We start from the raw sequence: 55,782 nt of genomic DNA on the forward strand, positions 1-55,782 counted from the left end.
TCGACCTCGGCCGTAACCACCCGCATGCCGAAATCGAACTGCCGCCAGAACGCACAACAACACAGGACCGCGCAAGGGTCGCGTTCCGACCGACAAAGTGGAAACTCTTCAGGGACGACAAGGCGGGCGCCGAGGTCACCAGCACCGATGTCGAAGCGGAAACGCAGGCACAGCCGTTCGAACTGGCACGCACCGGAACCTGACGGGTTTTCCGCCGCCCGGTCCACCCAATTCCCGTTTCTCCCGAGATGCGCTACAGCGTGCTATGCGGTGAGAAAAGCGGGAGACCAGGCGCATGTCCGTCATTGACGATTTGAAACAGGCACTCGGCGATGCCGTGCTGACGGGCACCGAGATCGGTGAGCGTTATCGCAGCGACGCCAGCCTCACCGGCCGCACCCTACCCAAGGCCGTCGTTCGCCCCGCAAACACGCACGAGGTCTCAACCGTGCTTCGCATCTGCGACGCCCACGGCCAGGCGGTCGTCGTGCAAGGCGGCCTGACCGGCCTTGCCGGCGGCGCCAACCCGGATAATGACGCCATTTCCCTCTCGCTCGAGCGCCTCGTGGGCATCGAGGAAATCGATCCGCTTTCCGCAACCATGACCGTCCTTGCCGGCACGCCGCTCGAAGTCGCCCAACGCGCCGCCGACGATGCAGGCTTCCTGCTACCGATCGATCTCGGCGCGCGCGGCTCCTGCCAGATCGGCGGCAATCTCGCCACCAATGCGGGCGGCATCCGCGTCATCGCGCACGGCGTCACCCGCGACAACGTGCTTGGCCTGGAAGCTGTGCTTGCCGACGGTACGATCCTTTCCTCGCTCAGCAAGATGATCAAGAACAACACCGGCTACGATCTGCGCCAGTATTTCATCGGCTCGGAGGGCACACTCGGCGTCATCACCCGCGCCGTCCTGCGATTGAAGCCGCGCCCTGCAGGCCGCCTGACGGCGCTTTGTGCGCTCGACAGTTATGATCAGGTCGTCGCCTTCCTGGCGCGGGCGCAAAGAGGGCTGCCGGGCCTCTCGGCATTCGAAGCCATGTGGGACGGATACTTCCGCTTCAATTGCGAGGCGGAAGGACAGCGCTTCTTCGAGACGCCCCCCGCCTTTGCGGTGATCGTCGAGCAGGATGTCCAGGGCCATGACGAAGAAAGCGAGGATTTCGAGAATTTCCTCGGCGCCGCCCTTGAAGACGATGTCATTGCCAACGCTCTCATCGCGCAGTCGGAGAAAGAAAGCCGGCTGTTCTGGCAGGTGCGCGAAGGGCACGCGATGGACCGCCTGCTGCCGGGACTGATCAATCTCGATGTCAGCCTGCCCATCGGCGAAATCGGCCGTTTCGCGGCGGAATGCGGCACGGCGCTCGCCGCTCGCTTTCCGCAGGCGCACATCTCCTTCTTCGGTCATGTCGCCGACAGCAACCTGCACATCGCCTTTTCAACGCCTGAAAGCGACGAGCACACCCAGCATACGGTCGATGGCATCGTCTACGACATCGTCCGTCGTTATCGCGGCTCGATCTCCGCCGAACACGGCATCGGCACCTTGAAGCGGGAGTTCCTCGGCCATTCGCGCAGTGCTGCTGAACTCGAGGTAATGCGCCGGATCAAGAACGCGCTCGACCCGAAAGGCATCCTCAACCCCGGCAAGGTGATTTGAAACGGGCGTCACCGCCATGAATCCGGCGTCGTCGGAATGGCCACTTTCGGGATCGGCTACCGTCAGCTCCGCCCTGCCGGCACTCGACCGCCGCCGCGCAACCCAGCTGCCACGGGGGCAAGAAGTACGGATGGTTCAGGCCGTGGCAAATACGGCCGCCAACCTCCGCCCCCAGATGGGAGCGACGGGCGTCAGGTCAAAAATCGTTCAAATCAAGGAAGCGGCGGTTGTCGCCAGGAGGGGTCGCGCCGCTCGAAGAAGGCGGCAACGCCTTCGCGCGCCTCTGCGCTTTCCCAGCAGTCGGCAAGCTGCTCGATCGTGGCAGCAATGGTCGCCTCGGTGATCGGCTGCCCAAGCGATCTGGCAAGCCGCTTCGCCCGTCCCGTCGCGGCGGGCGCCGTCTGAAGGTAGGGCTCGATTTCCGCTTCGATGGTTGCATCCAGCGCATCGGGCGCGGCAATCGACGTCACCAGCCCCGCCTCCCTTGCCTCTTCGGCGCCGAACAGCCGCGCGGACATGAACAAAGGCCGCGCCCTGCCCTCGCCGATGCGGGCAACAACGTAGGGGCTGATGGTCGCTGGAATGAGGCCCAGCCGGGTTTCCGTCAGGCCGAAGCGCGCATCGGCAGACGCGATGACGGCATCGCAAACGCTCATGAGGCCGACGCCGCCGCCAAAGGCATTGCCGTGCACGCGCGCGATCACCGGCTTGGCGATCTCGTTCAATGCCTTGAACATCAGTGCCAGCCGCGTTGCCTCGGCGATACGGGTCGACCGATCCGCCTCGAACTGCTCGCGCATCCAGGCGAGATCACCGCCGGCGCAGAAGCTGCGCCCCTCGGCATCCAACACCACGACGCGCACCGCGGCATCGGCTGACAATCGTACCGCCGCCTCGGTCAGTTCACTGATCATGACGGCGGAAAGGGCATTGTGCTTTTGCGGCTGCGCCAATGTCAGCCGGGCGACACCTTTCGCATCGACGGCGTATCGGATCGTTTCGAACATCAGGCAGAACTCCTCAACGATCTGGCGAAGGCGGCAGCCTCTTCAAGCCTTGCCGCATCCAGCCCCGTCGAAAATCCGCGGCCGAGGACAAAGGCGTTGACTGCCAGCGTGTCGATATTGCCGGCCGCACCCGGCGCGTAGGGGCATCCGCCGAGGCCGCCGGCCGAGGCGTCGAAGACGCGCAAGCCACGCTCGAGCGCGACGCCGATATTGTCGAGTGCACGTCCGGACGTGTCGTGAAAATGGCCCGCCAGTTGTCCGGCCGGCACTTGCGCCAGCACGGTTGCCAGCATCGTGTCCACCGCCCCCGGCGTGCCGCGTCCGATCGTATCGCCGAGGCTGATCTCGTAACAACCGAGCGCCAACAGGGCAGCGGCGACTTGAGCAGCACTCTCCGGGGCAATCGCGCCTTCATAGGGGCACTCGACAACGCAGCTGACATAGCCTCGCAACGGCACTCCGTTGGCGCGGCAGGCTTCGGCAACGGGGCGAAAACGCTCGATGCTTTCAGAAATCGAACAATTGATGTTCTTCTGCGAGAAGGTCTCTGACGCCGAGGCGAAGATCGCCATCTCGTCGGCCTTCGCCGCAAGGGCCGCCTCGAAGCCCTGCATGTTCGGCGTGAGCGCCGCGTAGCGCGTGCCCGACCGACGCCGGATTCCGGCCATGACAGCCGCCGCATCCGCCATCTGCGGCACCCATTTCGGGCTGACGAAGCTCGTCACCTCGATGCGTTGATAGCCGCAGGCCGACAGGAGATCGACAAGGTGGATTTTGTCGGTCGTATCGACAAGCCGCTTTTCGTTCTGGAGGCCATCGCGCGGCGCCATTTCGACAAGCGTCACATGCTCGGGCGCCGCCACGCTCATTCGCCGCTCTCCGCCTTCAACACCACGAGGATCGCCCCGGCACTCACCTGTTCGCCAGACGAGATCAGCACATTCTCGATGATGCCATCGCGTGATGCCGCCAGCGTCAGCTCCATCTTCATCGCCTCCATCACCACCAGCGCCTGGCCTTTCGTCACCGGGTCGCCGGCGCTGATATGGATGAGTTTGACGATACCGGGCATTGGCGCCGCAATCTCGTCCGCGGCCGCCTCGCCCGCATGAGCTTCGGCAAGTGGATCGGGAAGCCGAAGAACGAATGTCTCGCCTCCAACAAAAAGGGTGATTGTCTCCCCTTCGCGCAGAAAGCGGAAGACGCGCTGCTCGCCCGAGATCTCCACCCGGGCACCATCGTCAAGCCGATCGAGTACGAGCACAGGAAAGGTGCTTTCGCCAGCCCGTACCGCGAACTGATCGCGCCCGCGGGCTGCAAGCGTGACGACCGATCGTCCGCCGGCATGCTCGACGGCGACGCTTCTGTGCGCATCTCCCCAGATCTGCCAGTGACCGAGTGACGACCAGGGATCGTCGAATTTCATCGGTCGCAGCACGCCGGTGGCGGCGATGGCGGCCAACGCCAGTGCCTCATCTCCCGCGACGACCGGCGTGGTCAATTGCTCGATCGACCGGTCGATCAGCCCGGTGTCCGGCCGCCCGGCACGAAACTCGGGTTCGGCGGCGAGCCGGGCGAGGAAATCGAGGTTGGTGATGGTGCCGCCGATGCGGCAGGCCTTGAGCGCACTCTCCAGTCGGGCAAGCGCTGAAGAGCGGCTTGGACCATGCACGATCAGCTTGGCGATCAACGGATCGTAATAGGGGGCGATGACGTCGCCCTGCCGGACGCCGGCATCGACCCGGACGCCGTCGACAGGAAAATCGAGCATGGCAAGCCGACCGGCAGCCGGCAGAAAGCCGCGCGACGGGTCTTCGGCATAAATCCGCGCCTCGAACGCCCAGCCATCGATGGCGATTTCGTTCTGCCGCTTGGGTAGGGCCTCGCCGACGGCGGCGCGCAACTGCCATTCCACCAGATCGATACCGGTGATCGCCTCGGTGACGGGATGTTCGACCTGCAGCCGGGTGTTCATCTCCATGAAGTAGAACTGGTCCGGCCAGAGCCCGTTGGTGACATCGGCGATGAATTCCACCGTGCCGGCACCGACATAGCCGATTGCACGCGCCGCTTTGACCGCCGCCTCGCCCATGGCGCGGCGCACTTCTGCCGTCATGCCAGGGGCCGGCGCCTCTTCGATCACCTTTTGATGGCGGCGCTGCAGCGAGCAGTCGCGTTCGAACAGGTGCAGGATGTTGCCGTGGCGATCGCCGAAGACCTGGACTTCGATATGCCTGGGCTTGGTCAGATATTTCTCGATCAGCACCGCGCCGTCGCCGAAGGCGGCTTCGGCTTCGCGGCGCGCTGCTTCCAGGGCCGCGACAAATTCATGCGGTTGCTCGACCTTGCGCATCCCCTTGCCGCCACCGCCGGCGCGCGCCTTGATCAGCACAGGAAAGCCGACCTCGGCCGCCCGGTCCGCCAGGTAGGACGGGTCCTGTTCATCGCCGTGGTAACCGGGCACGACGGGCACACCAGCCTGTTCCATCAGCGCCTTGGCCGCATCCTTCAGCCCCATGGCGCGAATGGCGGCCGGAGACGGACCGACAAAGGTCATGCCCGCCGCTTCGACAGCCTCGGCAAACTTGGCGTTTTCCGACAGGAATCCGTAACCCGGGTGAATGGCATCGGCATCGACGCTTCTCGCCGCAGCGATAATGCGCTCGATCGAGAGATAGCTTTCGGATGCCGCCGCCGGTCCGATGCGGATCGCCTCGTCGGCCAACGTCACATGCAAGGCATCGACGTCGGCGTCGGAGTAAACAGCAACGGTTCGGACGCCCAGACGTCTGGCGGTGCGGATAACACGGCAGGCGATTTCACCGCGGTTGGCAATCAGAAGCTTTGAAAACATCGGCATATGGCCCGCCCTATTGCGCCGCTATCACTTCGACTTCGAGCAACCAGCCGGCGTCGAAGATGCCGGCAATCACCACTGTCATCGCCGGCGCAAGCGGACCCAGATATTCCGCCCGGGCCGCACGGTTGGCCATGGTGTGGTTGCGGTCGGCAAGAAAGGCCGTGACCTTGACGATATCGGCTTTGCTCATGCCAGCGGCCTTCAACTGAGCATCGATGTTCAACCAGACCTGCCGGGCCTGCGCCTCGAAAGTATCGGGCAGTTCGTCGTCCGAATTGAGCGGCACCTGACCGCTGACGAAGACCAGCCGCTCGAAATTCTCAAGCCGCACGGCCTGCGAGTAGCCGCCGCGCGGTTGCGGCGCATTCTTGGCGTTGACGTTTTCGCGCTTCATCGCGATCTCCTACATTCTGAACAGGCCGAAACGCGTCTCTTCGATTGGTGCATTGAGCGCCGCCGAAAGCGATAGTGCCAGCACGTCACGGCTCTTGCGCGGGTCGACGACGCCGTCGTCCCAGAGCCGGGCGGAGGCATAGAGCGGATGGCTCTGGCGCTCGAAGAGATCAAGAACCGGTTGTCGGAACTTGGCCTCCTCCTCTTCGTTCCAGGGCGTTCCCGCCCGCTTCAGCGCCTCGCCGCGCACCGTCGACAAGACGCCGGCCGCCTGTTCGCCGCCCATCACCGAAATCCGGCTGTTCGGCCAGGTCCACAGGAACCGCGGCGAGAAGGCCCGACCGCACATGCCGTAGTTGCCGGCACCGAACGAACCGCCGACAAGCATGGTGATCTTCGGCACCTGCGCCGTCGCCACGGCCGTCACCAGCTTGGCGCCGTGCTTGGCGATGCCTTCGGTCTCGTATTTGCGCCCGACCATGAAGCCGGTGATGTTCTGCAGGAAGACGAGCGGGATCTTGCGCTGGGCGCAGAGCTCGACGAAATGCGCGCCCTTGAGCGCCGATTCGGAAAACAGCACGCCATTGTTGGCGATGATGCCGACGGGGACGCCGTGGACATGGGCGAAACCGCACACGAGCGTGTTGCCGTAGCGCGCCTTGAACTCGTCGAAGCGGGAGCCATCGACAAGCCGGGCGATGACTTCGCGGATATCGTAGGGCGTGCGCAGATCGGCCGGGACAATACCGGCAATTTCCTGCGGATCGTAGAGCGGCGGCTCCGGGCTCTGCCGCTCCACCGACGCCGGTTTGTGGCGGTTAAGTGCTGCAACTGCCCGGCGCGCAAGTGCCAGCGCATGGGCATCATCACGCGCCATATGGTCGGCAACGCCGGACAAGCGGGTGTGCACGTCGGCGCCGCCAAGATCCTCGGCCGAGACCACTTCGCCGGTCGCCGCCCGCACCAGCGGCGGGCCGGCCAGGAAGATCGTGCCCTGGCCCTCGACGATAATCGTTTCGTCCGACATGGCGGGCACGTAGGCGCCGCCTGCCGTGCATGACCCCATGACAACGGCGATCTGCGGAATGCCGGCAGCGGACATATTGGCCTGGTTGTAGAAGATCCGGCCGAAGTGATCCCGATCCGGAAAGACCTCATCCTGGTTCGGCAGGTTGGCACCGCCGGAATCGACCAGATAGATGCATGGCAGCTGGTTCTCGGCAGCGATCTCCTGTGCGCGCAGATGCTTCTTGACCGTCATCGGATAGTAGGTCCCGCCTTTGACGGTCGGGTCGTTGCAGACGATCATGCATTCACGGCCGGACACCCGGCCGATGCCGGTGATCAGGCCTGCTGCCGGCGCATCGCCGTTATACATGCCGTAAGCGGCGGTCGAGCCGATCTCGAGGAAAGGCGTTGCCGGATCGATCAGCGCGGCGACCCGATCGCGCGGCAGAAGCTTGCCGCGGCTGACATGGCGCTCGCGCGCCGTGTCGCCGCCACCGCCGGCTGCGAGCTTGACGGCGTCTTCGACGGTCGCAATCGCCTCCGCCATCGCCGCCTGATTGGCCCTGAACACGTCTGATGAGGGCGAGATGTGGGATTTCAGAACAGTCATGAAGTCCTCATTCGATCGAGGCGGATTGCGGCTTCGGCGGATCGTCTGGGCGTCTATCTGGTCTCGGTGAACAGTTCGCGACCGATCAGCATGCGGCGGATTTCACTGGTTCCGGCGCCGATCTCGTAGAGCTTGGCGTCACGCAGCAGCCGCCCCGCCGGATAGTCGTTGGTATAGCCATTGCCGCCGAGCGCCTGGATTGCCTCCAGCGCCAGCGCCGTTGCCTTCTCGGCAGCATAGAGAATGCAGCCGGCCGCGTCCTTGCGGGTGGTCTCACCGCGATCGCAGGCCGCGGCCACCGCATAGACATAAGCGCGCGCTGCGTTCGCCGTGACGTACATGTCGGCAAGCTTGCCCTGCATCAGCTGGAACTCGCCGATCGCCTGGCCGAACTGCTTGCGCTCGTGGAGATAGGGGACGACGACGTCAAGGCAAGCCGACATGATGCCGAGCGGTCCGGCGGACAAGACCACACGCTCATAATCGAGGCCGGACATCAGCACGCGGACGCCGCCGCCCTCGTTGCCAAGGATGTTTTCCGCCGGCACCTCGCAATCGCGAAAAATCAGCTCGCAGGTGTTGGAGCCGCGCATGCCGAGCTTGTCGAGCTTCTGGCCGGTGGAAAACCCGACGAAACCCTTTTCGACGAGAAAGGCGGTAATGCCGCGCGGGCCTGCACTGGGGTCCGTCTTGGCGTAGACCACCAGCACATCTGCATCCGGCCCGTTGGTGATCCACATCTTGCCGCCGTTGAGGACATAAGCATCGCCGCGCTTCTCTGCCCGCAGCGTCATGGAAACGACGTCGGAGCCGGCACCCGGCTCGGACATGGCGAGCGCGCCGACGTGCTCGCCAGAAATCAGCTTCGGCAGGTAGCGCGCCTTCTGCGCCTCGTTGCCGTTGCGGCTGATCTGGTTGACGCAGAGATTGGAATGGGCGCCGTAGCTCAAGCCCACGGAAGCGGATGCACGGCTGATTTCTTCCATGGCGACGCAATGGGCGACATAGCCCATGCCCGCACCGCCATAAGCCTCGTCTGCGGTAATGCCGAGCAGGCCGAGATCGCCCATTTCCCGCCAGAGCGGCGTCGGAAAAGCATTACTGCGATCGGTCTCGTCCGCCAGCGGCGCGATACGCTCGGCCGCAAAACGGCGCACGCTGTCGCGCAATGCGTCAATGTCCTCGCCGAGCGCGAAGCTCAATCCGCCCTGAAACATCTCTCGTCTCCTCCCCTCGGCCCTGTCGGCGATCTCCTCACCGCCAACCGGGTCGTCTGCGCTCCATCCTCTACGCGCCACGCGGCGATTGCAATGATGCTCAACGCCGCGAAGTCGAGCGACGATAGCACCGCGCCTTGCTAATTTCCTTCCAAAGAGGAAATCCGCAAAGCACGATCTGCAAAGTTTAAGAGCGTTTGGCGATGCATCCGCTGCGCGAAGCGGTTTCGCCCAATCTGGCTCGCTGCAACGTTCGCGTTGCGATGGAATCGCTTGCGAAGTGCTTACTTGTTCGGCCAGATTTCCTGCGCCCTGCCGACGTCGGCAAGGCCGCGCTGCGCGTCACGGTTGCCGGTGGCAGCGACCGCCTCGAAGATGCGCCGGGCTTCGGCGTAGCGCTTGAGATTGAGATAGGCGTAACCGCGCAGCACCATCAGGTCCGACCGCTGCGTCGAGATCTGCCCAAGCTGATCGAGGAAAATCAGCGCCTCGCGATACCGTTTCGCATCGAAAGCGGCAATCGCCCTGTCGGAGAGAATGGCGCTCTGCAATTCTTCGGCGCGGCGACGGCTCTGGGTCGATTGCGTCGCGGCCACGGCAGCCCTGTTGGTCAGCCCGGCCCGGAGATAGGCAAGGCTTTGGCCATAGGCGGCATCTTCGCGCATCTGCGATGCCGGTGCCTGCAAGGCGACCGCGAAGGCTTCGGCCGCTTCCAGCGGACGATTGAGGTCCATCAGACACCAGCCGTGCGTCAGCGCCGCCTGCGGTGAAAGCCGCGCCGGGTTAATGGTCGTCCGGCATCCCGTTGCGTTCCTGCCAGTCGTTTGCGTTTGCCGCGCAACCGCAACTGGCTGCTCGACCACATAGCGCGTCGCCGTTCGCGGCGCTGCCTGCGTCACGACCGCAGGTGCCCTTTGTTGCCCACCGGATATGGGTGCCTGCTCGCGGGCCAGCGGCCGTTGTTGCCGGGCAATGGCTTCGCGCCGTTCCTCCTCGGTCTCGCCCAGGCGCGCAATGCGCTCGGAGCGTCCCGCCCAAAGCCTCTGGATTTCCGCGACGCCGGCGGTATCACCGAGTTGGTTGCGGCTCAGCGCCAGACCATAGGCCGAAGGCTCATCATCCGGCTTCCAGCGTAGGGCCGTTGTGAACCATTGTGCAGCCGTCGCCGGCTGTTCCATGGCACGGGCATACCAGCCGAACTGCTGCGCGGTGGCCGGATCACGCCCCTTTGTCGTCTCCTGCGCGATGCGGCTCAGCACTTCCTTGCTGAGCGCCACGGGCGGCTCGATCGCCAGCAGGTTTGCCGTCGCGGCAAAATAGGTGGCCTTGGCATCCTCCGACGCGTCGCGCCAGGGATACAGCACCTTCTCGGCGTCCTCATGCGCTTTGCGCGCGATCAACGTCAGCGCCAATCCTTGCGAGGCAGACGCGGAATCCTCTTTGTCATGGGCGCGCCGGAACCATTGCTCGGCCGCGCTCATGTTGTCGCGGCGCAACTGGTACCAGCCCAGAAGAAGGGCATCGCTCGCCAAGCCATCGGTTTCTACGAGGCGTTCGAGGCGCAGGATGTATTTCGGGTCGACGGCCAGCTTGCCATCCCCATCGCCTTCGGCGACGAAGCGTCGGGCCAGATCGTCGCCAATGCTCTCGAACTCGCCGCCGCCGCCGGGCGCCGTGCGTTCAAAGGCCAGCAGTTCCTGGGCAATGTCATAGGGCAATCCGGATACCGCCTTCTGCACGGTCGCCAGCCGTTCCGGGGCACTGTCGCAATTCTTCAGGACATAGAGATAGGCATCTCGAGCGCGATCCGGCCGCTTGGTCTGCGCGAACGCATCGGCCACCCGCCAGAGCACGTCCACTTCAGAACACGTCAGCAGGCTCGGCGTACTCGCCGCCACTTCGATGACCGTCTCGTACTGCTTGAGATCGGAGGCATTCACCAACCGCGCTCGGGCTTCGGCAACATTCAGCCGCTCGAGCAGATCTGCCGGCGGCTTCCAGGCGGCCTCGGCTGCCTGGCGCTCGGCGATCGCTTTTCGAACTTCCGCGTAGCGCCCCTCCGAATAGAGCTGCCACATCGTTTCGAGCTGGGTATCCTTGTTGCGCGGAACGGCCAGGGGATCCTCGGGAGGCGTCCAATCGGGATAGAGCGCCCTCAGCCGCGATATCTCGGCCTGCAGCCGGGCCGTATCGCCCTTGCTTGCGAAATAACGCAGCGCCGATTCGTCGACCACCGGCGCCGTTGCCTGCGGCCGCGTTGCCTCGGCGGCAGGCTGCGTGTTCTGCGCGACCTGGCGAAACTCAGGTGCGGCCTGTCTCGATGCCTTGTCAACTATGCCGAACGACGCCTCGCCGGGAAGCCCGCTTCCCTGCTCGCCGTTGATCGGCGTACCGGCGACGCCGCTCAAATTCTTGCGCAGAAGCCCGTCGTCGGCAAATCCGGCAATCCCGGCCGCCGTGAGCATAATGCCGGCGATGACAACGGTTGAGGACTTCATAGACACTCCGGACGCTTCTCCTTCGCATAAGACAACCCGAGAAGGTGCAGTGTCGAAGGATAGTATTGCGTCGGGCTGAACACCTTGACGCTGTCGGGCAACGGTACCCGCTCCAAGACACAGGCCAGAATATGGTTAACAAATTGATAACCGGGGTCCGTCAAGGCCGACCGGACGGCCCCCGTCGCGACGTCACTGATGAGCAAATCGCCATTGCTGCCAAGCATGCCCTGCCGCAATCTTGAAAGCAGTTCGGCATCATCGCTGCCTGCGCGAACGAGATAGAGGGGGATGCGCAGGGCGTTGTAACCGAACTCCGCCGGAAAGCCCTCGGCCGCCTTGAGGCGCGTCCTGGCACTGACCCAATCGGCCGGCATCTTGCGCGGCCCGAGCTGCAATGCGTCGAGCATGCTCTCACCATCGACTCGCAGGGATTCCCATTTCGGCGAAGGTGCCACACGGTTGAGGACGGGGAAAGCCTCGAAGATCCAATAGGAAGGGTTTATGACAGGGCCATCGTTTCGATCGGCGGCAGAAAACCCGGCAACGCCCGGCAGCAACAACGTCCGGCCGCCATAGTCGATCACGACCCTGTCGAGGATTGCCTGGGCGATCTTGGCCGCCGCGGCGAGATAGTCCTCCCGTTTCCATTGTTCGCCGGCCAGTGTCAGCGCATAGGCGATCAGGATATCGCCATCGGTCGCATTGTTGACGTCGATGACATGGGGTTTTTCAGCCGGGCTCCATTTCCAGGCGGCAAGTCCGTCGTCGCGCAGAAGCAGTTCACGTAGCGTGAAGGACCAGATCAGCTCGAAATCGGCAGCGTTGTCCGCGAGCACCGCCAGCAACAGGCCGTAGCCTTGACCCTCGCTATGGCTGATGCCGCCGTTGCCGTCGTCGATGATGCGCCCGCCGGCGTCGACGAACTTGGCCTTGTATGTCTGCCAATCCTCAGCACTCACGGTTCCGTTCTGTCCCTGGGCTATCGCGGGCGCCTGCGGTAGAGCAGCGACAAGAGCAAGGGCGAGGGTGAGAACCGCGCGCAAGCTCATGGCCGGCGCCCGAGCCGGCTGAGCATGGATGACGTGGCAAGCCCGAGCAGCACCGACAATACAACCAGCGCCACGGCATAAAAGAGGATGTTACTCGAAAGCCAGTTGGCAATGATCAGACGGTAGTTGCCGATCGATGCCGGCCTTGTCTGCACAAACGTGAAATTGGTCACCGGCACCACGTTGATGGCGCTACTGGCCGGCTCGTAGGTCGCTATGTGTCCGGCGATCCGTTGCCATTGATGGACGTCGGAAATGGCTGACACGCCGTCGTTCAAAAGCTTGGCGGTCGGTGCCGCGACCAATGTCCATGTGGCGTCATCCGTCGGATTTGCCCCTTGGGCGACAAGCAACGTTGCCGTTTCCGGCGGCGCGAACTCGGCCTGTTCCTGTGGCAGGATACGCAGCGAACTCAGGGAGATGTCGAACTCCTGCTTCACCCAGTTCTGAAGCGCCGTCATCTGGGTGCGCCAGGCGCCACCACTCAAGCGCGTCTGCCATTCGTCGATCGCCTTCTGCGTATCCTCGCCGCGACCGGTGGCCTGTGCACTGCCCCAGGACATCTGGCGGCCGGGATCGATGCCGACCTGGGTGAGTACCGTCTTCGGCAATTCAGGCAACGTACCAACGAAGAGTGCGTTGCGCGTGCCCGCGGCCAACGGTGAAGCGATCATCTCCACGGCAATCGGCCGTCCGCCGGCAACCGCAAGCCGTGCAATGAATGTCGCTGCGGCCGACAGTGTGTCGGCGTCCGCCCGGTCGATGAAGAGCGGGATCGTTCCGGCACTGTTGCGATAGGGTGCCGCCGCGCCGGACAACGCCGCGAGATTGGGCCGAAGACCGATCCGGGCAAAGTTGGGCATATGGAGCTCTGACGTATCGAACAGTGCAAAACGCGAATCCGTCGACGCCGGTGCCCCCGGCGCGCAAACCTTGTCCTGATCCGTCAAGAGCACGGCCTCGAGCTCGATCAGGTTCGGTCCGGGCCGGAAATGGCGCATCGTCACGTTGATCGGCAGATGGCGCAGAATGCCGCCGGTCGCCGAATCGAACGGTACAGTCGACGCGATGTTGCCGTTGACGTAGATGTCGATCCGGCTGCCTGGGCGAACCGTCTCCGTATAGGCCGCGTCCAGCAGGATCGTCGCCTCGCCATAGGCGTCCGCGTAGAAGTCCGACGGCACAGCCACCGAAAACCTCGACCGGAAACGGCGCCCGGTAAATTCGCTTGTCGAAACACCCAGTTCCGAGAAACGCAGGCGCTTGTTGCCCGCGACCACCGGCGTTTCGGGCAAGAGCCAGCGCTCCGTATTGATGACGTCGCGGGGAACATCGCTCGGTCGGTCCATCGGTTCGGCGACAGCCTCGATGGCGGCCCGCACGGCCGACCAGTCAGGACCGCTCAAAACCAGAACCGGTGCATTTGTCTTGTCGTCGCGCATAAAAGCGGCGACCGATCCGCCGGCGGCGCCATCTGGCAGCGCGGCAATAAGCGGTGACACCTCGTCGACGGTACCGACAACCACGGTCAATTCGCCGGGCTTTCCCAACTCCGGCAGGTCCTGGCTGAGAATGACCCTCTGCGCCGGCATGTGACCGCGCAGCGCCAAGCCCTGGGCAAGACGCATCAAATCGGCAGCACGGCTCGGCTGTGCCATTCCCGGAACGACGAGATTGAACTGCGTGCGGCCTTTGCCGTCGACGCCAACGGCACGGATGTCGTCAACGCTCGCAAAGACGGCGCTCTCGGCATCTGCAAAGCTGATGAAAGCCGTGTCCGGCGCAATTTCGGTCCACAGTTCATAGGTGGATTCGATCGTGCAGTCGGTGCGGTGGCGTTGTTGCACCCGGAACCGGATGTCATTGGAACCGGGGCGCAGCAAACCGGCACGCAGCTCGTAGCTACGTTCCTCAGGGGTATCCGAGGCCTTGATCGGCCCTTCGCCAACCAGCTCTCCATTGACGAAAACCGAAAGGGACGAGACCTCCGGTGCAATCACGATCGCATTCTGATAACCGAAATTCAGCGTTGCGGGCGATTGCGCCTGGGCCGGCGTCAAATACATCGACCAGGTGCGTTCATCGACCTCGCCGCTGAGCGACAGCGCGTCGAAGGGCACAATAAACCGCCTGAAATCGTCGCGCTCGTCGCCACCGAGTGTGTCCGCGCCGGCGTCTGGCTCGCTTGCCTTCGGGCCCCCGCCCTCCTCTTGCCTTGGCATTTCGACCGGCGGCTCGGCCGCCGGACGTTCGCCCGACATGTCGAACGGGTTCGATTGAGCAAAGGTTTGCGTGGTCGCGGCAAGAAGCACGACAAGAAGGGCGGCAAGCGTCCGGTTCATCGCGTCGCCTCCGCTTGGTCGGACGAACGCAGGCTGCGGGCGAAATAGATCAGGCCGCGGCTCATCTGGTAGAGAGCCAGCCACAGGAACCAGACCGTGCCGCCGACCAGACCAGGATTTCCGCGCCGCGCCTTCTGGAATTCGCTCCATTGCTGGGAGTTCGCAAAGATCAGATCCGCCACAAGGCTGTGGTGGCGCGCCACCTCCGGCAGGTAACGGCAACCGAGCGTGGTGATGTCGCCGGCGATTTCCTTGTTTTTGACCGCAACCGGCAAGGTCTCGGAGGTGCCGTCGCCGCTATAAGGCTCGAAGCGGATGAGACCGTCCGTGTCGACGGGAAGCGTCGCCGCATCGACGCCATAGACCTGAACGCGGGCGCCGTTGGCCGATACGTCTTCGATGGTCGCCGGGTACCATTGGTCCGCGACGCCGAATTCGCAGCGCCGGCTGACCTTGACGCGCCGTGAGGCCGCCTTTTCCCCACGCTCAGAAACAACGCCGAGCGCGCAGCCTGCCATGATCAGGTTGAGCAGGTTCCACCCGCCCACGACCAGGGTGACGTCGGCCTTGTAGGGTTCGGTATAGACCCGGTAGACCGTCATCAGAAGCGCGACGAAAAGCACGGCAAAGATGACGAAGAACGGTCGGCTGATTTCCGACAGCCGGCTTTCCTGGATCGACTCGTCCTTGGCGGTCACCTTGAACGTCGGCCTGCTCGGGCGCATCAGCACCGAGATGACGGCCGGCAACAGATGCACGGTCTGGGCATATTCGTACAGCTCCGATATCCACGGCCAGCGGAAGGCGCCGTAGAGATAGTTCTGCATCATCAGGTTCACCATCATATAGGCGAGCGTATAGGCGAGGAACTCGCCGCCGGATGCGGTGAAGATTTCCAGATCGAAGAACAGGTAGAAAAGCGGTGCGAACAGAAAGATCGTGCGCGACACCGGAAAGAGCCAGAACAGCGTCGATGACATGTAGCAAAGCCGCTGCGGGATCGACAGTCCGCGCTTGAACAGCGGAAACCGGAACAGAAGGATCTGCATCATGCCCTGGGCCCAGCGGCTGCGCTGGCCGATGAAGCTGGCAAAGGTTGCCGGCTGCAGTCCGGCAATCAATGGCCGGTCGACGTAGATGCTGTTCCAGCCTCGGCCATGCAGCGCAAGTGCCGTTTCACAGTCCTCGGTGATGCTCATGCCGCTGAAGCCTTCGGTATCCTCAAGCGCCTTGCGTCGAAGCACCGCTGCCGAACCACAGAAGAAGGCCGCGTTCCACTTGTCGAGGCCGCGCTGGATGATGCCGTAGAACATCTCGTTCTCGCTCGGCATCTTCTCGAAGGTCCGCAGGTTGCGCTCAAGCGGGTCGGGGTTGAGGAAGAAGTGCGGTGTCTGCACCAGGAAAAGCTTCGGGTCGCTTTCGAAATAGCCGACCGTTTCCAGCAGGAAATCGCGCGCTGGCGCGTGGTCGGCGTCGAAGACCGCGATCAACTCGCCGTCCGAATGCAGCATGCCGTTGTTGAGGTTGCCGGCCTTGGCGTGTTCGTTGCGCTCTCGGGTCAGATAGCGCACGCCAAGATCGTCGCAGAGCGCCTGCAGCTCGACATGCCGGGCAGAGGCACGCTGCGCCTCAACCAGGTTCATCGAGTAGCGCTTTTGCTGCGTGCCGCCATCATCGAGCAACCAGACCGTCAGCTTGTCGGCCGGGTAGTCCATGCCCTTGGCCGCGGCAAGCGTATTGGCCAGCAGCCCCGCATCCTCGTTGTAGGACGGCACGAAGACGTCGACCTTCGGAAACGCGCCAGGCGAGACGGCCTTTGCCTTGCGCGGCGGCAGCGGCATCGCGACGACGAACAAGCTCAGCGACAGCATCATGACGCTGTACATTTCGGCGAGATAGAGCAGGAAGCCTGGGATGAAGTTCTCAAGCTGGTTCAGCGGAGGCAGCGTGCTGGTGGTGCGCCAATACACATAGCGAAGCACGATGGCCGTACCGAAGGCGAGCGCGATCAGGCGCCAGCGACCTTCGGCCTTGATGAGCTTCAGGATCGCCATGAATGTGACGACCAAAACGCTCACGATCAGCTGGGTCTGAAGATTGACCGGCAACGTGATGACTGCAATGACGCAAAGGGAGAAAAACGCCCATGCCGCAACGGGACCGATCTTGCTCATTCATTCTGCCTTCCAGCATTCGGCATCATGCCACTGGTATTGCTTGACCTGATTTCACCTGGGCTTTTCCAAGCCCGATACCAGCCCATACCAAATGATGGTTAGGAGCTGATTAAGGGCAATTGCCTCCCGCCGGCGCATCGCAAGCGGGCGGGGGAACAATGACAGTCGCTCCAGCCTTTGCCACTCCACCTGGCTCAGGTAACGGGACAGAATTCGCCGTCGCCGGCACGGCAACTGGCTGCTGACGCACCGGTTGCTCAACGCGGACCGCACGCCTGACCGGCGCGGGTGCCGTCATCACGCTTACCGGTCGAATGTCGGCGGGCGCCGGCTCCCTGCGGTAGATCGGGTTTCCAACCCTGCCAATGCCCGCCTCCAGCGGCGGCGGCGCGCCGTAAGGATTCCAGGCGGGATCGCCGAACGTACCGGTAATCGTGTATCCGTAGACGGGCGCCAGAAGCTCGTTCTCGCTCGCACCGGCAGCGCAGTAGCGAAAGCGGATCTGAATGGTGCCGTAGCCCCGGAGCGGCGAGCGATGGTTCTCTGCGCCACGGATCTGCTGCCAGGCGAAAATGCAGGCGTCATCGCCACGGCCACGGCCATAAGCATAGCCGAACGGCCCGTAGTTGTTCTGCAGAAAATCCGACGACTGCGCCAACGACACCCCGGGGAGCGCACGCCGCGCCTGCCGCATCATCTCGGAGCTTCTGACCGCCACGTAGCCGCTCGTCCTCTGCTGGTCGAACCTGGCCTCCATCGGACCGAAGAACTGTGCGCGCAGGACGTTCTGCCCAGGCGTCGAAGCCGAGGTGAAAAGGTAAATATCCTGCTCGATCGCGTTGGTCTTTCGACGCTCGACCACGTTGAGGACCGCCGGACCGCCCGGCGGCGGCAGGATCAGCGCATTCTCTGCGGGAACGATGACCGCATTCGTCGGCGTGCCGACATCGTTATGCGTCGCGCAGCCGGAAACCAGGGCGCCCGCAGCGAACACAGCCGCAAACGCGACCGTACCTCGCAGCCAGACAGCGGCTGCAGAACGCTCGCTCCGTGCGCCGAATCGCTTGCTGAAAAATCGTCCTGCCATACCGGAGCATTAGTTGATTCAGGCAAATTCGCAAACCCGTGAAGGATAGGGGATAACATTTCGACGTTCGCCCCGAGGGACAGACCTGATGCCGGACGCTATCGCAAGCGGCGGAGCCGGATCGCCATTGCGCATCCGGTCAATGGTCGTCGGACCGCCAGCGGCGCCTCGATCGAAAACAGGCCACCAGAGGTATCGCTACTCCCTTTGCTCCTTCATGTACGCCATTTTTGCAGATCGACGGACGATGAAGCCGCCACTTAGACTTTCTCGTCTGCACCAGTCGAGTGGAAGAGGGACAAAATGGGGCTGCCTGCTGTCACATCGAAACCGGAGGATCGCGTCGCGATTGCGCACCTGGGTCAAGCCTTGAAGACCGCGCTCGCAGACGAGAAAGGCCCAGTGAGAGCGTTTCTGAATGGAGATCCGCAGTCTCGCCGGGCGATCGAGCGCGACCTTGAACCGGCGGCGGTCGATGACCTCCTGCGCTTCGGCGTTGCCGAACAGACAGAGGACCTTTTACGCCCACGATTCCAGGCGCAACTTATCGGCCCACACCTCGTCTTTTCGGACCTGCGCCAGTCCATGCGCGTGGTGCGCAAGACGGAAGAGCGAAACGCCTACGTCGATCCGATGTGGGAGGGGCCAACCCTCTCCAATCTGCTCGTGAGGGAACCCGCCGAAAGTGGTCTCGACATGGGATGTGGCTGCGGCGTCATCGCCCTGGCGATGTCCACCTATTGCAGGAGGGTCGTGGCGCTGGACATGAACCCGCGGGCGCTCATGCTCGCGCGCTTCAACATGGCGTTGAACGGTGTCGACAATGTCGAAGTCCTGGAGTCCGACCTTTTCTCTGCCGTGGAGGGAGCGACCTTCGATCGGATCGTTTTCAATGCGCCCGTCGGCATGGAACTCCTGCCGCGCAACGCGCTGGAATCCGGGGAGCAGATCTTGATCCGGTTCTTCAGCGCGCTGAGCAAGCACCTCAAGAGCGGCGGCATGCTTCACATGAACGTGTGCGTGAAGGAATGGAGCAGGGCAAGCTTCGCCACAAACCTGCGCGCGTGGCTTGGAGAAAACCACAAGGACTTTCAAAGCCTCTTCATCGAGTTATGGCGCGTCGAAAGAGGCCTCAAGTTCAAGGTTCGCAGATGGATTGCCCCCTTCGTGCTGCCGCGCCAATATGGGCGATTGCTTCACATTCGGCGCGGCCTGCTTATTGCCGAAAGAAACGGCGTGGCGCGACATGCAGAGACAGCCTCTGCTTACGACACCTGGGCGACATCTCTCGGGCCTCAGTTTGGCGCATCATTGGTGAAGTCGTTGATGGGTGCCGATCCCGGCAAGGCACCCGCCGGCCCTTCCACGGCAGTGCTCAATACCTTGGATGACGACCACCGCCCCTTGGGTGGCTCCGTGACGACCGCAATTTTCAACAAGCTGCAAAACGTGCCGGCGGCTGCCCTGCTTTGACCGGTTGCGGTCATCGTCCGACAGGATTTGGCCGGCACGAACACGACAACGCCAGGGCCGGTCTGGCTGGGATACCGCCACGTCCGACCACCCGCGTTCCCATGGCACATCGAGAACGCAAGAGCAGGCGTTGCAATCACGCCTCGGCACCCACCTGCTGTGTATCACGGTTCATACAGGGTGTCGGATAGACCATCTGGTGCATCGACGAAAGCGCCGGAAAGCGTCACGGCCCATTGGAAGAATTCCTGCCCGTCCTGGCACCCGGTGGCGCTTTCGTCGTTGGATGCGAGGCAGTTCTGCTGCGGCCACCACCGAACACCAACGGAAGCCGCTGCTCGATCAAATAGAGAACAAGTTCGGGCACAGGAAATATGTCTGCCCCATACGGCTACGATTTGTTAATACTTCACGCCGCCTTCGTGATTAACCGTTAAATGTTCTCACCAAGGGAGATTTATCTTATCTGCGCATTTACTTCTCAAAAACCGGCGCGCAGAATAGAAAAACTTTCCAGCCAAAGAATTTTTACGGCCGTCTTCGCAGGAGAACGGGCCGCATCGAGATTAGGTTGGAGATAGATTCGATCTGCCTGATCGAATTCTTGAACGAGCCAAAGCCTCTGCCAGCGGGTTCCTTTGAGACCGTCTCGTCACGCAGCGTGCTGTCAGCCCTGGCTGACTGCCGTCGCAAGCAGAGTGAAATTGGAGCTCGTCATGAGAAGCCTACTTCCTGCCCGTTTCCAGGATTACGATTTCAGCCCCATTTTCGTGGGCGCCGGATTCACGCTTGCGATCGCCATCATCGCCTATGGCTCCCTGTTCGGGCGCATTCTTTAGATCGCGGTCCGTTCAGAAGCGCGCTCCAGCTTTGGCCGCGACGTCCGTGAGCTTTCCGAGAGCGCAAGCAGGTGCTTTGCCTATGCGACCTGCGTCCGCAGCCAGGTCTTGAACAGCGATGCATGCGGCGTCTCGGGTTTCAGCGCCGATTGGATGAGACCATATTCGGAGCCGTCGGGAGCGAACCCCATCGGGGCGACCAGCCGTTGGTTGCGAATGTCGTCCAAAGCGATGATCCTTGGGCACATGGCCACACCGAGGCCAGCGGCAGCGGCTTCAGCCATTAGGAAATGATGATCCATGTGGCGCGTGGCGCGCGGCTTCGGTGCGCCCGGGTTTGCCCGCTCCCAGTTATCCCAGGCATCGGGCCTCGTCTTTGACGCCAATGCGACATAATCACTGGCCCAAAACCGCTCGACCATGCCTGCCTGCATTACGGGCCCCATCTCCTCCCTCGCCAGGGTCGTGATCGCGCACCGCGAGTCGATGGCAAAATCCAGCCGCCGGATGGCCAGGGTCACGCGGTCACGGGTGAAGTCGAATGCTCCGCCTCCGACAGCGAGGTGAAGATCGACGTCCGGATACCGGTCCTGAAACTCGGCCAACCGCGGGATCAACCAGCGCATCGCCAGCGATCGTTCGCAGGAGACCAGAACCGGCTGCGCCGACGCTGCACTGCGCAGTTCATCAAGGGTCGTGGAAACGACGGCCAACGCCCTGGTCGTTGCCTGGGCCAGCTTCTCGCCATCTGCGGTCAGGCGCAAACCTCGGCCGTGAGGTTCGAGAAGCTCAAGACCGATGTCACCGGCAAGCTTGGACACACGGCGACTGACGGCGCCGTGGGTGAGGTTCAGCTCTATGGCGGCCGCGCGCACCGAGCCCAGCCTCGCCACGACTTCGAAGGCGCGCAGGTCGTCAAGAGAGGGAATATCCGAGCGTTTCATTGGTGATTATCTATCACCAATACAGGTCAGATCATATCGCTTTTTATCGACTTATCCGGGCGGTATTTTCACCGCATGGAAAACTTTGGTGACATATTCGATCGCATCGGCATCATTGCCGACGACCTTACAAGTGCGGCGGACGGGGCTGGCCCCTTCCTGGAACGGGGCCACCGACCCTGCATCCATCGCCGAACTCTGGAGACCGTCGAAACGGCCATCTTGTCGGTCGATACCGGCAGCCGCGGCATGTCGGTGACCGACGCGGCCGGCGCAACGAGAGCGGCCGCCTCGGCATTCGCCAGAGATCGTACCCTCTACAAGACCATGGACTCGACCTTGCGCGGGCATATCAGGGCGGAGATACTGGCGGCCTTCCACGCGAGCCGACGGCAGCGCCTCGTGATCGCACCGGCCTTTCCCGCCGAAGGGCGCACGACGATCAACGCGATCCAGTGGCTTGATGGAACGCCTGTTGCCGACACTATCTACGCGCAGGATCCGGCTCATCCCACACGCACCTCCAACATCCGCGACCTCGTCGACCCCAGCCTAGGCGTCACTGCCCTCGTCACAGTGGAGATGAGCGACGCGGAGGTTCGCAACGTTGCCTCCAGCAATCGTATCGTCATTGTCGATGCGGACAGCCAGGAAAAGCTGAACGAGAGAGTGGCATGTCTTGCGCGGATGGGGCCGGCGCTGTGGGTCGGCTCACCCGGCATGGCCCAGGCGCTCGCCGCCCTGACGGCGGCCGCCGCATCCACCGCACCCGCAACGCCGATGCCTTCGGTTCGACGCGTTCTTGTCGTCGTCGGCAGCGCCAACAGGGTCAGCCGCGGGCAAACGCCTGCGCTTCACGCAGCTGGCGCCGCCATCGCCACACGAGCCTCCGACATAACCGGTGAAACGCAGATCGCCTGCCTCAGAGCGCCGGCGTCACGCGAGGCGGATGCCAGGAATGTGCTTTCAACGCTTGTCGACGAGGCCTATGCGGTGCTCCAACAACACCGCTTCGGCGCGGTCATTGCGACTGGCGGCGAGACCATGGACGCTCTTCTGCAGCGGCTGTCTGTCAAAAGCTTCGCTCTGATCGGGGAACTCGAACCCGGATTTCCCATGGGATACGCCACGCGCGAAACGGGGCAATCGCTCGTCATCGCCTTGAAGGCCGGAGGCTTTGGCACACCGACGACACTCTTGAACGCGGCACGGCACCTTGTTTCGGCACAGAACGGACACAGCACCCATGATTGACCCAGAGCGCCCGATCGCCATCACCATGGGCGACCCTGCAGGCATCGGCCCGGAAATCGTTGCCAAGGCAATGCTCGACAGGCAGGTTCGTCGACGATGCGTCGTCATCGGCGACCCGCTCGTCGTCCAGCATGCCTTCGCGCAGATCGACGCCGCGGTCCGCGTCCATACGATCCGGAACACCAAAGCATCCCGATTGGCGGACGGATCCGTAAACCTGATCGCATCGTCTTCACTCGACGTTCTGCCACCGGCCGGGACCGTCGATCCGGCCAGCGGCAAGGCCGGCTTTGACGCGATCACGACGGCAATTGATCTTGCCCTTGCGGGCGCAGTGGCTGGCATCGTCACGGCGCCGATCCACAAGGAGGCCCTTGCCGCCGCCGGCGTCTGCCATCCCGGGCATACGGAAATCCTCTCGGAGCGGGCCGGAGCGTCGCGTGTCGCGATGATGCTGGCCAACGAGGATATTCGAACGGTTCTCGTCACCATACATTGCTCTCTGCTGGAAGCGATACGGCGTGTGGATTTCGATGCCGAGCTATCGGCCATCCGGCTCGCACATGCAGGTGGTCGCGCGCTCGACATAGAAGCGCCGCGGATCGCGGTCGCGGGCCTCAACCCGCATGCCGGAGAAGGTGGCCTGTTCGGCGATGAGGAGATCGCCATCATCGCACCGGCGATCGAAGCGGCGCGGCGAGAAGGCATCGATGCCAGCGGCCCATGGCCGGGCGATACCGTTTTCATGCAGGCGCGACACGGCCGTTTCGACGTGGTGGTGGCGCAATACCACGATCAGGGGCTTATCCCCGTGAAGTACCTGGGGCTGGAGAAAGGCGTGAATATTACGCTCGGTCTCCCATTCGTCCGCACCAGCCCCGACCATGGAACCGCGTTTGACATTGCCGGGCGCGGCATCGCAGACCCGGCAAGCCTCAAAACCGCAATCGACTATGCCCTCCGCCTTGCAGACGCGGCGCACGCACAGGAGTAATAACATGTCCGAACCGGACTTCATCTTCATGCTGACGCGCAATGATCGCACTGTGGCGGACGCTGCCGTTCACGTGCGCACGGCGCTTGCCGCAGGCGTGCGAGATATCGGCTTCAAGGATATCGGGCTGCCTCTCGCCGAGCTTTCCGCCCTCAACCGGACGATCCGGGACAATGGCGCGCGCAGTTACCTCGAAGTGGTGTCGTTTGATGGCGACAGCGAAATCGTCTCCGTCCGGGCAGCGGTCAAATTGGGCGTCGATTATCTGTTGGGTGGTACCCGTGTTGCCGACGTGCTTCCGCTGCTTGCAGGAACGGGCATCAAATATTATCCCTTCGCCGGCGGGATCACCGGGCATCCAAGCACCTTGGAAGGCTCGATCTGCGACATCACAGCCAGCGCCATCGATCTGGCAAACCACGATGGCGTCCACGGGCTGGACCTGCTTGCCTATCGCTCTCAAACAGATGTGCCGGCGCTGATCAAAACCGTTTGCGCCGCCGTGAACAAACCGGTGATCGTCGCCGGATCGATCGACAGAGCCGCCCGCATCCAGGCCGTTCTCGACAGCGAGGCTGCCGGCTTTACGGTCGGCACCGCTGCACTCGACGGCGTCTTTCCGGCATCGCGGCCGGGGCTGACCCAGCAACTGTCGGCGATCAGGGCCGCAATGGCAAAAGCGCCCTAACGCGCGCCGCAGCCGGCATCCAGCAACGCCGCCTAGCTCGACAAACCCGGATCACGGAGTGCTGCAAGCGTTGCCTTGATCACATCGGCCGCGGATTGATCGACATCGACGACGACGGTTCGGGGCTCGCCGATCGGCTCTTCCAGCGTCGCCAACTGCGTATCGAGCAGCGACGCCGGCATGAAATGTCCTTCCCGGTGCTGCATCCGGCCGGCGAGGACATCACGGCTGCCTTGAAGATAGACAAAGATCAGATCGCCACCGGCACGCTCGCGCAACAAGGCGCGATAGCTCCGCTTCAACGCGGAACAGGAAACAACGAGTGGCTCGGCACTTTCGGAAAGCTGCCGGCCGATCTCGCCAAGCCAGGGCCATCGGTCCTCATCGGTGAGCGGGACGCCGGCCGACATCTTGGCGATATTGGTTTGCGGATGCAGGCCATCGCCCTCGATGAAGGCATAACCAAAAGCCCGCGCCACCGCCTCGCCGACGGAGGTCTTGCCGCAGCCGGAGACGCCCATGACGACGATCGAGCCGAGGAATTTGCTCACCTGGTCAAGGGGGGATGTGTCGGGGCTCGCCATGGATCGTTCGTCTCTTCGGCTCATGATTGCGACGCCGTTTGCTGATAGCGCCGCACCGGCGCCGAGACAAGCCGACTTGCTGCGAAACGACGTCCGCCTCTGACGGTTGCCCTCGGGCGTCGTGCCCTGCCTGAGCGAAACCAGTTCGCAGCTGCCCTCGGAGATCCTAGGGCAGCTCATCCGCCTTCATCGATTTCACATGAAAGCGGGAAGCTCTAGCTGGCGACACGTGGGCGTGCGATGTCGTTGACGCCCTCGTCGTCCGGCGCCTGGCCGTAACTCATGCGGCGCATCTGTGCGATCACCCGCTCCATCTCGTCATCCGGCAGAACCGGCGGTTCACCGAGCGTCAGCGCCTGCACGTACATGCGCGAAAGGGTCTCGATCTCGATTGCCATCCACAGCGCCGATTCCAGCGTCTTGCCGAGCGAGATCTGCCCGTGCTGACCGAGCAGGCAGGCGGTGCGATCCTTGAGCGCCACGAGAGCATTGTTGGAAAGCGCCTGGGTGCCGAAGGTCGCATATTCGGCACAGCGGATCGTCGTCCCACCGGCAATGCCCGTCATGTAGTGGAAGCTCGGAATGGTCCTGTGGTGGCAGGCCAGCGTGGTCGCATAGATCGAATGGCAATGAAGAACCACGTTGATATCCGTGCGCTCGCGCAGGATGTCGCGGTGAAAGCGCCACTCGGATGACGGTCGCGGACCTTTGTAGTTGCCCTGGAAATCCATTTCGACCAGATCGTCCGGCTGCATCGTGTCATAGGCAAGCGAGGACGGCGTGACGAGGAAGCCGTCGGGGGTGCGTACCGAAAGATTACCGGCCGTCCCCTGGTTGATGCCGCTTGAATTCATCCGGCGGCAAATGTCCACCATCTCGCGGCGGAGGGAGAGAATATCGGGCTGGCTCATCGGAGTTTCCTTTCGAAGTGTCACTGAAAAACAGGTTCGGCTTGCCGGCGCGCGCTGGCGCGCCATTCTGCTGCGTAGTTGGAAATTGCGGTCGTGAGGGGCGGGACATCTGTGGCTTCGGCCAGGGAAAGCGGTGCCGGCCGTGTCCGCGTGCGTTGACCGGCAAGCAGGGCCGCCCCTGAGGCGACGCCATAGGTATCGAGATTGAAGCGGATCTGCCGACCAGGCAGCAAGGCTGCGACAAGGCGGGCATAAAGCGGGTCGCGCAGGAAGCTGCCGTCGAGAACGACGAGCGGTCCCGCCCCCAGTGCCTCGACGCATTCGGCCGTCAGCAGCGCACAATAGATGAGGGCCAGCGCCTTGCGCTCCAGCGGCGTCTCCGGCTTGGGCCCAGTGATGTGTCCTTGACCGGCGCTGCCGGGAAACAGACCGTTATCGTCACCGAAGGATGGCAGCGCCACGGTCTTCAACGCGATCAGTTGCCGAACGATTTGTTCAGGCACAGGTCCGCCCGGCTGCCCGTGACCCGCAACATGCGAGAATTCACGCCCGCCCATGGTCAGCACGCCGCCGAGCGGCTTGCCGAAAACATCGCTGTTGAGTGTCATGCCCCTGTCTTCGTCGAGCCGATCGAGGGGCGTCTGCCCGCAGAAGCCGACAATCCAGGTGCCGGTGGAAATGACGGTGAAATCGCGCAGTCCCGCAGCATGGTAGCGGTAGTGATTGAGGCTGCTGTCGTGCGCGCCGGTAAGGATACGAAGATCCTGCGGCAAGCCATGACGGCGTGCCAATTCCACGCGCACCGGCCCGAGATCCTGCCAGGCATCGGCAAAGGGCGGCATCAGCCGGCCCCAGCCGCGCTGATCGACGATCGGGGCGAAATGCCGCTCCGCCACGTTCCAGAGATGGGACTGCGCGCCAAGCAGGCTCGCCTCGGATGCCGCGACGCCCGAAAGACGCCACGCCCAGTATTGCGGCAGACCGAGATACCACTGCGCCCGGGCAAAAGCTTGCGGTTCACACTCCTGCATCCAGAAGAGTTGTCGGGCCTGATGGGTCGCGGCGTGCATCGTCGCGCTGCCGCGGTCGAAGAATGAACCGGAGAGCGGAGCATAGCCCGCCCGGATGGCCTCGGGCGGCGCCTGTTCGTAGTCGATCATCGGCAGCGCCGCGCCGTCGCCTTGCTCCGGATCGGCCCCGACCAGCACGCCGCCGGAACCATGCCCGGAGGCGACGAAGGTCGAAAGCCGGTGGCGCCGGGCGAGCTGTGCGAGGCCGGAAAAGACCCACTCGCCGATAGCGCCGAGGTCATGATGGGACCAGGGCGGGCCTGGCAGCACCGGGTTGGCGATGCTGAGGGTCTCGAGCACGGCGCCATCGGCCGTGACGGCATTGAGCTTGACGTTGGTCTTGCCGACATCGAGCACCGCGATCGTGCCTTCATCGTCGCGTGATGACGTTGGCATGACGCCGCACCTCCCTCACCTTCCGAACCGCCAAAGACTGGCCTGCCTTCTAGATCAGGCCGTATTGTTTGGCCTTGTTGCGCAGGAACGGTAGGCCGTTGCCCATCACTTCCTCCTCATCCTTGGCGACGGGTCGCCAGACGGCGAGGCCATAGGCGACTTCCGGCGGCATGTTGATGAAGCTTTCCATCGCAAGACCGCCCTTGAAGCCGATCGCTGCAAGTGTCGCGAAGATCTCGTCCCAGGCGCAGTTGCCGTAGCCGGGCGTGCCGCGATCACTCTCGGAGAGGTGGATGTATTTGATGTGCTCGCGCGCATCGAGGATGCCGGTGCCGATTCCCTTTTCCTCGATGTTCATGTGGTAGGTGTCGAGATGCACGAAGACATTGTCGGCACCGACGCGCCTGATCATGTCGACGGCCTGCCAGCCAGTGTTGATGAGATGGTTTTCATAGCGGTTGACTGCCTCGACGCCGAGTTCGATACCACGCGACTTCGCATGTTTTGCCGCCGCCTGCAGCACGCGGGCGATGTTGTCGTATTCGGCCTCGGTCGGCGGTACGCCGGTGCGCTCGCCGATGCCGCCATAGATGACGCCGGACAGCGCTTCGCCGCCGAGATCCGCCGTCTTGTCGATAGCGATCTTCAGGTGCTCGATTGCGGCATCGGGCCGGACGGAAGCCCAGGCGCGCTCGGGAAGACCGAGCGAGCAGACCGCGCGCAGCTTGTTCTTCTCCAGAAGCGCCTTGGTGTGGGCGGTGTCGACCGCCGGCGGATTGAGCATGGGGATCTCGATGAAATCCACCTTGTACTTGACCGCCGCCGCGACGGCCCGCTCGGCGCCGGGCCGATCCCAATTCATGGTCCACATGCTCGTATGGACGCCAAAACCCTGCATGATCACGTTCCTTTTCTGACAAATGAAATCTTGAATTTTGAGGCGGCAAACCGCAGCACCATGACGCCGACGAGAAGCAAGCCCCAGACGGCGGTCGCGAGATGTTGATTGGCGCCGATCAGGTTGAGCCCTGATGACAGCAGCTGCAGCACGACGAGCGCCACGAACACCGGGATCACCCGGCCGAAGCCGCCGAACGGATTGACGCCGCCGAGGAAACAGGCGAGCACCGTGATCAGCAGGTAGGACTCGCCGTGGCCGATGCGCACCGAGTTGAACCGCGCCAGCATGATGATGCCGGCAATGGCGCACATTGCGCCCGAGAGCGTGTAGACGAGTACGATCACCTTGCGCGTGTTGATGCCGGAATAGCGCGTCGCCTCGAGATTGGAGCCGATCATGTAGGTGTTGAAGCCGAGCTTGGTGCGGGTCAAAAGCAGATGCCAGGCGAGCACGCAGATGATGAAGACGATCAGCGGCACCGGTATGCCCGCGATCGAGCCATGGCCGAGCGGCCCGATGAAGGCGGGAAAGCCGGAGACGTCGCCGCCGCGTGTCAGAAACTCGCCGAGGCCACGCAGGAAGATCATCATCGACAGCGAGACGAGGATCGGGTGGGCGCGGGTAAAGGCAATGACCAGCCCCATGACCACGCCGCTTGCAGCACCGACCATCACGGCAAGGACGCAGCCGAGTGCAAAGGCACCGGCGCCGGCATCCGCACCGCCATTCGCCTGCAGCACCCAGGCAAGCGTCAGCCCGGCAATATTGGCGGTGAAGGTTACGGCAAGGTTCAGGCCACCGGTCAGGATCGGCAGCAGCATCGCCAGCGTCAGTAGCCCGAGCTCGGGAAGCTGAAACGCGACCGAACCGAAGGTCGCAGCACTCAGGAACTGCGGCGAGACGAGACCGAACACCAGGATCACGGCGACCAGCGCCAGGCCGGGACCCGCCATCTCCGGGCCGAACCATCCCTTCAGGCGTTCCGAAAAACCTGTCATCGGCGTGCACCTTTCTGGGTGGCGAAGGGCAGAAGCCGTTCGATGCTGGTGTTGGAAAGGGTGATGGCGATCAGGATGATGGCGCCAACGATCATCTTGAAGGCGAAGGGGGAAACGCCCATCAGGTTCAGGCCGTTCTGGGTGATCGCGATCAGGAGCACGCCGAGCACGCAGCCGAGCACCGAGCCCTTGCCACCGCCGAGTCTTGCGCCACCGAGAACGACGGCGGCCAGCACGTCGAGTTCTCGCCCATAAAGTGCGTTCGGCACCACTTCCTGCGCGTAGTGCGCCTGCACCAGCCCGCCGATCCCGGCCATAAGGCCGAGCCAGCCGAAGGCGATGAACTGCATGGCGCCGATGTTGATGCCGAAGCGGCGTGCGCCTTCCGGATTATCGCCGAAGGCATAGAGTTGCCGTCCGGTGGTCGTGCGGGTGATCAGTACCCAGGTGGCGATGACGCACAGCACCATGACCAGCACCGGAAGCGTGATCTCGATCCAGCTGCCGTCTGCCATTTCATGTTCGAACAGAACGACACGATCGGTCAGCCATTCCGGCAGGTCGTAGATCGACACGCCCTTGGTGAAGAACATCAATAGCCCGAAGTAGATGTTGAAGGTCGATATCGTCGCGACGATCGAAATGATGCGGAAGCGATGGATCAGGAGCGCATTGACTGCGCCGAGGCAGATGCCGATCGATCCGGCAATGACGAGGCCGGAGATCCAGCCACCGCCGCCGATCCAGCCGAGCGCGATCGCCGTGCCATACTGCACGACCGAGGCGGCGACGGCGAAGGAGATGTCGATGCCGCCGGCAATCAGCACGACCAGCAGGCCAACGGCGAAGATGATGTTGACCGAACTGGTGTTCAACAGATCGAAGGCGTTGCCGATCGAGAAGAAGTTGGCGGTCGCGAACGACAGAACCGTGCAGATGACGGCAATGACGGCGAGGAGCGCGACCTCGGTCGCGTGGGTGCGGGCGAAACTATGCATAGACCGCTCCCTCGATTTCGGAGAGCGGAACGCTGCGGGGATCATAGCTGCCGACGATGCGACCCTGCGCCATATGCAGGACGCGGTCGGCGTTGAAATAGACTTCCGGCACCTCGTCGGAAATCAGGATGATCGCAAGGCCTGTCTCAGCGAGCTTGGCGACGATATCGAAGATGCCGGCACGCGCGCCGACATCGACGCCGACCGTGGGCGCGTCGAGGATCAACAGCTTCGGGTCGGTCGCCAGCCATTTGGCAATGGCGATGCGCTGCTGGTTGCCGCCTGACAGCGTCGAGATCGCATCGCCCTGCTGGCCGATCTTGACGCCGAGATCGGCAATCCAGCCGGCGACGAGCTTACGCTTGCGCTCGTCCGACAGAAAGCCGCCGGAAACGATCTTGCCGAGCGAACTGATGACGAGATTGTCGGCGATCGACTGCGGCTGGATGAGGCCAAGCGACAGGCGATCCTCCGAGAGATAGGCGACGCCCGCCTTGATCGCATCGCGGTTGGAGGAAAAATGCACCGGCTTGCCCTCAAGCGTGATCGCGCCGGCGGCCGGCTGCAGCATGCCGAAGAGCGTTTGCGCAAGCTCGGTCCGGCCGGCCCCGAGAAGGCCGGTAATCCCGAGCGTCTCGCCGCGTCGGACGGTGAGTGAAATATCGTCGAACTGGCCGGGTCGGCTCAGCCCCTTTACCTCAAGGACAACAGGTTGATCGTCGCGCGATTTTGCGCGGACCTGCTGGTCAAAAGTCTTGCCAGTCATCAGTTCGGTGATGCGCGATTGCGTCATGCCGGCGGCGGGATAAACGCCGACCAGCGCGCCGTCGCGCAAGACGGTGATCCGGCTTGAAATTTCCAGCACTTCCGCCAGGCGGTGACTGACGAAGACGACGGCGACGCCTGCGGCCGAAAGACCGCGCACGATGTCGAGCAGATGGTCGGTTTCCGATTGCGTCAGCGATGCGGTCGGCTCGTCCATGAAGACGAGCTTCGCTTCGCCGACGAGCGCGCGGGCAATCGCCACGATCTGGCGCTGGGCAATGGCGTATTCCTTGAGCGGCAGGTCGACGTCGAGCGTGATGCCGAGACGCTTAAGCGCGTCCGTCGCAATCTTGCGCATGCGGCCATAGTCGACCAGCTTCGGCCAGCGGCCGAGGACGGTCTGGAAGGCGATGTTTTCCGCCACGCTCATTTCGGGGAAAAGCGCCAGATCCTGCCAGATGACCTGGATGCCGCGATCCTGGGCGGTCACCGGCGACATGTGGGAATAGGTCTCGCCGTCATACTCGATCGAGGCGCCATCGGCGGGACGGTAAACGCCGGTGATGATCTTGATCAGGGTGCTCTTGCCACAACCGTTCTCACCGGCGAGGCAGTGCACCTCACCCGGGCGGACGTCAAAGCTCACATTCTTGAGCGCCTTGACGCCACCGAAGGTCATGTTGATGTCGTGCAGGGACAGAAGCGGCTTTTCGCTGCCTCCCGTGATCGCAAGCTGTTGCATGAACGTGTGTCCTAAGGACCGTTTTTGAAGGACGTGCCAGGCCGGCCGAAGCCGGCCCAGCAGCCGGGAGAACCCGGTGCATGCCGCCCGGGATCGCGTCGATCCGGGGATAGGGCATGCAACTATTCAAAATGCGGCAGCGGCGGTGGCGCGTCTGAGGCGTGCGGGCCGCTGCGGCAGATCAGAGCCCCATCGCCGCGAGATCGGCGACCGTGTCCTTGTTGATCGGCACGAGCTGATCAACGATGATGTTGCGGTTTTCAAAGTCCGGCTTGACCTTGCCGAGACCTTCGATCTCGTCGCCGTCCTTCACCTCTTCCCCCTTCATCAACTTGTCGGCAAGCGTCACGAACACCTCGCCTGCCTGTTTCGGATTCCACATGAAGCCGCCGGAGATCGCGTCCGACTTGACGAGCTTCTGGCCCTGCCCCGGCGAGAACGGGCCGAGCACGAAGATCTCGCCAACCTTGCGGCGCTCTTCGACGGCACGGCCTGCCCCGATCGGTCCCTGGCTGCCGAACGCGAGGAAACCCTTGAGGTTGGGGTGGGCGGAGATCAGGTCGAGCGCTGTCGACCGGCTCTTGTCGACGTCTTCGGCGACCCCGTAGCGTTCGCCGACCAGCGTCATGTCAGGATGGTTCTTCTTGATATAGGCGATGGCAGCATCAGCCCAGGCGTTGTGCAGCGGCACGGTCAGCGAACCGACGAACACGGCATATTCGCCCTTGCCGCCCATTTTTTCGGCAAGCAGCTTGCCGTGCGCTTCGCCGAAGCCGGTCGATGACGCAAGCTCGAAGTCCCAGTCGGCGCCCTTCTGGCTCGGCGATTCATGGGTGATGACGATGATGCCCTTTTCCTTGGCCTTGGTCAGAACCGGCTCCAAAACCTTGGCATCATTGGGCACGACGCCGATGACCTTGACGCCCTGGGCGATCAGATCCTCGATGGCACGCACCTGCAGCGCCGGATCGGCGCTCGTCGGGCCGACCATGAAGGCGTCGATGCCGAGCTTTTGGCCCCGTTCCTTGATGCCTGCCTCCATGGCGTTGAACCACGGAATGCCGCCGATCTTGACCACGACGCCGACCTTTCCGGCATCCTGAGCGAATGCGGCAGCCGCACCGGCAAACGAAAGCGATGTCGCTAGCGCAGCGACCAGAATTTTCTTGATCATGTCTCTCCTCCACTCGTTCCCATAGGGAACACGCCCGGCTGCAGAAGCGCCGGCCTCCAGTTTCAAATCGCAACTGGCTGGGAACGAATTCCCGCCTCCCTGATCGCCGCCTCCTCAGACGACCCATCAATTTGCACAATCGATATTTCTTGTTTGCACAATCGATGGTGCAAAGACTATTGTGCAGACTTAATCTTTCGTCAAGGGGAAATCGGCACTAAGACGATGAGGGAGGCCAACGATGACGAAGACGAGCAAGAAGAAGGCGACCATCTACGACTTATCGGTGCTGTCAGGCAGCTCGCCTTCAACCGTGAGTGCGGTTTTGAACGGCACCTGGCAGAAGCGGCGGATCAAGGAGAGCACCGCGGCCCTGATCCGGGATCTGGCGGAGACCCACCAATATACCGCCAACCGTCAGGCCCGCGGATTGCGCAGCTCCCGCTCCGGCCTCATCGGCCTGCTGTTGCCCGTCCATGACAATCGCTACTTCTCCTCGATGGCGCAGACCTTCGAAGCGCATGTCAGAAGCAAGGGTCAATGCCCGATCGTCGTCAGCGCCAGCCGTGACCCGGAAGAGGAGAGAAAGACGGCCGAAACGCTGATCTCATACTCGATCGATGAGCTGTTCATCTGCGGCGCGACCGACCCGGACGGCGTGCACGAGGTCTGCGAGACCGTCGGCCTGAAGCACATCAACATCGACCTGCCCGGCACCAAGGTTCCGTCCGTCATCAGCGACAACTACCAAGGCGGCCGGATGCTGACGGAGGCGATCATCCGCCACTTCCCCGCGGATCAGCCGCTCCGCCCGGATGAACTCTACCTCTTCGGCGGTCGCGACGACCACGCAAGCCGCGAGCGTATCCGCGGGTTCCGTGCGGTGAAGCGCGAGCTTCTGGGCGAAGACCCGGACGGCTGCATCCAGCCGACCGGCTACGCGCCCAACAATGCAAGGCTCGCTTTCGAAGCCTTCTACGAAAAGCACGGCAAGCTGCCGCGCGGCGTCTTCATCAACTCCTCGATCAACTTCGAGGGCCTGTTGCGCTTCATGGCTGGCCACCCGCATGAAAACTTCGCAGACCTCACCGTCGGCTGCTACGACTACGACCCCTTCGCCTCGTTCCTGCCCTTCCCCGTCATCATGATCCGCCAGGATGTCGAAGGCATGATCACCAAGGCATTCGAGGTGATCGAGGAGGGGCGGCCACAGCCGCGTATTCACCTGATCAGTCCAGAGCTCGTCCAGCCGCGCACCGCGCTGACAGGACCGCTCGACGCGCTCAAGGATATCGGCTGAATGGCACATCGCTGAATCTTCGGCCGCACGGCACAATAACAATCGATTTTTCTGTACATACGGACAGTTTCCACGTATTCATTGGAAATGGATGAGATAGACAGAAAAATCATTGGAATTCTCGCGCAGGACTCCCGCAGGTCGCTGACCGATATCGGTGCGGCGGTGGAGTTGTCGCCCTCCTCGGTCAACGAGCGCATCCGCCGGCTCGTCGCAAGCGGAGTGATCCGCCGTTTCACGATCGACGCCGACCATCGCGCGCTTGGGCTTGACGTGCTCGCCTTCGTCTGGGTCGGGCTGTCCCCGGATGCGGATGAGGAAGCGTTTCGCACCTTCATGGCCGGCCACCCTTCCGTTACGGAATGTCACCACGTCACCGGCGCCTGGTCCTATTGCGTCAAGGTTCGCATGCCGTCGCTTGGCGATATCGAGCCTTTCCTGGCCGAACTCAAGCGTCGCCGGTTTCTCGCTCGCAGCGAGACCGTGATTGCCCTGTCGACCGTCAGGGAAACCTCGTTCACCGGCCCGGAGCGCTGAGCAATGTCGATGCTGCTGTTCGCAAAAGGCCTGCTGCTCGGCCTCGCCATTGCCGCTCCCCTCGGCCCGATTGGCGTCCTGTGCATCAACCGCACGCTCGAACGCGGCTTCTGGGCCGGCGTCGCCGGCGGATTGGGAACGGCGCTCGCCGATGCCAGCTACGCGCTGCTGGCGGCAGCCGGCTTTGCCGCGTTCGCGACCCTTCTCGCCACGGTGGCGACGCCGCTCAGCCTTGCCGGTGGCGCCTTCATGATCTGGCTCGGCTGGCGCGGGCTGCAACCGAGCCCGGTCGCAGCCGCAGCCAAGGTCGGTGCGCGCGATCTCATCCAGACGACCGCAGCGACCTTCCTGCTAACGATCGCCAATCCGCTGACGATCCTGTCCTTTGCCGCGTTCTTTGCGGTCCTTGGTCTGGCGAAAGCCGGTGGACTTGCAAACGCCACCGTCGTCGTTGCCGGCGTCTTCCTCGGCTCGCTCGCCTGGTGGATGCTTTTAAGCGGCGGGATTACCCTTGCCCGAACACACCTGCCCGACAGTTTCGTCACGTGGGTCTCACGCCTTTCGGGCCTGGTCCTGATTGCCTTCGGCGCAGTGGCAATCGGCTCGGTCGTGGTGAACCTCATCTAAGGCTACAGCCGAAGAAGGCGGCGCTGCCGCAGTCTATTCACCCGCCGGCCTGACGCATTCGACATGCCACCATTTCGGGCGTCCGCCACGGTAGCTGTGCGAGACCGGGATGAGATCGGCGGCGTTGGTCTTGTCGAAGCACCCGAGCATCAACGCGACGACGGGCGCATCGTCGATCGCGCCGAGCGTGCTGCCGCAGGTGCCGCAGAAGGCCCGGCTGGAGTAATCGGAGGAGCGATAGGTTGCGGGCGCTCCCCCAGGCCCGGTCCAAGCCACGGCGTCGCTTGGGAATTCGACCCAGGCGACGGTCAGCGCGCCGGAATGCTTTTGGCACAGTTTGCACGAGCAGGTGTGCGGCTTTCCGGCCGGCCCTTTCGCCTCGAACCGAATTGCTCCGCAAATGCATCCGCCTGTGTGCGGCTTGTTCTTTTTGGTCGCGGCTCTTGTCACGCGTTACCTCCAGTTGCAGTCTCGAATCATCAGCAGCATAACTTGCGACGGGCGGATTAGTGTAGCGCCGCGATGATACACCCCATGAGGGCATCCGTGCGTTTGATCTTGGCGGCAGCGGTCTCAGTATCGACGTCGCAAAGATCCGAAAAGCGCAGCCGGCGCTCAGTAAAACCACGCGCCAATGTCGCGAAACGCGCGTTTGCTCTGGTCGCGCCTGTTTCCATCCCGCGCAGACGTGCCCTCGCCGATCGGCAGGCTGAAACCGAAGGGATCGGACGGTTCGCCGCCCCTGTCCGCCCAATAGGCATCGAGATCGGCCACCATCATCCGCCGACGTTTGCGCCGTCGGCGGTTGATCACGTGCCTGTCGTTGGAGACGGCATAGAGGTGCGTTGCGTTGCCCTCGGAGGCGAGCCCCTGCAGCGTGAGCAGAACCGCATCCTTTGGCCGCAAGCCCCCGAGATCGCGGGTCGCGGTAATCAGCGCCCGTTTTCCGTCGCCTCCACGCGGCCCCTGCATGCCGCCGATCACCAGGCTATAGGCGTCATCATCGCAACGCACGAAGGCGAAACTGACCGTGCAAAGCGCATAACGATCGCTTTGGCGGCTAAGCCTGATCGCAAAGGCGCCCTCGTGGCGCCCACCGCAATGGTCGGCCAACAGCAACTGGACACGGTAATTTTCACCGCGCCCGGCGACCGTTCCCATCTCCATCGACGTACCGCGCCAAAGCGCCATCAGCGACCGGCGTGACAGGACTTCGCTCGCGACATCGAAATGGTTCATCAGCAGTTCAAGCCGTTGGCTTGAGCGAGCTCCGTGCAACAGAAATGTCGGTACCGACTTGCGAATAAGATCGTCGTGCGGAAGACCCAATTTGTAGCGGTCGCCGAACGCGCTGAGAAAGGCGAGCCAGCGCGTCGTCAATACCGGATGTCGGGCGAGCCGCATCGAGAACACGACCGCGCGCTTCAAGGTCAGCCGCCCGCCAAGCTTGAGAACCTGCCACAGGATCTGACGGCCCGACCGGCCACGCTCCGGCATGTTGGCAGCGGCGACGAAACCGACAGATGCCGGCTGGGTTTCAACTCTCTCACCACCGCCGTTGGGCAGCGATGGCAAGTCCGATCGAGCGCTGTATTGCGGCAAACGACCTTCCAGGGACATGGCGTAATTCCTTGAAAGCAAATGCTTGTCCAAGCATCGCCGGGATATCCGGCACCGCTGGGTTTGCATTCTGTTTGTCAAGGGAATGCGGAGAAGTGATCCGGAATCGAGCGCCTGTTGGCGGAGCGATCCGCCCGCATGGACAGAGCCGGCGTGCGGCCTTCACCGAACGCCGAACGGCCCCGATCAGGCCTTCACGACGATAACGATGGCGCTCAGGCGGCGCTTTCGCGCGGCAGCATGACGGTGATCATCGCTCCGCCGCCGGGGCGCGCTGCGAATTCCAGCCGGCCGCCATGGGCCTTAGCAATCGCCTGCACGACGGAGAGGCCAAGACCCGTTCCGCCGGTTGCCCGCGAACGGGACGCGTCCCCGCGCCAGAACAGGTCGATCGAGTGGGTCGTTACATCGTCCGGAAGACCCGGCCCGCGATCAAGAACCCGGATGAAGGCTTCGTCCGCGCCACGCGCGCCGGTTTCGCACCGAAGCACGCCGCCTGATGACGCATAGCGACAGGCGTTTTCAACGAGCGCAAGCAACGCCTGACGCAGGCGCTGGGAATCGCCGGACACCACAGCTGGGACAAGTGCCATTTCGAGCGAGAGACCGGCAGATGCGAGGATCGTGCGGGAGGCGCCGAGCACCTGCGTCGCCTCGGCCGCCAGATCGACCGTACCGCGTTGGGTGACGAGCTTTTGGCCTGCGGCAAGCGAAAGGGTGCGCAGATCCTCGACCAGGGCGGATAGCCCCTCCACCTGGACGAGCAGCTGTCGCACGCGCTCCTGCTCCAACGGAAAGACGCCATCGGCCATGCCCTGCAGATTGCCTTGCAGGATCGTCAACGGCGTGCGCAATTCGTGGGCCACCGCCATCGTGTTGAAACGCAGGCGGCTTTCCATGCTTTCGAGTTCGGCCGCCAGCTCATCGAAAGTCTTGATCAACGTTGCCACTTCTTTCGCCCCCTTCCCAACGGAGCCGACACGAACCGCGAAATCGCCGGTACGCAGGTCTTCGGTTGCCTGAGCGAGCAGTTCCAAAGGACGGCTGATCTTGCGGGCGAGCCAATAGCCGATCAGGCTGCAGGTTGCCGCAGCGATCGCACCGAAGGTAATGATCGACAGGTCGATCTCGTTGTTGCCCCATTCCTCGATCGCGGGAACGCTGGTGACAAACGCGCGAAGGTTTTCCTCCGTCGGCATCCGGCCGGCATTGATATCGGTATAGGCTTGCGCCGCCCCGCGCGACATCATCTTGAGCATCCGCTCCTCGAGGTCCGCCTCCATCCACATCACGCCGAAATAGACGATGCAGACACTGACCACGAGCAGGACAGCCTGCAGCATGGCGGTGAGAACGCCAAGTGGGAGACGCGATATTCTGATCTTCATCTCGGCTCCACGAAACGGTAGCCGACACCGCGAACCGCGGAGAAGAAACCGCAGGCGCCGAGATCCTCGAGTTTGCGGCGAAGGTTGGCGACATGGGTGTCGACCGTTCGCGCCAGCGCGTCACTGTCGGGAAGGCAGGCATCGAGAATGTCGGCTCGCTCGAAGGCATGCGTCGGGCGTCGGATCATATGGGCCAGGATACGAAACTCGCTGAGTGTCAGCGGCAGGGACTGGCGCTTGCCGGTGGTTTCGACAAAGGCCGCATGCGCATCGAGATCGACCTCGACATTTTCGAAGCGCAGCACCGTGGCGCCGGCGCCGTTTCGCGTCCGCCGCAGAACTGCATTGACGCGGGCCACGACCTCCTGCGGGTTGAACGGCTTGACGACGTAGTCGTCCGCACCGAGCCTCAGCCCCGCCAGCCGATCGAGATCCTCGGCCAATGCCGTCACCATGATCGTCGGCGTATTGCTCTCGCGGCGGATCCGCGCCAGCACCTCGAAACCGTCGAGCCGCGGGATGCGCACGTCGAGAAGAACGAGATCAGGCGAAAGCACGGAATGATGGGTGAGCGCGGTTTCGCCGTCCGCCGCCCGTACCGTCCTGAAGCCGTCACGCACGAGGTAGGCATCGAGGATCTGCGCGATCTCCGGCTCGTCCTCGACCAAAAGGATGAGACCCTTGTCGACCATCTGCAAACTCCTCGCGCATGTGTTGTGGCAACGAGCTTATGGGATGAAAAAATTCGGGTTGCAATTCATCCGGGCAGCGCTGGACACCATCGCCGGGCGTTCCGCATCAAGCGTTCTTCGTTTCTCCGCCATTTCTTGACAAATCGCGTCGAGTGTCCGCCTGCCACCGTCTGATCGAGTGTCGAACGCACGGTGTATGTGCCCTCGAATGCCGATTTTGCGGCTTCACCCCAGATTCCACCGACCCACATAACAAACGTCCCGGAACGCCTTCGCGATCCCGGCCAAGCAAGCGGCGCTGACGCTTTCCGTACGATGGCTCGCGCAGGGCCGCAAGCAACCCAAGAGGGGAATTCTCATGCCTGTTGAAACGAGCGAACTGACGTCAGCCGATATCGGCAAGATCTTGCAATGTATCCCGCATCGTTACCCCTTTCTGCTGATCGACAGGCTCGTTTCGATCCGCGGCGAAGAAAGCGGCATTGGGATCAAGAACGTTTCGATGAACGAACCGCAGTTCCAGGGGCACTTCCCTGGCAATCCGGTCTTTCCCGGAGCGCTGATCATCGAGGGCATGGCGCAAACTGCCGGTGTCATGTGTGCGGCCGCCAAGCTTGCCGTGGGTTTGACGCCAAAGATCATCTACATGCTGACGGTGGACAAGGCCCGATTTCGCAAGCCCGTTCGCCCGGGTGACGTCATCAAGTATCACATGACGAAGCTGGCCTATCGCCGCAATGTCTGGCGCTATCGCGGCGAGGCACGCGTCGATGGCGCATGCGTTGCCGAGGCCGAGATTGCGGCTTACCTGGAGACAGAGGAACAGCGGCCCGACGCCGCCGCTTGAACCCGTTCCCCGCGGCGGGCGGCGATCCGAACCGTCGCCACCCCCTCCTATGCGAAGGTGCCGCGTAGCACCTCCTCCGCCTCCGGGTCCGCAACGATGGGCGGGCGGAAAACTCTGCCCGACAGCTTGGCGCCGTACGCGGAAGACCGATGCGTTTTCCGCTCCGAGCCTTCTCCAGTTGCCCGCCCATCCTTGACAGTCACCAGCAATTCTCGCGCTCGCCTCCTCCTGTTTTCCCATCGCGAGCGTTCGGAATGTCCAGCATCCTGCAATCCATCACGACACCAGCTGCCGGCCATTGGCGGCGGGTTGCCAATCCCCTGACATGGCCTGCCCGATTGCAGGCCCAGATCTGCCAACACCCGGTTCAGACGGCCGCTTCGGCAACGATATTTGCGGGCTTCGTGTTTATGGCTTTTCCCGGCATCGATCTGGCCGTGTCACGCTGGGCGGCGGCAGGCAATGCAGACTTTCCGTTGTCGCGGGAGCACGCACTGCGTCTGCTGCGTGATTTCAACCGCCTGATCCCGATTTTGCTCCTGCCCGCCCTCGCGGTCATGCTTGCCGGGCAGATGCGCCGGCCGCGCGCATGGCTGCCACGTCCGCATAAAATATTGTTTTTCCTGACTTTCTATGCGCTCGGCCCCGGCCTTGCCATCCAGTTGCTGAAACGGCTGGTCGGCCGCGCCCGCCCTTCCGAGATCGTCGAGTTCGGCGGAACGCTGCCGTTTACGCCCGCCTGGCAGGTTTCCGGCGCGTGCTCGCGCAGTTGTTCGTTCGCGTCTGGCGAATCGGCGACGGCGATTGCCTTGTTCGGCTTGGCATTTTTCCTGCCCCTGGCTTGGCGTTGGAAGGCGATCGTTGCGCTCGTGCCTGTCGTGCTCGTCTTCTCGCTCAACCGCATTGCATTCGGCGCGCACTTCCTCTCGGATGTCGTGCTCGCCTGGCTGCTGATGCTCTGGATCATGCTGTGGCTTTGGTCCGTGTTTGCAGCCCATGGCGCACGCATCGATGCCGCGCTGACGCGTGGCGGACTGTCCATCGCCGCCTGACGTCGGTGGCAGCCTTGCCACCGACCGCTCACCGTCCGATCAGGCGCTACGGACGGATCGGCGCCAGACGAAGGGGGCGTTGAGCCGCAACGATTGCGATTGTCCGACGTCGTCGCTCATCAGCCATGCAACCGCCGCCGCCGCAATCTCCTCGATGGGCTGGGCGAACGTGGTCAACTCGTAGGAACTCCAGGCGGCCTGCGGAATGTCGTCAAAACCGACGACGCAGAGATCGTCGGGGATCGAAAGCGAAAACTGATGCCGGGCCGCATCCATGAAACCGAGCGCAACGAGATCGGTCACGCAAAAGACCGCATCCGGACGCTCGCGACGGGTCATCAACCGCTGCGCCAGGACCTTGCCGCTTTCATAACCCGTCGGGCCGAAGCGTTCGACGGTCACATCAAGCCCCTGCTCCCGCGCCGCTGCGACAAAACCCACTTCGCGCGTCATGAGGCTCGGTGTCCCGGCTTCTGAATTGGCAAAAGCGAGACGGCGACAGCCGGCCCGCAGGAACGCCGTCACCACGCTTTGCGCCGTATCATCGTCGTCGAGGTTAATTCTGAGTGGGCCTTGATGCTCGTCGTCGCGATTGATCAGAACCAGCCGCTGACCGTTCCGGACGCAGAGATCGACGAGCGACTTGTCCGGCATGCCCGACAGCACGATCGAGGCATCGGCGCGGTACCGGATTGCCTGGCGCAAAGCCATGTCGACGCGTTCGTCGGATCGATCGGTATTGACGATCATCGCGATCTTGCCGGCATTCTGCAGCTGCTGCGTCAACGCCTTGATCAGCGCCGAACGGTAAGGCGTGCCCATGTCGGAAACGACGAGGCAGACAATGCCGCTTTCATTGCGCATCAATCCGCGGGCCAGATGGTTGACGTGATAGCCGAGTGCTTCCGCCGCCTCCATGACCTTGCGGCGCGTCTCCGGCGCGATGCTCGCACCCGCTGTGAACGCGCGCGAAACCGCGGAGCGGGATACGCCGGCCTTCCTTGCCACTTCCTCTGCACTGACGAATATCTTGTCGCTCATCGTGACCCACCCTTGCACGGCTTTGCAAACTTCTTGCAACAAATATCAAGCCTGTGCAAGCTTACACAAACCCAATCGATTAAACTTTCCACTTTCGGCCGAACTCGGATTGACAACATTCTGATCCATGTGACACCTTGCACGCGCTTGCATTACTGCGATGTGGAGGCATCGCACCATTGGGAGGAAGTTATGAAAGCTGTATCCATTTCGGTCGCGCTTGCCGCAACCAGCCTGACATTCGCGGCGTCTCAGGCGCAGGCGGCAGGCAGTCTCAATCTGATTTGCTCGGCGGACGTCGTCATATGCGAGCAGATGACCGCCGATTTCGAGAAGGAAAGCGGCATTAAGGTCAACATGGTTCGCCTGTCTTCCGGCGAGACCTATGCCAAGGTGCGCGCCGAAGCGCGCAACCCCAAGACCGATATCTGGTGGGCAGGCACCGGCGACCCGCACCTGCAGGCCGCATCCGACGGGCTGACGCTCGAATACAAGTCGCCGATGCTTGATCAGTTGCAGGATTGGGCCAAGAAACAGGCCGAAGGCTCGGGCTACCGCACCGTGGGTGTCTACGCCGGCGCGCTCGGCTGGGGCTACAACACCGAGATCTTCCAGAAGAAAGGCTTCAAGGAGCCGAAATGCTGGGCCGACCTGCTGGACGCGTCGCTGAAGGGCGAGATCCAGATGGCCAACCCGAACTCGTCGGGCACTGCCTATACGGCACTCGCGTCGCTGGTGCAGATCATGGGTGAAGATCAGGCCTTCGACTACCTGAAGAAACTCAATGCCAACGTCGCGCAATACACCAAGTCGGGTTCGGCACCGGTCAAATCGGCCGCGCGCGGCGAAGCCGGCCTCGGCATCGTCTTCATGCACGACGCCGTCGCGCAGACAGCCGAAGGCTTCCCGATCAAGGCGATCGCCCCTTGCGAGGGCACCGGCTACGAAATCGGCTCGATGTCGATCATCCGCGGCGCCAAGAACCTGGACAATGCCAAGATCTGGTACGACTGGGCACTGAAACCTGAGGTCCAGTCGCGCATGAAGGACGCCAAGTCCTTCCAGCTGCCGTCCAACAAGAGCGCGGAAGTGCCGAAAGAAGCACCGAAGTTCGAGGACATCAAGCTGATCGACTACGACTTCGCCACCTATGGCGACTCCGAAAAGCGCAAAGCTCTGCTCGAGCGCTGGGACCGCGAGGTTGGTGCCAACGCCAACTGACGCCATTCGGTTTGCGGTCGGCCGGATCGAACGATCCGGCCGACCGCACCTCGAAAGACCGCAGGTGTCTCCGGCTCTCGCCAGCCGGCCCTGCACCATGATCGACATTCCAATAGCGAAAAGACGCGAGGACCGTGATGGAACATCGCAACCGTAGGCTCGACCTCACGCTCGGGCTTGGGCTGGCCGCATTTCTGGTCGTGCCCTGGTACCGCATCGAGGGAGGCTTCTTCGGCCTTGGCTGGCTTTCGAGCTTTCCCTCCGACGCTGCCGTGGCACCGGGCCTTGCGCAAATCTTTGCCCACGGTCGTCCATGGCTTGTGGTCGCGCTCCTGCTTCTCGGCGCCTGTGCCGCCGCCCGGTTCATCCGGGACCCGGATCGCCGCGGCCTGGTGCTGGCGGTGGCCGGTGCAGCCGGCCTCCTGTTCATTGCTCTCCAGGGCCTGGCGATCGGCTTTACCGGCTGGACCTGGATGATCAGCGAAACCCTCTTCGGCCCACTTGCCGACGGCCAGCCTTCCATGGGTGCCGGCGCCGTTCTCGCGTCCCTCGCCTTCATTCTCATCTTCGCATTCGGCCTGGCTGAACGTGGCGCCATGAAGGGCGATGCCTTCATCGTCGCGTCGATCTCGCTGCTCGTCTGCCTCGTGGTCGTCTTCGTGTTCTATCCCGTTGGCAGCATGTTTGCGGCGTCCGTCCAGGATTTCGACGGCTCGTTCAAGCCGGATGGCTTCCTGCGCAACATTCAGGACGGTTCGATCTGGAGCCTTGGCTGCGTCACGGGCGGCGAGCGCTGCGGCGTCGCCTGGCGCACGCTCTGGCTGGCGCTGATGACCGCCTCCGGCTCGACCCTGCTCGGCCTTGCCTTTGCGCTGGTCGCAACCCGCACCCGCTTCCCCTTCAAGAAGGGCATGCGCCTGTTGACGGTGCTGCCGATCATCACGCCGCCCTTCGTCATAGGCCTGGCGCTGACGCTGCTCTTCGGGCGCGCCGGCGTCATTACCGAGTTCCTGTCCGACGCCTTCGGCATCGAGCCCGGTCGCTGGCTTTATGGCCTCACCGGCATCTGGATCGCGCAGGTGCTGTCCTTCACCCCGATCTCATTCCTGGTGTTGATCGGCGTCGTCGAGGGCGTCAGCCCGTCGATGGAAGAGGCGTCGCAGACTTTGCGCGCCGATCGGTGGCGCACATTCTGGCACGTTTCGCTGCCGCTGATGAAGCCGGGTCTGGCCAACGCCTTCCTGATCGGCTTCATCGAAAGCATGGCCGATTTCGGCAATCCGCTGGTGCTCGGCGGCAGCCATGGCGTGCTTTCGACGGAAATCTTCTTTGCTGTCGTCGGCGCACAGAACGATCCGTCCCGCGCGGCCGTCCTCGCCATCATCCTGTTGTGCTTCACCCTGTCGGCCTTCCTGGCCCAGCGCTATTGGCTGGCGGGCAAGAACTATTCGACCGTAACCGGCAAGGGCGACAGCGGCTCGCATATCGCGCTGCCACGGCCGCTGTCGATCGGCCTCCATGCCGTGGTGATCCCGTGGATGATCTTCACCGTCGTCGTCTACGGCATGATCCTGTTCGGCGGATTCGTAAAGACCTGGGGTCTCGATAACTCGCTGACGTTAGATCACTACATCAAAGCCTTCTCGATCTCGCTGACCGACGGCGCCATCGCCTGGACCGGCGTTGCCTGGAATTCGTTCTGGACGACGATGGAGATCGCGCTGATCTCGGCACCCTTGACGGCGATCGTCGGACTGTTGACCGCCTACCTGATCGTTCGGCAACGTTTTGCCGGACGGGATGTGTTCGAATTCGCGCTGATGCTGAGCTTCGCCATTCCCGGCACGGTCATCGGCATCAGCTACATCATCGCCTTCAACCTGCCGCCGCTCGAAATGACCGGAACGGCGCTGATCCTGGTTGCCTGCTTCGTCTTCCGCAACATGCCCGTCGGCGTGCGCGGCGGCATCGCGGCAATGAGCCAGCTCGACAAGAGCCTGGACGAGGCCTCGCTGACGCTGAGGGCAACGAGCTTCCGCACGTTGCGCAAGGTGATCCTGCCGTTGTTGCGTCCAGCGATTGTCGCTGCCCTCGTCTATTCGTTCGTGCGGGCGATCACGTCGATCAGCGCCGTCGTCTTCCTCGTCAGCGCTGAATACAACATGGCGACGTCCTACATCGTCGGCCTTGTCGAAAACGGCGAGTTCGGCGTGGCGATCGCCTATTCGTCGGCCCTCATCGTGGTGATGATCACCGTCATCACCGGCCTGCAACTGCTTGTCGGCGAGCGCAAGCTTCGGCGGGAGAACCGCGTCCTCGGCGCGGCCCCAGTCCGCACCGCCACCAAGCCCCTTTCCCAGGAGAACCCCGCATGAGCACCCCCCGCACCGGCTCGGTCGTCTTCCAGAACCTGCGCAAACAGTTCGGCGCGTTCACCGCGATCCACGACCTGTCGCTGACCATCGAACCCGGCACCCTCGTCACCCTGCTCGGGCCGTCGGGCTGCGGCAAGACCACGACGCTGCGCATGCTTGCAGGCCTTGAGCACCCGTCTTCCGGCCGGATCCTCATCGGCGGCAAGGATGTCACCATGCTTCCTGCCAATGAGCGCGACGTGTCGATGGTGTTCCAGTCCTACGCGCTGTTTCCGCATATGACGTCGCTCGACAACGTCGCCTACGGCCTCGAATCCTCAGGCATGAAGAAGAAGGAGGCGCGGAACCGGGCAGAGGAAGGCCTGAAGCTCGTCGGCCTCGGCGGACTTGGCCAGCGGCTTCCCGCTGAGCTGTCGGGCGGCCAGCAACAGCGTGTCGCCGTCGCCCGCGCTCTGGTGCTCGAACCGCAGGTGCTTTTGCTCGACGAGCCGCTCTCCAACCTCGACGCGCGGCTGCGCCGGCGTGTTCGCACGGAAATCCGCGAGTTGCAGCAGCGGCTCGGCTTTACGGCCGTCTACGTCACGCATGACCAGGACGAAGCGCTGGCCGTTTCCGACCGGATCATCGTGATGAAGGACGGCGCGATCGCCCAGGAAGGCGCACCGCGCGAGCTTTACGAAGCGCCGGCATCCGCTTTCATCGCCGACTTCATGGGCGAGGCCAATGTGCTGCCCTGCGAAGTTACCGGGTCCGATGCCGGCCTTGCCACCATCCGCATCGGCGGGCTTGAACATCGGCTGCCGTCGCGCGATGCCCGGCCCGGTCCGTCAAAGCTCGCCGTGCGTCCCAATGCCGTGACGCTGACGCCGGCAAGTGGCGCTGCCCTGCCCGGCGTCATCAGCACGGCATCCTATCTCGGTGGCCACATCGAATATGAAGTTGAAACTGAAACTGGATTGCTATTCGTGGTTGATGACGCGATCGAACGGATGTTATCTCCTGCGACCGAAGTCGCCATCGGCTTCCGCAATCGCGGCCTTGCTTTGATCACGGCATAATTTTCGAGACCGACACAGGAAGGACTTTTTGCATGACTTCGCCAATCGCGGGCCTTGATGCCCGTTTCGCGCTCGCCAAGACCGTCGCCATAGAAGCCGGAAAGCTCGCCCACGACTACTTCCTGCGGCGCGAGACGCTGGTCATCGAGACCAAGGCCGACGCCCATGACGTCGTCTCGATCGCCGATCGCAACGTCGAGACGCTCATCCGCGATCGCATCAGCGCTGCATTCCCGAGCGATGGAGCCCTTGGCGAAGAACATGGACTTGTCAGCAGCACGTCGGGCTTCACCTGGGTGATCGATCCGATCGACGGCACGACGCCTTTCGTCAACGGCATGCCCAACTGGTGCATCTCGATCGCCGTGCTTTATGCCGACAAGCCGGTGATCGGCGTGATCCAGTCTCCATGCCACGACGAACTCTATGCGGCCGCGTCCGGTCAGGGAGCAACGCTCAATGGCAAGACCCTGCGTCTTGACGGCACGCGAACGATCCGCGATGCGGTGACCGGTCTTGGCGCCAACAATCACGTGACGCCGGCCGAAGTCGCCGGGATCGTCGAGCGGCTCCTTGAAGCCGGCGGCAATTTCATGCGCAACGGTTCGGGCGCGCTGATGATCGCCTATGTGGCCGCCGGTCGGCTCGTCGGCTACTACGAGCCCTACATGCATGCCTGGGATTGCCTGGCGGGCTATTGCCTCGTGAACGAGGCGGGCGGCTGGTCGCTGCCGTTCCCAACACAGGGTGAAGCCTTGACGCGGGGAAGTGCGGTTCTGGTCGCAGCACCCGGTGCGATCGACGACCTGCTCAAGGTCGCTCAGCTGGAACGCAAGGCGGCCTGAACACAACGACCCCGAACGCGATCAGCTCGCCTACTTGTCGGCCTTGGCCGTCAGCAGGTTGACGAGCTCCATCGGGAACGGAAAGACGATCGTCGAGTTCTTTTCGCCGGCGATGACGTTCAAGGTGCTCAGATAGCGCAACTGCATGGCCTGCGGCTGCCGGGCAAGGATCTCGGCGGCCTCGAGCAGCTTGGCGGCCGCCTGCTGCTCGCCCTCGGCATTGATGACCTTGGCGCGGCGCTCTCGCTCCGCTTCCGCCTGGCGGGCGATGGCGCGGACCATGCTTTCGTTGATGTCGACATGCTTGATCTCGACGGTCGCAACCTTGATGCCCCAGGCATCGGTCTGGCTGTCGAGGATCTTCTGGATGTCGTCGTTCAGCCGGTCGCGCTCCGCCAGCATTTCGTCGAGATCGTGCTTGCCCAGCACCGAGCGCAATGTCGTCTGGGCGAGCTGGCTCGTCGCCATCATGAAATCCTCGACCTGGATCGTCGACTTTTCGGCATCGATCACCCGGAAGTAGATGACGGCGCTGACGCGGACCGACACGTTATCGTGCGAGATGACGTCCTGGCTCGGAACGTCGAGCACGCGGGTTCTCAGATCGACCCGCACCATCTGCTGGACATAGGGCAAGAGCAGGATGAGCCCCGGCCCTTTCACGCCGGTGAAGCGACCGAGGGTGAAGATGACGCCGCGTTCATATTCGCGCAGGATCCTGATCGCGTAGGCGATCACGAGCAGGACAAAAAACAGGATCGCGAGATAGGGAGCGAGGCTCCCAAGCATGTCCATGATCTCTACTCCTTCTACTGCAGTCGTCAGGCCTTCGCCTCGTCGCGCGCGACCTCGAGCGTCAGCCCGTTCCGCCCAACCACTTTCACGTTTTCACCGGTTGTAAGCGTCTCGCTGCTGACGGCCTGCCAGCGCTCGCCGTGGGCAATGACATAGCCCTTGGCACCAGCCCAACTGTCGACCTTGCCGGCGATCCCGATCATCTGCTCGCTTCCTGTGACCACGGCACGGCGGCGGGAACCGAAGGCGAGGCGCCCGACGAGCAGACTGAAGCCGAGGCTGGCGATGCCGACACCGGCGAGCAACGCCCAGGACACCCGCAGCCCCGGCGTGTCCGTATCGAAAAGGATCGCAGCGCCGAGAACAATCGCCAGGGCACCGCCCGTCCCGAGCACGCCGAACGAAGGCGAGTGCGCCTCTGCAACCAGCAGGCCGATGCCGAGCAGGATCAGGCCGACGCCGGCATAGCTGACCGGCAGAACGGCCAATGCGTAGAGGCAGAGCAGCAGACTGATCCCGCCGACAGTGCCCGGCACGACAGATCCGGGCGTCAGGAACTCGAAGATCAGTCCATAAATGCCGATCATCGTCAGAATGATCGCGATGTTCGGATCGGTGATGACCGCAAGCAGGCGCGTGCGCCAGTCGGGTACGAAAGTCTCCACGCCAAGCCCAGCCGTTTCAAGCGTCACGTCCGTCTGCTCGACGCGAACACTCCGCCCCTGCGTCTGCTTCAACAGGTCGTCGATGGAAACGGCAGTGAAATCGACGACTTTCTGCTGCACGGCCGCCGCGGCCGACAGGCTGGCCGCCTCACGCACCGCCCGCTCCGCCCAGTCGGCGTTGCGTCCGCGCAACTCGGCCAATCCGCGGATATAGGCGACGGCATCGTTCACCAGCTTTGCATCGCTCGCCGTCTGCGCCGGCTTGGCGGCAGTGTCTTTGCCTTTTCCGTCGGGGCTCTCATCCTTCTCTCCGCCAAACATGTCTCCGCCAATGGCGATCGGCGTTGCCGCCCCGAGATTGGTTCCCGGCGCCATGGCCGCGATATGGCTCGCGTAGAGGATATAGGTGCCGGCGCTGGCAGCCCGCGCCCCGCTCGGCGCGACGAAACTCGCAACGGGGACCGACGAGGCGAGGATCGCCTGGATGATCTCGCGCATCGATGTATCGAGACCGCCTGGCGTGTCGATTTGCAGCACGACAAGCGGCAGGTGCCGGTCGTTTGCCCGCTGCAAACCGCGTTTGACGTATTCAGCCGTTGCCGGACCGATTGCCCCCTTCAGATTGAGCACCAAGGCAACCCGCTCGGTTTCTGGCGCGGACGCTGCTGGAAACACGCATGTCGATATCAGGGCAAGCAACAGGCTGAGGATTCGCAACATCCGTCGTCAAAGCCTCGGAATGCGGGCGCCTTCGGCGAAGACGTCCCGCGCCAACAATATTAGCACACCATAAAGTTAAGACGAAGCACAACACACCACCGCAGTCCGGACGGTGAGCGGGATGACAAAGTCCCGCATCGGGGCTATCTGCATGTCAGGACAACCGCACTGCTTCGCAGAAATGAACGACTTGCCGTGCTTGCCGAGGCGAGCCGCCTTCGACCTCTAGAGGAAACCCGCCCGCTTGGAGACAACACTCTATCTGCCGATCAAGCGCTTCCTCGAAGAGGCCGGATATTCCGTCAAGGGCGAGATCGGCGGCTGCGATATCCTTGCGCTCAGCGACGACGAGCCACCGCTCGTCGTGATCTGCGAATTGAAGCTGACGTTCAATCTGGAGCTGGTCTTGCAGGCGGTCGATCGGGCCAATGCCGGTGACGAGGTCTGGATCGCAGCACGCGTTTCGGCAAAAGGCAAAGGGCGCGAGAGCGACCGGCGCTTTCGCGATCTGTGCCGCCGGATCGGGTTCGGCATGCTCGCGGTTGCCGACAACGGCACGGTCGACGTCATCGTCGCTGCGTCCGCCGCCATGCCGCGCAAGAACCTGAAGAAGCGGGCGCGTCTCATCAAGGAGCACCACCGTCGCAAGGGCGACCCGACGCTCGGCGGCAGCACGCGTTCGCCGATCATGACGGCCTACCGCCAGCAGGCGCTTGCCTGCGCCGCCGCCTTGCAAAGCGGACAGCTGCGCCCGCGTGACCTGCGCGAAGCCGCGCCCGACGCCGCCAAGATCCTGCAGGGCAATGTCTATGGCTGGTTCGAACGGGTCGACCGCGGCATCTACGCGCTGACCGAAGTGGGGGCAGAAGCGCTTCGGCGCTGGCCACAAGGTGCTGTTTCGGACGCGTCAGGGACCGGGGCAATGGCAACAGTGTCCGAAGACTGAGCTGGCGCGGAGAGCACACATGAACCTTCCCCTCCGCTTGCTCTGTATTGGCCTCGGCTGGCTGATGGTCGGCTTCGCCATCGCCGGCATCTTTCTGCCTATCCTGCCAACCACGCCGTTTCTGTTGCTGGCGGCGGGCCTGTTTGCACGCGCCTCGCCACGGCTTGAGCGCTGGCTGCTGGAGCATCCGACATTCGGCCCCTCCTTGCGGCTCTGGCGGGAAAAAGGCGCGATACCGGCCCGGGCAAAAACCATCGCCCTCGCGCTGATGCTCGTGAGCTTCGTCTTCTTCTGCCTCGCCAGCAAACCGAGCCTGCTGCTCGCGGCGATCGTCGGCGGGGCAATGCTGCTCCCGGCCCTTTTCATCATTACCCGGCCGAACGCCTAGAGCATTTCCAGGAAAAGTGCGAAGCGGTTTTCCGTCAGGAAATGCATAAAAACAAGGTGCTAGAGCGTTTCTGCGACTCTGTCCAAGCCGGAAACGCTCTAAAAGATCAATCCCTTCGCCGTGGCATTGCCGGAAGCGGCGATCAAAAATTGCTGGCGTGAAGCTCCATCATGGCGCGGCGAAGATCGTCGATCGGCGTCATGCCCGAGGTGGTTGTGCCTTCCAACTCCCTAGGCATCTTCCAACCCGGATCGATGCCCTGCATGTTCGGCAGCTCATGGGCGATGCCCTTGTGGCAGTCGATGCAGGTCGCCTTGCCGGACAGCAGATAGCGCGTGTGGATAGTGGCGGCGCGCTCCGTCTGCTTCTGCAGGTCCATGGCCACGGAGGAGTGGCAATTGCGGCATTCCAGGCTGTCATTGGCCTTCAGCCGCGCCCATTCGTGCTGAGCGAGCTCGAGGCGTTTTTCAAGAAATTTCGGGCGGGTGTTGATGGTGCCGAAGATCTTGCCCCAAACCTCCTTCGACGCCTGCATCTTGCGGGCGATCTTGTCGGTCCACTGGTGCGGCACGTGGCAATCCGGACAGGACGCGCGAACGCCGGACCGGTTGGAGAAGTGGATCGTGCGCGTCAGCTCCTCATAGACGTTGTCCTTCATCTCGTGACAGGAGGTGCAGAATTTTTCGGTATTGGTGATCTCGAGTGCCGTATTGAAGGCGCCCCAGAACATCACACCGCCGATGAAGCCGCCGAGCGTCAGAAAGCCGAGGCTCAGCGTTCCCGCCGGCGTGCTGACCAGCCGCCACGCCCACAGGATAAGTCTCTTAATCCGCTCCATGGGCTCACTCGCTTCCGGCCGGCTTGACGCCGAGTTCGCTCATGTCCTTGAAGCCATTGTCGACCAATGGGCGAACATCCGCCTGCGGCACATGACACGCCGTGCAGAAGTAGCGCCGCGGCGAAACATCGGCGATCATCTGCCCGTCGCGCGTCATGTAATGGGTCACGCTGATCATCGGCGCGCCGCTGTCCTGGGTGAACTCGCGCTTGTGGCAGGAAAGGCAGCGATTGGTATTGACCGAGAGCTGGTAGCCCTCGATCGAGTGCGGGATGATCGGCGGCTGGTCCGGATAGGCGCGCATCTTGCGTTCATCATCGACCACCCATTTCGGCAAGGTCGCTGCCGCCCCTGTTTCCATCTGCGGTGTCGGGCCCTCAAGCTGCGGCACCATTTTCTGGACGACCTGGGCAATCGCCGTGGTCGTCACAAACAGGGCGAGCCCGATCGCAACAACCACCCATTCTGGCCGCTTCAAGCGACGGAGATGATCTTGACTGCGCATTTTTTGAAATCCGTCTGTTTGGAGATGGGATCCGTTGCGTCGAGTGTCACCTTGTTGATCAGCTGGCTCGCATCGAACCAGGGCACGAAGATCACGCCCGGTGGCATGCGATTGCGGCCGCGCGTGTCGATGCGCGAGCGGATCTCGCCGCGCCGCGACAGGATCCGCACTTCCGCGCCCTGATTGATGCCGCGTTTGCGGGCGTCGTCTGCGTTCATGAAGCAGCGGGCACCGGGAAACGCGCGGTAAAGCTCCGGCACGCGCATGGTCATCGAACCGGAGTGCCAGTGTTCGAGCACGCGGCCCGTCACCAGCCAAAGGTCGAACTCCTCGTCGGGCGATTCCGCCGGCGGTTCGTAAGGCACGGCAAGAATGACCGCCTTACCATCAGGGCGACCGTAGAATTTGACGCCCTCGCCGGCTTTGACATAGGGGTCATAACCCTCGCGATAGCGCCAGCGTGTCTCCTTGCCGTCGACCACCGGCCAGCGTAACCCGCGCTCCTCGTGGTAGCGGTCGTAAGGCGCCAGATCGTGGCCATGGCCGCGACCGAAGGTGGCATATTCCTCGAACAGCCCCTTCTGAATATAGAAGCCAAAGGCTTCGGCCTCGTTGTTGGCATAGTCGCCGCTGATTTCGCTCAAGGGGAAGCGGTTGACCTCGCCGTTCTGGAACAGGACGTCGTGCAGGCTCTTGCCCTTGAACTCGGGATTGGCCGCGAGAATCTCTGCCGGCCAGACTTCGTCGGTGATGAAACGCTTGGAGAACTCGACCAGTTGCCAGAGATCCGAACGCGCCTCGCCCGGCGCCTGCACCAGCTGGTGCCAGACATGGGTGCGCCGCTCCGCATTGCCGTAGGCGCCTTCCTTCTCCACCCACATGGCCGCCGGCAGGATCAGGTCGGCGCTCATCGCAGTGATCGTCGGATAGGCATCGGAAACGACGATGAAATTCTCCGGATTTCTGTAGCCTTGCCAGGTTTCGTTGCTGGTGTTGGGAGCGGCCTGGATGTTGTTGTTGACCTGGACCCAGTAGAAGCTGAGCTTGCCGTCCTTCAGCATCCGGTCCTGCTCGACGGCGTGATAACCGGGCTTTTCCGGAATGATCCCGTGCGGAATGCGCCAGATTTCCTCGGCATGCTTGCGATGTTCCGGATTGGTCACGGTCATGTCGGCCGGCAAGCGATGGGCAAATGTGCCGACCTCGCGCGCCGTGCCGCAGGCGGAAGGCTGGCCGGTCAGTGAGAACGGGCTGTTGCCGGGCTCCGAGATCTTTCCGGTTAGAAGGTGGATGTTGTAGACCATCTGGTTGGCCCAGACGCCGCGCACATGCTGGTTGAAGCCCATGGTCCACAGCGACATCACCTTGCGCTGCGGATCTGCATAAAGCTCGGCCAGTTCTTCAAGGAAAGCCGGATCGACGCCGGTCAGTTCGGCCGTCTTCTTCAGGGTGTATTCCGACACGAAGGCCTTGAACGCCTCGTAGTCCATCGGCTCCATCTTGCCGGGATCGGACGAATTCGCCGCCTTGACCTCGACAGGGTTGTCCGGCCGCAGGCCGTAACCGATGTCGGTGACGCCGCGCATGAAGGTGGTGTGCTTCTGGACGAAGTCCTCGTTCACCCTGCCCTTTTCGATGATGTAGTTGGCGATGTAGTTGAGGATCGCCAGATCGGTGCCGGGCTTGAACACCATCGGGATATCGGCAAGGTCCATGCTGCGATGTGTGAAGGTCGACAGCACGGCGACCTTCACATGCGGCTGGCCAAGCCGCCGATCGGCAAGCCTTGTCCACAGGATCGGGTGCATCTCGGCCATGTTCGAGCCCCAGAGCACGAAGGCGTCCGCGTGCTCGAAGTCGTCATAGCAGCCCATCGGCTCGTCCATGCCGAAGGTGCGCATGAACGCGTAGGCAGCTGACGCCATGCAATGGCGGGCATTGGGGTCGAGATTGTTGGAGCGGAAACCGGCACGCATCAGCTTCGTCGCCGCATAGCCCTCAAAGATCGTCCACTGGCCGGAGCCGAACATGCCGACGGCGGTCGGGCCCTTTTCCTTCAGCACCTTCTTGCACTGCTCGGCCATGACATCGAAGGCTTCGTCCCAGCTGACCGGTTCGAACTCGCCGTCCTTGCTGTAGGCGCCGTTCCGCTTGCGCAGCATCGGCGTCTTCAGCCTGTCGGTGCCATACATGATCTTGGAGAGGAAATAGCCCTTGATGCAGTTGAGGCCGCGGTTGACCTCGGCCTGCATGTCGCCATGGGTGGCGACGACCTGGCCCTCCTTGACGCCGACCATCACGCCGCAGCCGGTTCCGCAGAAGCGACAGGGCGCCTTCGACCACTTGATTTCGAGCGCACTGATGCCGCCCGGCACGGGTTGTGCGGCTGCCGGCAGTGCAATACCGGCGGTGGCGGCGGCGATGCCCGCCGCGTGTGCCTTCAGAATGTCACGCCGCGTCAGTTCGGTGGTCATCGTCCGTCACTCCTTCCGTTTCGACATGTTCGAAAACCATGTTGGCCGCCACCACGCCCTCAAGCGTGGAGATCGTCGACAAGGCTTCGCCAAGCATGCCGGTAGTCGTCCCCTCGATGACGACGACAATCTTGCCGCCCTCGTGTCCGTAAACCTCGACATTCTCCATGCGCGCCAGCGCGGCAAGCACTGAGCCCGCCATCGCCGGAAGAGCGACGACGACGGCGCTTGAGACGTGATATTGCCGGGAGTGATCAGGCATGGACGCCCTCCTCGTGTCGCTCGGCAATGCCGATGGCGCCGACCGGACAGATGCCGATACAGGCGCCGCAACCGCTGCAGCTGTCGACGTCCACCTCCGGCAGAAATGGGCCGCCCGCGCGCGGTCGGAACCGGATCGCCTGCTCAGGGCAGGCATCGCGACAGGATTGGCAGGCGACATAGTTTTGCGCGAGACAGCCGTCGCCGATGGCAACCACATGAGCAAGCCGCGTCGAACCCTGGACGGCGAACACCGGCTCCGGACAGACCCGCGCACAGTCGCCGCAAAACGTGCATTCGCCACCGGAAAAATCGAGCGACGGGCGTTCGTGCAGCAATGAAATGATGTGGGTGGGACAGTGTTCCACGCAACGACCGCAACCGGTGCACGCCGCCAGGCTCTCAAGCGTGACGCCAGGCGGCAGGACGCGCTTCCGCTCAGCCTGCCGGCCCAGCAACAATCCACGTCTGGTTGTCACCGCCCCCATCGATCACCTCAATGCCCGAGCGGGCCCGGAGGGCCAAAGATCATTTGATAGAACCAGACCAGGAAGCCGTAACTGGCAACCGTCCCAACGGCGACAATCGGCCAGATGCCGAAGGCAAGAACAAGAAAAGTCAGAAGCTCCTGCCGCCGGCGCGAGCGCGGCTCCTGATCGGTCAAGTGCTGTGAAGGTACCTCTGACACGTCAGGCTCCCGGGCTCGCTGATCCGGAAGCATAGTAACAACCCGTGACAGAAAATAAAGCAGAACAAACTATACAATTATAATCAAGTATAAAAATAACATCTGTCAATTCAAAGGGATATTTACCCCAACAATTGCAGTGGTTCTTTGCAAATCGGGACCAAGAGTCACACTTCGTATTTTCGTAAATCACCATATGAAGAGAACAATGAAAGAACGATGGCCCGCTCCAGCGCGTCGGTGAAAGCGCCAGCCGC

The 55,782-nt window shown here is 62.8% G+C and carries 51 protein-coding genes and 1 pseudogene (1 of these 52 running past the window's edge); 18 read left to right on the plus strand and 34 right to left on the minus strand.

Going from position 1 to position 55,782, the window contains the following annotated elements:
- Both LPJGGPFB_RS33375 and LPJGGPFB_RS27760 read left to right on the plus strand, forming a co-directional pair.
- Positions 1-203: pseudogene (locus tag LPJGGPFB_RS33375) on the plus strand (sulfate ABC transporter ATP-binding protein); the annotation flags it as partial.
- A 92-nt stretch (positions 204-295) separates the two neighbouring features.
- Positions 296-1,660 (plus strand): FAD-binding oxidoreductase, encoded by a 1,365-nt coding sequence (locus LPJGGPFB_RS27760; RefSeq protein ID WP_173423156.1) that lies wholly within the window; start codon positions 296-298, stop codon positions 1,658-1,660.
- 212 nt (positions 1,661-1,872) lie between these two features.
- Here LPJGGPFB_RS27760 and LPJGGPFB_RS27765 read toward each other — a convergent pair whose 3' ends face one another.
- The 11 genes from LPJGGPFB_RS27765 to bcsN all read right to left on the minus strand — a co-directional run bounded on the left by LPJGGPFB_RS27765 (position 1,873) and on the right by bcsN (position 17,911).
- Positions 1,873-2,670 (minus strand): crotonase/enoyl-CoA hydratase family protein, encoded by a 798-nt coding sequence (locus LPJGGPFB_RS27765; RefSeq protein WP_173423441.1) that lies wholly within the window; start codon positions 2,668-2,670, stop codon positions 1,873-1,875.
- Positions 2,667-3,536, minus strand: a complete 870-nt coding sequence (locus tag LPJGGPFB_RS27770) for a hydroxymethylglutaryl-CoA lyase (RefSeq protein WP_173423157.1) — start codon at positions 3,534-3,536, stop codon at positions 2,667-2,669. The genes LPJGGPFB_RS27765 and LPJGGPFB_RS27770 overlap by 4 nt, the downstream gene beginning before the upstream one ends.
- Entirely contained in the window at positions 3,533-5,521 is a 1,989-nt protein-coding gene (locus tag LPJGGPFB_RS27775; protein ID WP_173423442.1) for an acetyl/propionyl/methylcrotonyl-CoA carboxylase subunit alpha, read from the minus strand. Before LPJGGPFB_RS27775 ends, LPJGGPFB_RS27770 begins: the two co-directional genes overlap by 4 nt.
- Positions 5,522-5,537: 16 nt before the next feature.
- Positions 5,538-5,921 carry a RidA family protein gene (locus LPJGGPFB_RS27780; RefSeq protein WP_173423158.1) on the minus strand — a complete coding sequence of 128 codons (384 nt, stop codon included), beginning with the start codon at positions 5,919-5,921 and terminating at the stop codon, positions 5,538-5,540.
- Positions 5,922-5,930: 9 nt separating this feature from the next.
- Positions 5,931-7,538: a carboxyl transferase domain-containing protein gene (locus tag LPJGGPFB_RS27785; RefSeq protein ID WP_173423159.1), complete on the minus strand. Its 1,608-nt coding sequence runs from the start codon at positions 7,536-7,538 to the stop codon at positions 5,931-5,933.
- A gap of 53 nt (positions 7,539-7,591) precedes the next feature.
- The gene (locus LPJGGPFB_RS27790) at positions 7,592-8,755 is read right to left on the minus strand and encodes an isovaleryl-CoA dehydrogenase (protein WP_173423160.1); all 1,164 of its coding nucleotides are present in this window, start codon (positions 8,753-8,755) and stop codon (positions 7,592-7,594) included.
- A 284-nt stretch (positions 8,756-9,039) separates the two neighbouring features.
- Entirely contained in the window at positions 9,040-11,253 is a 2,214-nt protein-coding gene (locus LPJGGPFB_RS27795) for a tetratricopeptide repeat protein (protein WP_173423161.1), read from the minus strand.
- On the minus strand, positions 11,250-12,299 hold the full coding sequence (locus LPJGGPFB_RS27800; RefSeq protein ID WP_427858641.1) for a family 8 glycosyl hydrolase: 1,050 nt from the start codon (positions 12,297-12,299) through the stop codon (positions 11,250-11,252). The genes LPJGGPFB_RS27795 and LPJGGPFB_RS27800 overlap by 4 nt, the downstream gene beginning before the upstream one ends.
- Before the next feature lie 2 nt (positions 12,300-12,301).
- Positions 12,302-14,647, minus strand: a complete 2,346-nt coding sequence (locus LPJGGPFB_RS27805; RefSeq protein WP_173423163.1) for a cellulose biosynthesis cyclic di-GMP-binding regulatory protein BcsB — start codon at positions 14,645-14,647, stop codon at positions 12,302-12,304.
- A complete protein-coding gene (gene bcsA / locus LPJGGPFB_RS27810; RefSeq protein ID WP_077502468.1) occupies positions 14,644-16,821 on the minus strand; it encodes a UDP-forming cellulose synthase catalytic subunit in 2,178 nt (725 codons plus the stop codon). The genes LPJGGPFB_RS27805 and bcsA overlap by 4 nt, the downstream gene beginning before the upstream one ends.
- 112 nt (positions 16,822-16,933) lie before the next feature.
- Entirely contained in the window at positions 16,934-17,911 is a 978-nt protein-coding gene (gene bcsN, locus LPJGGPFB_RS27815; protein WP_173423164.1) for a cellulose biosynthesis protein BcsN, read from the minus strand.
- A gap of 303 nt (positions 17,912-18,214) precedes the next feature.
- Between bcsN and LPJGGPFB_RS27820 the strand changes: the two genes are divergently transcribed.
- Together LPJGGPFB_RS27820 and LPJGGPFB_RS33540 are read left to right on the plus strand one after the other, a co-directional pair.
- Positions 18,215-19,384: a methyltransferase gene (locus LPJGGPFB_RS27820; RefSeq protein WP_173423165.1), complete on the plus strand. Its 1,170-nt coding sequence runs from the start codon at positions 18,215-18,217 to the stop codon at positions 19,382-19,384.
- Between the two features lie 716 nt (positions 19,385-20,100).
- Positions 20,101-20,223 carry a hypothetical protein gene (locus LPJGGPFB_RS33540; RefSeq protein ID WP_268833724.1) on the plus strand — a complete coding sequence of 41 codons (123 nt, stop codon included), beginning with the start codon at positions 20,101-20,103 and terminating at the stop codon, positions 20,221-20,223.
- 80 nt (positions 20,224-20,303) lie between these two features.
- Here the strand turns inward: LPJGGPFB_RS33540 and LPJGGPFB_RS27825 are convergent, their stop codons facing one another.
- On the minus strand, positions 20,304-21,167 hold the full coding sequence (locus LPJGGPFB_RS27825) for a LysR family transcriptional regulator (RefSeq protein WP_173423166.1): 864 nt from the start codon (positions 21,165-21,167) through the stop codon (positions 20,304-20,306).
- A gap of 75 nt (positions 21,168-21,242) precedes the next feature.
- Here LPJGGPFB_RS27825 and LPJGGPFB_RS27830 point away from each other — a divergent pair, with 75 nt between their 5' ends.
- From LPJGGPFB_RS27830 to LPJGGPFB_RS27840, 3 genes are read left to right on the plus strand one after another with little or no spacing between them, the layout of a single operon-like run.
- Positions 21,243-22,421, plus strand: coding sequence for a four-carbon acid sugar kinase family protein (locus LPJGGPFB_RS27830; protein WP_173423167.1), 1,179 nt, complete (start codon positions 21,243-21,245; stop codon positions 22,419-22,421).
- Positions 22,414-23,415 (plus strand): 4-hydroxythreonine-4-phosphate dehydrogenase PdxA, encoded by a 1,002-nt coding sequence (pdxA, locus tag LPJGGPFB_RS27835; protein ID WP_173423168.1) that lies wholly within the window; start codon positions 22,414-22,416, stop codon positions 23,413-23,415. The genes LPJGGPFB_RS27830 and pdxA overlap by 8 nt, the downstream gene beginning before the upstream one ends.
- 4 nt (positions 23,416-23,419) lie before the next feature.
- The gene (locus LPJGGPFB_RS27840; protein WP_173423169.1) at positions 23,420-24,103 is read left to right on the plus strand and encodes a beta/alpha barrel domain-containing protein; all 684 of its coding nucleotides are present in this window, start codon (positions 23,420-23,422) and stop codon (positions 24,101-24,103) included.
- Positions 24,104-24,135: 32 nt separating this feature from the next.
- On the opposite strand, the gene LPJGGPFB_RS27845 is transcribed toward LPJGGPFB_RS27840, so the two are convergent.
- From LPJGGPFB_RS27845 to LPJGGPFB_RS27880, 8 genes are all read right to left on the minus strand, one after another.
- Complete coding sequence (locus tag LPJGGPFB_RS27845) at positions 24,136-24,687, minus strand: gluconokinase (protein ID WP_173423443.1); 552 nt, start codon at positions 24,685-24,687, stop codon at positions 24,136-24,138.
- 215 nt (positions 24,688-24,902) lie between these two features.
- Positions 24,903-25,598 (minus strand): class II aldolase/adducin family protein, encoded by a 696-nt coding sequence (locus LPJGGPFB_RS27850; RefSeq protein WP_173423170.1) that lies wholly within the window; start codon positions 25,596-25,598, stop codon positions 24,903-24,905.
- A gap of 20 nt (positions 25,599-25,618) precedes the next feature.
- Positions 25,619-27,064, minus strand: coding sequence for an FGGY-family carbohydrate kinase (locus tag LPJGGPFB_RS27855; protein WP_173423171.1), 1,446 nt, complete (start codon positions 27,062-27,064; stop codon positions 25,619-25,621).
- Positions 27,065-27,113: 49 nt separating this feature from the next.
- Positions 27,114-27,962, minus strand: a complete 849-nt coding sequence (locus LPJGGPFB_RS27860; protein ID WP_173423172.1) for a sugar phosphate isomerase/epimerase family protein — start codon at positions 27,960-27,962, stop codon at positions 27,114-27,116.
- Positions 27,963-27,964: 2 nt separating this feature from the next.
- Positions 27,965-28,963 carry an ABC transporter permease gene (locus LPJGGPFB_RS27865; RefSeq protein ID WP_173423173.1) on the minus strand — a complete coding sequence of 333 codons (999 nt, stop codon included), beginning with the start codon at positions 28,961-28,963 and terminating at the stop codon, positions 27,965-27,967.
- On the minus strand, positions 28,960-29,961 hold the full coding sequence (locus LPJGGPFB_RS27870) for an ABC transporter permease (protein WP_173423174.1): 1,002 nt from the start codon (positions 29,959-29,961) through the stop codon (positions 28,960-28,962). The genes LPJGGPFB_RS27865 and LPJGGPFB_RS27870 overlap by 4 nt, the downstream gene beginning before the upstream one ends.
- Positions 29,954-31,468: a sugar ABC transporter ATP-binding protein gene (locus tag LPJGGPFB_RS27875; RefSeq protein WP_173423175.1), complete on the minus strand. Its 1,515-nt coding sequence runs from the start codon at positions 31,466-31,468 to the stop codon at positions 29,954-29,956. The genes LPJGGPFB_RS27870 and LPJGGPFB_RS27875 overlap by 8 nt, the downstream gene beginning before the upstream one ends.
- Positions 31,469-31,649: 181 nt before the next feature.
- Positions 31,650-32,642, minus strand: coding sequence for an autoinducer 2 ABC transporter substrate-binding protein (locus LPJGGPFB_RS27880; RefSeq protein WP_173423176.1), 993 nt, complete (start codon positions 32,640-32,642; stop codon positions 31,650-31,652).
- 241 nt (positions 32,643-32,883) lie between these two features.
- Between LPJGGPFB_RS27880 and LPJGGPFB_RS27885 the strand changes: the two genes are divergently transcribed.
- The 3 genes from LPJGGPFB_RS27885 to LPJGGPFB_RS27895 all read left to right on the plus strand — a co-directional run bounded on the left by LPJGGPFB_RS27885 (position 32,884) and on the right by LPJGGPFB_RS27895 (position 35,106).
- Entirely contained in the window at positions 32,884-33,942 is a 1,059-nt protein-coding gene (locus tag LPJGGPFB_RS27885) for a LacI family DNA-binding transcriptional regulator (RefSeq protein ID WP_173423177.1), read from the plus strand.
- A gap of 87 nt (positions 33,943-34,029) precedes the next feature.
- Positions 34,030-34,479 carry an Lrp/AsnC family transcriptional regulator gene (locus LPJGGPFB_RS27890; RefSeq protein ID WP_173423178.1) on the plus strand — a complete coding sequence of 150 codons (450 nt, stop codon included), beginning with the start codon at positions 34,030-34,032 and terminating at the stop codon, positions 34,477-34,479.
- Between the two features lie 3 nt (positions 34,480-34,482).
- A complete protein-coding gene (locus tag LPJGGPFB_RS27895) occupies positions 34,483-35,106 on the plus strand; it encodes a LysE family translocator (RefSeq protein ID WP_173423179.1) in 624 nt (207 codons plus the stop codon).
- A gap of 33 nt (positions 35,107-35,139) precedes the next feature.
- Here the strand turns inward: LPJGGPFB_RS27895 and LPJGGPFB_RS27900 are convergent, their stop codons facing one another.
- From LPJGGPFB_RS27900 to LPJGGPFB_RS27915, 4 genes are all read right to left on the minus strand, one after another.
- Positions 35,140-35,556: a GFA family protein gene (locus LPJGGPFB_RS27900; RefSeq protein WP_173423180.1), complete on the minus strand. Its 417-nt coding sequence runs from the start codon at positions 35,554-35,556 to the stop codon at positions 35,140-35,142.
- 165 nt (positions 35,557-35,721) lie between these two features.
- Entirely contained in the window at positions 35,722-36,726 is a 1,005-nt protein-coding gene (locus LPJGGPFB_RS27905) for a DUF535 family protein (RefSeq protein WP_173423181.1), read from the minus strand.
- Between the two features lie 215 nt (positions 36,727-36,941).
- Positions 36,942-38,114, minus strand: coding sequence for an ATP-binding protein (locus LPJGGPFB_RS27910; protein ID WP_210264624.1), 1,173 nt, complete (start codon positions 38,112-38,114; stop codon positions 36,942-36,944).
- A complete protein-coding gene (locus tag LPJGGPFB_RS27915) occupies positions 38,111-38,806 on the minus strand; it encodes a response regulator (protein WP_173423182.1) in 696 nt (231 codons plus the stop codon). The genes LPJGGPFB_RS27910 and LPJGGPFB_RS27915 overlap by 4 nt, the downstream gene beginning before the upstream one ends.
- Positions 38,807-39,164: 358 nt before the next feature.
- On the opposite strand from LPJGGPFB_RS27915, the gene fabZ reads away from it, so the two are divergent.
- Both fabZ and LPJGGPFB_RS27925 read left to right on the plus strand, forming a co-directional pair.
- The gene (gene fabZ / locus LPJGGPFB_RS27920) at positions 39,165-39,653 is read left to right on the plus strand and encodes a 3-hydroxyacyl-ACP dehydratase FabZ (protein ID WP_173423183.1); all 489 of its coding nucleotides are present in this window, start codon (positions 39,165-39,167) and stop codon (positions 39,651-39,653) included.
- Positions 39,654-39,907: 254 nt separating this feature from the next.
- Entirely contained in the window at positions 39,908-40,705 is a 798-nt protein-coding gene (locus LPJGGPFB_RS27925) for a phosphatase PAP2 family protein (protein ID WP_173423184.1), read from the plus strand.
- Between the two features lie 39 nt (positions 40,706-40,744).
- Here LPJGGPFB_RS27925 and LPJGGPFB_RS27930 read toward each other — a convergent pair whose 3' ends face one another.
- Positions 40,745-41,746: a LacI family DNA-binding transcriptional regulator gene (locus tag LPJGGPFB_RS27930; protein WP_173423185.1), complete on the minus strand. Its 1,002-nt coding sequence runs from the start codon at positions 41,744-41,746 to the stop codon at positions 40,745-40,747.
- A 192-nt stretch (positions 41,747-41,938) separates the two neighbouring features.
- Here LPJGGPFB_RS27930 and LPJGGPFB_RS27935 point away from each other — a divergent pair, with 192 nt between their 5' ends.
- The 4 genes from LPJGGPFB_RS27935 to LPJGGPFB_RS27950 all read left to right on the plus strand — a co-directional run bounded on the left by LPJGGPFB_RS27935 (position 41,939) and on the right by LPJGGPFB_RS27950 (position 47,245).
- Positions 41,939-42,967, plus strand: a complete 1,029-nt coding sequence (locus LPJGGPFB_RS27935) for an ABC transporter substrate-binding protein (protein ID WP_173423186.1) — start codon at positions 41,939-41,941, stop codon at positions 42,965-42,967.
- 137 nt (positions 42,968-43,104) lie between these two features.
- Positions 43,105-45,342 (plus strand): ABC transporter permease, encoded by a 2,238-nt coding sequence (locus LPJGGPFB_RS27940; RefSeq protein ID WP_173423187.1) that lies wholly within the window; start codon positions 43,105-43,107, stop codon positions 45,340-45,342.
- Positions 45,339-46,400 (plus strand): ABC transporter ATP-binding protein, encoded by a 1,062-nt coding sequence (locus LPJGGPFB_RS27945; RefSeq protein WP_173423188.1) that lies wholly within the window; start codon positions 45,339-45,341, stop codon positions 46,398-46,400. The genes LPJGGPFB_RS27940 and LPJGGPFB_RS27945 overlap by 4 nt, the downstream gene beginning before the upstream one ends.
- A gap of 32 nt (positions 46,401-46,432) precedes the next feature.
- Complete coding sequence (locus tag LPJGGPFB_RS27950) at positions 46,433-47,245, plus strand: inositol monophosphatase family protein (RefSeq protein ID WP_173423189.1); 813 nt, start codon at positions 46,433-46,435, stop codon at positions 47,243-47,245.
- 30 nt (positions 47,246-47,275) lie between these two features.
- On the opposite strand, the gene LPJGGPFB_RS27955 is transcribed toward LPJGGPFB_RS27950, so the two are convergent.
- Positions 47,276-48,040 (minus strand): slipin family protein, encoded by a 765-nt coding sequence (locus tag LPJGGPFB_RS27955; protein ID WP_173423190.1) that lies wholly within the window; start codon positions 48,038-48,040, stop codon positions 47,276-47,278.
- A gap of 26 nt (positions 48,041-48,066) precedes the next feature.
- Positions 48,067-49,425 (minus strand): NfeD family protein, encoded by a 1,359-nt coding sequence (locus LPJGGPFB_RS27960; protein WP_173423191.1) that lies wholly within the window; start codon positions 49,423-49,425, stop codon positions 48,067-48,069.
- Between the two features lie 244 nt (positions 49,426-49,669).
- On the opposite strand from LPJGGPFB_RS27960, the gene LPJGGPFB_RS27965 reads away from it, so the two are divergent.
- Together LPJGGPFB_RS27965 and LPJGGPFB_RS27970 are read left to right on the plus strand one after the other, a co-directional pair.
- Entirely contained in the window at positions 49,670-50,371 is a 702-nt protein-coding gene (locus LPJGGPFB_RS27965) for a DUF2161 domain-containing phosphodiesterase (protein ID WP_173423192.1), read from the plus strand.
- Positions 50,372-50,390: 19 nt separating this feature from the next.
- The gene (locus tag LPJGGPFB_RS27970; RefSeq protein WP_173423193.1) at positions 50,391-50,759 is read left to right on the plus strand and encodes a YbaN family protein; all 369 of its coding nucleotides are present in this window, start codon (positions 50,391-50,393) and stop codon (positions 50,757-50,759) included.
- A 142-nt stretch (positions 50,760-50,901) separates the two neighbouring features.
- On the opposite strand, the gene LPJGGPFB_RS27975 is transcribed toward LPJGGPFB_RS27970, so the two are convergent.
- The 7 genes from LPJGGPFB_RS27975 to LPJGGPFB_RS28005 form a co-directional block, all read right to left on the minus strand.
- A complete protein-coding gene (locus LPJGGPFB_RS27975; protein ID WP_173423194.1) occupies positions 50,902-51,597 on the minus strand; it encodes a NapC/NirT family cytochrome c in 696 nt (231 codons plus the stop codon).
- Positions 51,598-51,601: 4 nt separating this feature from the next.
- Complete coding sequence (locus tag LPJGGPFB_RS27980) at positions 51,602-52,102, minus strand: nitrate reductase cytochrome c-type subunit (protein ID WP_173423195.1); 501 nt, start codon at positions 52,100-52,102, stop codon at positions 51,602-51,604.
- Positions 52,072-54,576 (minus strand): periplasmic nitrate reductase subunit alpha, encoded by a 2,505-nt coding sequence (napA, locus tag LPJGGPFB_RS27985; protein ID WP_173423196.1) that lies wholly within the window; start codon positions 54,574-54,576, stop codon positions 52,072-52,074. Before napA ends, LPJGGPFB_RS27980 begins: the two co-directional genes overlap by 31 nt.
- A complete protein-coding gene (locus LPJGGPFB_RS27990) occupies positions 54,551-54,838 on the minus strand; it encodes a chaperone NapD (RefSeq protein ID WP_173423197.1) in 288 nt (95 codons plus the stop codon). Before LPJGGPFB_RS27990 ends, napA begins: the two co-directional genes overlap by 26 nt.
- Positions 54,831-55,325 carry a ferredoxin-type protein NapF gene (locus LPJGGPFB_RS27995; RefSeq protein ID WP_173423198.1) on the minus strand — a complete coding sequence of 165 codons (495 nt, stop codon included), beginning with the start codon at positions 55,323-55,325 and terminating at the stop codon, positions 54,831-54,833. The genes LPJGGPFB_RS27990 and LPJGGPFB_RS27995 overlap by 8 nt, the downstream gene beginning before the upstream one ends.
- A gap of 8 nt (positions 55,326-55,333) precedes the next feature.
- Positions 55,334-55,501 carry a periplasmic nitrate reductase, NapE protein gene (napE, locus tag LPJGGPFB_RS28000; RefSeq protein ID WP_412728353.1) on the minus strand — a complete coding sequence of 56 codons (168 nt, stop codon included), beginning with the start codon at positions 55,499-55,501 and terminating at the stop codon, positions 55,334-55,336.
- 191 nt (positions 55,502-55,692) lie between these two features.
- Positions 55,693-55,782, minus strand: partial view of a hypothetical protein gene (locus LPJGGPFB_RS28005; RefSeq protein WP_173423200.1) — the 3' portion only. 60 nt of this gene lie beyond the right edge of the window; only the last 90 of its 150 coding nucleotides appear in the window; its start codon lies beyond the right edge, outside the window; it ends in the stop codon at positions 55,693-55,695.

The sequence above is a fragment of the Ensifer adhaerens genome (assembly GCF_013283195.1).
GTDB lineage: Bacteria > Pseudomonadota > Alphaproteobacteria > Rhizobiales > Rhizobiaceae > Ensifer > Ensifer adhaerens_G.

Bases quoted from the DNA above. Each gene is read 5' to 3' on its own strand.
- LPJGGPFB_RS27760 (WP_173423156.1), top strand. From the start codon at position 296: ATGTCCGTCATTGACGATTTGAAACAGGCACTCGGCGATGCCGTGCTG.
- LPJGGPFB_RS27770 (WP_173423157.1), bottom strand. From the start codon at position 3,536: ATGAGCGTGGCGGCGCCCGAGCATGTGACGCTTGTCGAAATGGCGCCG.
- LPJGGPFB_RS27775 (WP_173423442.1), bottom strand. From the start codon at position 5,521: ATGTTTTCAAAGCTTCTGATTGCCAACCGCGGTGAAATCGCCTGCCGT.
- LPJGGPFB_RS27780 (WP_173423158.1), bottom strand. From the start codon at position 5,921: ATGAAGCGCGAAAACGTCAACGCCAAGAATGCGCCGCAACCGCGCGGC.
- LPJGGPFB_RS27785 (WP_173423159.1), bottom strand. From the start codon at position 7,538: ATGACTGTTCTGAAATCCCACATCTCGCCCTCATCAGACGTGTTCAGG.
- LPJGGPFB_RS27790 (WP_173423160.1), bottom strand. From the start codon at position 8,755: ATGTTTCAGGGCGGATTGAGCTTCGCGCTCGGCGAGGACATTGACGCA.
- LPJGGPFB_RS27795 (WP_173423161.1), bottom strand. From the start codon at position 11,253: ATGAAGTCCTCAACCGTTGTCATCGCCGGCATTATGCTCACGGCGGCC.
- LPJGGPFB_RS27805 (WP_173423163.1), bottom strand. From the start codon at position 14,647: ATGAACCGGACGCTTGCCGCCCTTCTTGTCGTGCTTCTTGCCGCGACC.
- bcsA (WP_077502468.1), bottom strand. From the start codon at position 16,821: ATGAGCAAGATCGGTCCCGTTGCGGCATGGGCGTTTTTCTCCCTTTGC.
- bcsN (WP_173423164.1), bottom strand. From the start codon at position 17,911: ATGGCAGGACGATTTTTCAGCAAGCGATTCGGCGCACGGAGCGAGCGT.
- LPJGGPFB_RS27820 (WP_173423165.1), top strand. From the start codon at position 18,215: ATGGGGCTGCCTGCTGTCACATCGAAACCGGAGGATCGCGTCGCGATT.
- LPJGGPFB_RS33540 (WP_268833724.1), top strand. From the start codon at position 20,101: ATGAGAAGCCTACTTCCTGCCCGTTTCCAGGATTACGATTTCAGCCCC.
- LPJGGPFB_RS27825 (WP_173423166.1), bottom strand. From the start codon at position 21,167: ATGAAACGCTCGGATATTCCCTCTCTTGACGACCTGCGCGCCTTCGAA.
- LPJGGPFB_RS27830 (WP_173423167.1), top strand. From the start codon at position 21,243: ATGGAAAACTTTGGTGACATATTCGATCGCATCGGCATCATTGCCGAC.
- pdxA (WP_173423168.1), top strand. From the start codon at position 22,414: ATGATTGACCCAGAGCGCCCGATCGCCATCACCATGGGCGACCCTGCA.
- LPJGGPFB_RS27840 (WP_173423169.1), top strand. From the start codon at position 23,420: ATGTCCGAACCGGACTTCATCTTCATGCTGACGCGCAATGATCGCACT.
- LPJGGPFB_RS27845 (WP_173423443.1), bottom strand. From the start codon at position 24,687: ATGGCGAGCCCCGACACATCCCCCCTTGACCAGGTGAGCAAATTCCTC.
- LPJGGPFB_RS27850 (WP_173423170.1), bottom strand. From the start codon at position 25,598: ATGAGCCAGCCCGATATTCTCTCCCTCCGCCGCGAGATGGTGGACATT.
- LPJGGPFB_RS27855 (WP_173423171.1), bottom strand. From the start codon at position 27,064: ATGCCAACGTCATCACGCGACGATGAAGGCACGATCGCGGTGCTCGAT.
- LPJGGPFB_RS27860 (WP_173423172.1), bottom strand. From the start codon at position 27,962: ATGCAGGGTTTTGGCGTCCATACGAGCATGTGGACCATGAATTGGGAT.
- LPJGGPFB_RS27865 (WP_173423173.1), bottom strand. From the start codon at position 28,963: ATGACAGGTTTTTCGGAACGCCTGAAGGGATGGTTCGGCCCGGAGATG.
- LPJGGPFB_RS27870 (WP_173423174.1), bottom strand. From the start codon at position 29,961: ATGCATAGTTTCGCCCGCACCCACGCGACCGAGGTCGCGCTCCTCGCC.
- LPJGGPFB_RS27875 (WP_173423175.1), bottom strand. From the start codon at position 31,468: ATGCAACAGCTTGCGATCACGGGAGGCAGCGAAAAGCCGCTTCTGTCC.
- LPJGGPFB_RS27880 (WP_173423176.1), bottom strand. From the start codon at position 32,642: ATGATCAAGAAAATTCTGGTCGCTGCGCTAGCGACATCGCTTTCGTTT.
- LPJGGPFB_RS27885 (WP_173423177.1), top strand. From the start codon at position 32,884: ATGACGAAGACGAGCAAGAAGAAGGCGACCATCTACGACTTATCGGTG.
- LPJGGPFB_RS27890 (WP_173423178.1), top strand. From the start codon at position 34,030: ATGGATGAGATAGACAGAAAAATCATTGGAATTCTCGCGCAGGACTCC.
- LPJGGPFB_RS27895 (WP_173423179.1), top strand. From the start codon at position 34,483: ATGTCGATGCTGCTGTTCGCAAAAGGCCTGCTGCTCGGCCTCGCCATT.
- LPJGGPFB_RS27905 (WP_173423181.1), bottom strand. From the start codon at position 36,726: ATGTCCCTGGAAGGTCGTTTGCCGCAATACAGCGCTCGATCGGACTTG.
- LPJGGPFB_RS27910 (WP_210264624.1), bottom strand. From the start codon at position 38,114: ATGAAGATCAGAATATCGCGTCTCCCACTTGGCGTTCTCACCGCCATG.
- LPJGGPFB_RS27915 (WP_173423182.1), bottom strand. From the start codon at position 38,806: ATGGTCGACAAGGGTCTCATCCTTTTGGTCGAGGACGAGCCGGAGATC.
- fabZ (WP_173423183.1), top strand. From the start codon at position 39,165: ATGCCTGTTGAAACGAGCGAACTGACGTCAGCCGATATCGGCAAGATC.
- LPJGGPFB_RS27925 (WP_173423184.1), top strand. From the start codon at position 39,908: ATGTCCAGCATCCTGCAATCCATCACGACACCAGCTGCCGGCCATTGG.
- LPJGGPFB_RS27930 (WP_173423185.1), bottom strand. From the start codon at position 41,746: ATGAGCGACAAGATATTCGTCAGTGCAGAGGAAGTGGCAAGGAAGGCC.
- LPJGGPFB_RS27935 (WP_173423186.1), top strand. From the start codon at position 41,939: ATGAAAGCTGTATCCATTTCGGTCGCGCTTGCCGCAACCAGCCTGACA.
- LPJGGPFB_RS27940 (WP_173423187.1), top strand. From the start codon at position 43,105: ATGGAACATCGCAACCGTAGGCTCGACCTCACGCTCGGGCTTGGGCTG.
- LPJGGPFB_RS27945 (WP_173423188.1), top strand. From the start codon at position 45,339: ATGAGCACCCCCCGCACCGGCTCGGTCGTCTTCCAGAACCTGCGCAAA.
- LPJGGPFB_RS27950 (WP_173423189.1), top strand. From the start codon at position 46,433: ATGACTTCGCCAATCGCGGGCCTTGATGCCCGTTTCGCGCTCGCCAAG.
- LPJGGPFB_RS27955 (WP_173423190.1), bottom strand. From the start codon at position 48,040: ATGGACATGCTTGGGAGCCTCGCTCCCTATCTCGCGATCCTGTTTTTT.
- LPJGGPFB_RS27960 (WP_173423191.1), bottom strand. From the start codon at position 49,425: ATGTTGCGAATCCTCAGCCTGTTGCTTGCCCTGATATCGACATGCGTG.
- LPJGGPFB_RS27970 (WP_173423193.1), top strand. From the start codon at position 50,391: ATGAACCTTCCCCTCCGCTTGCTCTGTATTGGCCTCGGCTGGCTGATG.
- LPJGGPFB_RS27975 (WP_173423194.1), bottom strand. From the start codon at position 51,597: ATGGAGCGGATTAAGAGACTTATCCTGTGGGCGTGGCGGCTGGTCAGC.
- LPJGGPFB_RS27980 (WP_173423195.1), bottom strand. From the start codon at position 52,102: ATGCGCAGTCAAGATCATCTCCGTCGCTTGAAGCGGCCAGAATGGGTG.
- napA (WP_173423196.1), bottom strand. From the start codon at position 54,576: ATGACCACCGAACTGACGCGGCGTGACATTCTGAAGGCACACGCGGCG.
- LPJGGPFB_RS27990 (WP_173423197.1), bottom strand. From the start codon at position 54,838: ATGCCTGATCACTCCCGGCAATATCACGTCTCAAGCGCCGTCGTCGTC.
- LPJGGPFB_RS27995 (WP_173423198.1), bottom strand. From the start codon at position 55,325: ATGGGGGCGGTGACAACCAGACGTGGATTGTTGCTGGGCCGGCAGGCT.